The organism is Clostridium lundense DSM 17049 (assembly GCF_000619945.1).
Classification (GTDB): Bacteria; Bacillota; Clostridia; order Clostridiales; family Clostridiaceae; genus Clostridium_AO; species Clostridium_AO lundense.
The window spans coordinates 230,687-288,357 of record NZ_JHVC01000002.1; the positions used below are offsets into that span (position 1 = coordinate 230,687).

General features: G+C 27.7%; 49 protein-coding genes (2 of these 49 running past the window's edge). 43 read left to right on the forward strand and 6 right to left on the reverse strand.

Annotated features, from left to right (window positions below):
- From T514_RS0104925 to T514_RS0104975, 11 genes are all read left to right on the forward strand, one after another.
- A protein-coding gene (locus T514_RS0104925) for a sensor histidine kinase (protein ID WP_027623772.1) crosses the window boundary here: on the forward strand, positions 1-89 show its final stretch. It extends 961 nt beyond the left edge of the window; 89 of the gene's 1,050 nt are visible here — the last part of the coding sequence; its start codon lies off the left edge, out of view; the stop codon is at positions 87-89.
- Positions 90-209: 120 nt separating this feature from the next.
- Positions 210-980 (forward strand): ABC transporter ATP-binding protein, encoded by a 771-nt coding sequence (locus T514_RS0104930; protein WP_027623773.1) that lies wholly within the window; start codon positions 210-212, stop codon positions 978-980.
- 13 nt (positions 981-993) lie between these two features.
- Positions 994-2,964 (forward strand): FtsX-like permease family protein, encoded by a 1,971-nt coding sequence (locus tag T514_RS0104935; RefSeq protein WP_027623774.1) that lies wholly within the window; start codon positions 994-996, stop codon positions 2,962-2,964.
- A gap of 199 nt (positions 2,965-3,163) precedes the next feature.
- A complete protein-coding gene (locus tag T514_RS0104940; RefSeq protein WP_027623775.1) occupies positions 3,164-3,886 on the forward strand; it encodes a LytR/AlgR family response regulator transcription factor in 723 nt (240 codons plus the stop codon).
- A 3-nt stretch (positions 3,887-3,889) separates the two neighbouring features.
- On the forward strand, positions 3,890-5,194 hold the full coding sequence (locus T514_RS0104945; RefSeq protein WP_027623776.1) for a sensor histidine kinase: 1,305 nt from the start codon (positions 3,890-3,892) through the stop codon (positions 5,192-5,194).
- A 120-nt stretch (positions 5,195-5,314) separates the two neighbouring features.
- Positions 5,315-6,034: a hypothetical protein gene (locus T514_RS23805; protein ID WP_051541780.1), complete on the forward strand. Its 720-nt coding sequence runs from the start codon at positions 5,315-5,317 to the stop codon at positions 6,032-6,034.
- A gap of 155 nt (positions 6,035-6,189) precedes the next feature.
- Complete coding sequence (locus tag T514_RS0104955; RefSeq protein WP_027623777.1) at positions 6,190-7,695, forward strand: methyl-accepting chemotaxis protein; 1,506 nt, start codon at positions 6,190-6,192, stop codon at positions 7,693-7,695.
- Between the two features lie 422 nt (positions 7,696-8,117).
- Positions 8,118-8,810 carry a response regulator transcription factor gene (locus T514_RS0104960; protein WP_027623778.1) on the forward strand — a complete coding sequence of 231 codons (693 nt, stop codon included), beginning with the start codon at positions 8,118-8,120 and terminating at the stop codon, positions 8,808-8,810.
- A gap of 11 nt (positions 8,811-8,821) precedes the next feature.
- Entirely contained in the window at positions 8,822-9,808 is a 987-nt protein-coding gene (locus T514_RS0104965) for a sensor histidine kinase (protein WP_027623779.1), read from the forward strand.
- Positions 9,809-10,039: 231 nt separating this feature from the next.
- Positions 10,040-10,786 (forward strand): ABC transporter ATP-binding protein, encoded by a 747-nt coding sequence (locus T514_RS0104970; RefSeq protein ID WP_027623780.1) that lies wholly within the window; start codon positions 10,040-10,042, stop codon positions 10,784-10,786.
- On the forward strand, positions 10,786-12,651 hold the full coding sequence (locus T514_RS0104975) for an FtsX-like permease family protein (protein WP_027623781.1): 1,866 nt from the start codon (positions 10,786-10,788) through the stop codon (positions 12,649-12,651). Before T514_RS0104970 ends, T514_RS0104975 begins: the two co-directional genes overlap by 1 nt.
- A 16-nt stretch (positions 12,652-12,667) precedes the next feature.
- Here T514_RS0104975 and T514_RS0104980 read toward each other — a convergent pair whose 3' ends face one another.
- Both T514_RS0104980 and T514_RS0104985 read right to left on the reverse strand, forming a co-directional pair.
- A complete protein-coding gene (locus T514_RS0104980) occupies positions 12,668-13,954 on the reverse strand; it encodes a sensor histidine kinase (protein WP_027623782.1) in 1,287 nt (428 codons plus the stop codon).
- 8 nt (positions 13,955-13,962) lie between these two features.
- Complete coding sequence (locus tag T514_RS0104985) at positions 13,963-14,676, reverse strand: LytR/AlgR family response regulator transcription factor (protein ID WP_027623783.1); 714 nt, start codon at positions 14,674-14,676, stop codon at positions 13,963-13,965.
- A gap of 201 nt (positions 14,677-14,877) precedes the next feature.
- On the opposite strand from T514_RS0104985, the gene T514_RS0104990 reads away from it, so the two are divergent.
- The 17 genes from T514_RS0104990 (at position 14,878) to T514_RS0105070 (ending at position 35,843) form a co-directional block, all read left to right on the forward strand.
- Complete coding sequence (locus T514_RS0104990; RefSeq protein WP_027623784.1) at positions 14,878-15,630, forward strand: ABC transporter ATP-binding protein; 753 nt, start codon at positions 14,878-14,880, stop codon at positions 15,628-15,630.
- On the forward strand, positions 15,608-17,668 hold the full coding sequence (locus tag T514_RS0104995) for an ABC transporter permease (RefSeq protein ID WP_027623785.1): 2,061 nt from the start codon (positions 15,608-15,610) through the stop codon (positions 17,666-17,668). Before T514_RS0104990 ends, T514_RS0104995 begins: the two co-directional genes overlap by 23 nt.
- A 191-nt stretch (positions 17,669-17,859) precedes the next feature.
- Positions 17,860-18,804: a hypothetical protein gene (locus tag T514_RS26485; protein WP_027623786.1), complete on the forward strand. Its 945-nt coding sequence runs from the start codon at positions 17,860-17,862 to the stop codon at positions 18,802-18,804.
- A gap of 220 nt (positions 18,805-19,024) precedes the next feature.
- Positions 19,025-19,774, forward strand: coding sequence for a tRNA pseudouridine(38-40) synthase TruA (gene truA, locus T514_RS0105005; protein ID WP_027623787.1), 750 nt, complete (start codon positions 19,025-19,027; stop codon positions 19,772-19,774).
- 145 nt (positions 19,775-19,919) lie between these two features.
- Positions 19,920-20,996, forward strand: a complete 1,077-nt coding sequence (locus T514_RS0105010; protein ID WP_027623788.1) for a dihydrodipicolinate reductase — start codon at positions 19,920-19,922, stop codon at positions 20,994-20,996.
- A 198-nt stretch (positions 20,997-21,194) separates the two neighbouring features.
- Entirely contained in the window at positions 21,195-23,150 is a 1,956-nt protein-coding gene (locus T514_RS0105015; protein WP_027623789.1) for a GTP-binding protein, read from the forward strand.
- A gap of 327 nt (positions 23,151-23,477) precedes the next feature.
- Positions 23,478-24,632 (forward strand): ABC transporter substrate-binding protein, encoded by a 1,155-nt coding sequence (locus tag T514_RS0105020; protein WP_027623790.1) that lies wholly within the window; start codon positions 23,478-23,480, stop codon positions 24,630-24,632.
- A 25-nt stretch (positions 24,633-24,657) separates the two neighbouring features.
- Positions 24,658-25,656 carry a FecCD family ABC transporter permease gene (locus T514_RS23810; RefSeq protein WP_034868170.1) on the forward strand — a complete coding sequence of 333 codons (999 nt, stop codon included), beginning with the start codon at positions 24,658-24,660 and terminating at the stop codon, positions 25,654-25,656.
- Positions 25,653-26,432: an ABC transporter ATP-binding protein gene (locus T514_RS0105030; protein WP_027623791.1), complete on the forward strand. Its 780-nt coding sequence runs from the start codon at positions 25,653-25,655 to the stop codon at positions 26,430-26,432. The genes T514_RS23810 and T514_RS0105030 overlap by 4 nt, the downstream gene beginning before the upstream one ends.
- Before the next feature lie 212 nt (positions 26,433-26,644).
- Positions 26,645-27,190, forward strand: coding sequence for a sigma-70 family RNA polymerase sigma factor (locus T514_RS0105035; RefSeq protein WP_242850552.1), 546 nt, complete (start codon positions 26,645-26,647; stop codon positions 27,188-27,190).
- 2 nt (positions 27,191-27,192) lie between these two features.
- Positions 27,193-28,155 (forward strand): DUF4367 domain-containing protein, encoded by a 963-nt coding sequence (locus T514_RS0105040; protein ID WP_027623793.1) that lies wholly within the window; start codon positions 27,193-27,195, stop codon positions 28,153-28,155.
- Positions 28,156-28,333: 178 nt separating this feature from the next.
- Entirely contained in the window at positions 28,334-31,468 is a 3,135-nt protein-coding gene (locus T514_RS0105045) for an SNF2 helicase associated domain-containing protein (protein ID WP_027623794.1), read from the forward strand.
- 210 nt (positions 31,469-31,678) lie between these two features.
- Complete coding sequence (locus T514_RS0105050; protein WP_027623795.1) at positions 31,679-32,233, forward strand: sigma-70 family RNA polymerase sigma factor; 555 nt, start codon at positions 31,679-31,681, stop codon at positions 32,231-32,233.
- A gap of 2 nt (positions 32,234-32,235) precedes the next feature.
- Entirely contained in the window at positions 32,236-33,606 is a 1,371-nt protein-coding gene (locus T514_RS0105055; RefSeq protein ID WP_027623796.1) for a DUF4179 domain-containing protein, read from the forward strand.
- Positions 33,607-33,696: 90 nt separating this feature from the next.
- Positions 33,697-34,608 carry a helix-turn-helix transcriptional regulator gene (locus T514_RS0105060; protein ID WP_027623797.1) on the forward strand — a complete coding sequence of 304 codons (912 nt, stop codon included), beginning with the start codon at positions 33,697-33,699 and terminating at the stop codon, positions 34,606-34,608.
- 63 nt (positions 34,609-34,671) lie between these two features.
- A complete protein-coding gene (locus tag T514_RS0105065) occupies positions 34,672-34,935 on the forward strand; it encodes a zinc ribbon domain-containing protein (RefSeq protein ID WP_027623798.1) in 264 nt (87 codons plus the stop codon).
- Between the two features lie 14 nt (positions 34,936-34,949).
- Positions 34,950-35,843 (forward strand): SPL family radical SAM protein, encoded by an 894-nt coding sequence (locus T514_RS0105070; protein WP_027623799.1) that lies wholly within the window; start codon positions 34,950-34,952, stop codon positions 35,841-35,843.
- Positions 35,844-35,967: 124 nt separating this feature from the next.
- Here the strand turns inward: T514_RS0105070 and T514_RS0105075 are convergent, their stop codons facing one another.
- Positions 35,968-36,777 (reverse strand): MerR family transcriptional regulator, encoded by an 810-nt coding sequence (locus T514_RS0105075; RefSeq protein ID WP_027623800.1) that lies wholly within the window; start codon positions 36,775-36,777, stop codon positions 35,968-35,970.
- Between the two features lie 123 nt (positions 36,778-36,900).
- On the opposite strand from T514_RS0105075, the gene T514_RS0105080 reads away from it, so the two are divergent.
- The 6 genes from T514_RS0105080 to T514_RS0105105 all read left to right on the forward strand — a co-directional run bounded on the left by T514_RS0105080 (position 36,901) and on the right by T514_RS0105105 (position 44,829).
- Entirely contained in the window at positions 36,901-38,247 is a 1,347-nt protein-coding gene (locus T514_RS0105080) for an MATE family efflux transporter (RefSeq protein WP_027623801.1), read from the forward strand.
- 190 nt (positions 38,248-38,437) lie between these two features.
- The gene (locus T514_RS0105085; protein WP_027623802.1) at positions 38,438-39,946 is read left to right on the forward strand and encodes a DUF1846 domain-containing protein; all 1,509 of its coding nucleotides are present in this window, start codon (positions 38,438-38,440) and stop codon (positions 39,944-39,946) included.
- Positions 39,947-40,215: 269 nt separating this feature from the next.
- Positions 40,216-40,881, forward strand: a complete 666-nt coding sequence (locus T514_RS0105090; protein ID WP_027623803.1) for a response regulator transcription factor — start codon at positions 40,216-40,218, stop codon at positions 40,879-40,881.
- A complete protein-coding gene (locus T514_RS0105095) occupies positions 40,868-41,872 on the forward strand; it encodes a sensor histidine kinase (RefSeq protein WP_027623804.1) in 1,005 nt (334 codons plus the stop codon). Before T514_RS0105090 ends, T514_RS0105095 begins: the two co-directional genes overlap by 14 nt.
- 156 nt (positions 41,873-42,028) lie before the next feature.
- Positions 42,029-42,784, forward strand: a complete 756-nt coding sequence (locus tag T514_RS0105100) for an ABC transporter ATP-binding protein (RefSeq protein WP_027623805.1) — start codon at positions 42,029-42,031, stop codon at positions 42,782-42,784.
- Positions 42,784-44,829 carry an FtsX-like permease family protein gene (locus tag T514_RS0105105; protein WP_027623806.1) on the forward strand — a complete coding sequence of 682 codons (2,046 nt, stop codon included), beginning with the start codon at positions 42,784-42,786 and terminating at the stop codon, positions 44,827-44,829. The genes T514_RS0105100 and T514_RS0105105 overlap by 1 nt, the downstream gene beginning before the upstream one ends.
- Positions 44,830-45,009: 180 nt before the next feature.
- Here T514_RS0105105 and T514_RS0105110 read toward each other — a convergent pair whose 3' ends face one another.
- Together T514_RS0105110 and T514_RS0105115 are read right to left on the reverse strand one after the other, a co-directional pair.
- On the reverse strand, positions 45,010-46,290 hold the full coding sequence (locus tag T514_RS0105110; protein ID WP_027623807.1) for a sensor histidine kinase: 1,281 nt from the start codon (positions 46,288-46,290) through the stop codon (positions 45,010-45,012).
- A gap of 15 nt (positions 46,291-46,305) precedes the next feature.
- A complete protein-coding gene (locus T514_RS0105115; RefSeq protein WP_027623808.1) occupies positions 46,306-47,013 on the reverse strand; it encodes a LytR/AlgR family response regulator transcription factor in 708 nt (235 codons plus the stop codon).
- A 280-nt stretch (positions 47,014-47,293) separates the two neighbouring features.
- On the opposite strand from T514_RS0105115, the gene T514_RS0105120 reads away from it, so the two are divergent.
- The 9 genes from T514_RS0105120 to T514_RS0105160 all read left to right on the forward strand — a co-directional run bounded on the left by T514_RS0105120 (position 47,294) and on the right by T514_RS0105160 (position 57,251).
- Positions 47,294-48,046, forward strand: coding sequence for an ABC transporter ATP-binding protein (locus tag T514_RS0105120; RefSeq protein WP_027623809.1), 753 nt, complete (start codon positions 47,294-47,296; stop codon positions 48,044-48,046).
- On the forward strand, positions 48,036-50,087 hold the full coding sequence (locus T514_RS0105125) for an FtsX-like permease family protein (RefSeq protein ID WP_027623810.1): 2,052 nt from the start codon (positions 48,036-48,038) through the stop codon (positions 50,085-50,087). Before T514_RS0105120 ends, T514_RS0105125 begins: the two co-directional genes overlap by 11 nt.
- Positions 50,088-50,509: 422 nt before the next feature.
- The gene (locus T514_RS0105130; protein WP_027623811.1) at positions 50,510-51,019 is read left to right on the forward strand and encodes a GNAT family N-acetyltransferase; all 510 of its coding nucleotides are present in this window, start codon (positions 50,510-50,512) and stop codon (positions 51,017-51,019) included.
- 297 nt (positions 51,020-51,316) lie between these two features.
- Positions 51,317-52,843, forward strand: a complete 1,527-nt coding sequence (locus tag T514_RS0105135; RefSeq protein ID WP_027623812.1) for a YceG family protein — start codon at positions 51,317-51,319, stop codon at positions 52,841-52,843.
- 15 nt (positions 52,844-52,858) lie between these two features.
- Positions 52,859-53,995, forward strand: a complete 1,137-nt coding sequence (locus tag T514_RS0105140; RefSeq protein ID WP_027623813.1) for a toxic anion resistance protein — start codon at positions 52,859-52,861, stop codon at positions 53,993-53,995.
- 152 nt (positions 53,996-54,147) lie between these two features.
- Positions 54,148-54,858, forward strand: a complete 711-nt coding sequence (locus T514_RS0105145; RefSeq protein WP_027623814.1) for a YetF domain-containing protein — start codon at positions 54,148-54,150, stop codon at positions 54,856-54,858.
- A gap of 180 nt (positions 54,859-55,038) precedes the next feature.
- Complete coding sequence (locus T514_RS0105150; protein ID WP_027623815.1) at positions 55,039-56,007, forward strand: TIM barrel protein; 969 nt, start codon at positions 55,039-55,041, stop codon at positions 56,005-56,007.
- 124 nt (positions 56,008-56,131) lie between these two features.
- Positions 56,132-56,860 carry a DUF421 domain-containing protein gene (locus tag T514_RS0105155; RefSeq protein WP_027623816.1) on the forward strand — a complete coding sequence of 243 codons (729 nt, stop codon included), beginning with the start codon at positions 56,132-56,134 and terminating at the stop codon, positions 56,858-56,860.
- 25 nt (positions 56,861-56,885) lie between these two features.
- Positions 56,886-57,251: a DUF4363 family protein gene (locus tag T514_RS0105160; protein WP_027623817.1), complete on the forward strand. Its 366-nt coding sequence runs from the start codon at positions 56,886-56,888 to the stop codon at positions 57,249-57,251.
- Positions 57,252-57,380: 129 nt separating this feature from the next.
- Here T514_RS0105160 and greA read toward each other — a convergent pair whose 3' ends face one another.
- A protein-coding gene (gene greA, locus T514_RS0105165) for a transcription elongation factor GreA (RefSeq protein ID WP_242850553.1) crosses the window boundary here: on the reverse strand, positions 57,381-57,671 show its 3' portion. Its footprint extends 186 nt past the window's final position; the window shows 291 of its 477 coding nt (coding positions 187-477); the start codon falls outside the window, past its right edge; its stop codon occupies positions 57,381-57,383.

Genomic DNA, 57,671 nt, shown 5'->3' on the forward strand with positions numbered 1-57,671 from the left:
GAAATAAGTTGTATGTTGAATCAGAAGAAGGAAAAGGAACAAAATTTTATATCGACTTCTATAAAGGCAAAAATATATTTAAATTGTAATCTTTCAAAGTTGTAATGTTCATATTTAAAATGAAAGAGAAATCGATACTAAGATTTCTCTATTTTTTTTATAATAAAGTCATAGTCTTCGAAGAATATATAAAGTAGGAGGTTTTTATTATGTCAATTCTAAAAGTTGAAAATATAACAAAAATATATGGTGGAAAAAAAGGCGGGATGACGTTCAAAGCTCTGGATAAATTTAGTTTAGGAATTGAAAAAGGTGAATTCGTTGGAGTAATGGGGCCATCTGGCAGTGGTAAAACAACGTTATTAAATATAATGGCAACTATAGACAGTCCTTCATCAGGAGAACTTTTTATAAATGGTACAAATCCTACAAAACTAAATGAGAAAAATATTGCACTTTTTAGAAGAAAGGAACTAGGTTTTATATTTCAAGATTTTAATCTTTTAGATTCTTTATCTATTAAGGAAAATATAATATTGCCACTTGTATTAGAGAAAGTTAATGTAAGAGAAATAGAAAAGAAAGTTGAAGATATTGCAAGTCTTTTAAATATTAAAGATATTTTAAATAAAAAACCATATGAAATTTCAGGAGGGCAGCAGCAAAGAGCAGCTTGTGCAAGAGCACTTATCCATAATCCTTCTATAATTTTGGCAGATGAACCTACAGGAAATCTTGATTCTAAAGCTTCCCAGGATGTTATGGAAACTTTAACAAATCTAAATAGTAAAAAAGAAGCTACTATAATGATGGTTACTCATGATCCTTTTTCTGCAAGTTTTTGTAAAAGAATAATTATGATTAAGGATGGAAAATACTTTTTAGAAATTGTGAATGGAGGAAACAGGCAAGCGTTTTTCAAAGAAATCATGGATTCTCTTTCACTTTTAGGAAGCAGGTCAAATAATTATACACTGTAGGGGGAGGATTGAAATGACAATTAATAATATAGCTATCAAAAATATTAAAGGAAATTTAAATAAATATGCTATGTATTATTTAAGCAATGTAATAGTTGTAACTATATTTTTTATATTTGCTAATTTTATATATAATCCGAGTTTAAGTAATGGAAATTTTAATGATAAGACTATGAGTGAAGTTGCTAGTAGATTAATGTATTTGTGCGAATTTGTAATAGTAATTTTCACTTTTATATTTTCAAATTACTCAATAACTAGTTTTTTAAAGTCTAGAGAAAAAGAATTTGGACTTTTATCAATGTTTGGTTTAACCAAAGGTCAAATAAGACGATATGTCATGTTTGAAAATATAACAATTTCAATTTTTTCTATTATGACAGGACTCTTCTTTGGAATTTTGTTTTCAAAATTATTTTTTATGGCTGTGTCTACAATTTTAGATCTGAATTCAGAAATTCCATTTTCAATATCAAGTAAAGCCATAAAAATAACAATATTAAGCTTTTTAATACTTCTTAATCTTATAAGCTTTATTACAAGCTTTAAAATAAAAAATAATAACATTGCAGAATTATTAAAGGGTGAGAGGATACCTAAAGAAACACCGAAGTTTTCAAAAATAAAATCAGCATTAGCAATAATACTTATCATATCAGGATACATTGTAGGCTTATTTTCTGGAACAGCTATTATAGCTACAATGTTTCCAATACTTATAGTTGTAATAATAGGAACTCACTTTTTATTTTCTCAATTTAGTGTGTTTTTTACAAATAAACTTCAGAACAATAAAGGAGTTTATTATAAAGGAATAAATCTGATAACGCTTTCTCAAATCATATATAAATTAAAAGATAATGCAAAGGTATTATTTATTACTTCAATACTAAGTGGAATTACCCTTGCATCGGCTATATCAGTTTATTCTCTACAAAGAGTAAGTTTATATTCAATGGAAGAAAATTGTCCACAAGACATAGGGGTCATAGAGCAGGATATAAATTCTCATAAAGTTATAGCTGATGGAAAAGTTGAAGATATACTAAATAAGTATAAGTTTGATATACAATATAAAAATAAAATAGAGCTAATAAAGGCAAAAAACAATGATAAGGTAAAAGATAATAAGAAAAGTACTTATGGCATAAAAGTAAATAAAACTGATTTTAATATAATGTCTGAAGATAGCTTTAATGAACTTGCAAAGCAGTATAACAAGAAATCTTTAACTTTAAAAAATGGAGAAGTAGTAATATATACCTATGATTTAACTGGTAATATAGCTAATGCAAGAACAGAACTTCCTTTTAAGCATCAGAAGACTTTAAACTTAAACATTGGAGGCAAAATAAGTAGCTGGAATATATTGAGTAACTTAAAAGGTGGAATTATAAACGCAGATGAAAAAGATACTAATACTATAATTGTTAATAATAGTGATTTCGAAAAAATGCGGAATGAAATTTCAAATAATGATAAGTGTATTTATTATGGATATAACATCAAACATAATTTAAAAGCTACTGATGCTGTAATTGAAATAAAAAATGCAGTTACAAAAGGTCAAGAACCTTTCTTTACTGAAAGAGTAATAAGCGCAGCAGGCGTAATGAAATTGCTATCTGTACTTTTGTTTATAGGAACGTTTATTGCAATGATATTTTTTATTGCAACAGGAAGTATATTATATTTCAAAATGTTTAATGAAGTTCAGAAAGATAAGCAAGATTTTATAGGATTAAAAAAGATAGGCGTTACACAAGAAGAAATAAAAAAGGTTATCAGTATTCAAAGTTTTACAATGTTTTTTTTACCACTTACAGTAGCAACAGTTCATGCTGCTTTTGCAGTGAAATCTGTAGGACTTTTAAATATAAAATATTTTATATTTATTGCAGGAATATATTTAGTTTTACAAATAGTATATTATCTATTTGCTAAATGGATGTATGTTAAACAAATTAATAGTTGGAGCATTTAGGTATTTATTTAATTCTAGTATTAATTCACAGAATTTAAAGAGCAGGGGAGACAAGTTTCCTCTGCATTTTTTATTTATTATTAAATAGGTGTGTATATTTAAAAGTTTAATTTTTTAGTTTATATGCATATGAGTTTTGTAGGGGATGTGCTTCTGATATATAATGTAATAATAAACCATAATAGAAAGGAAGATTGGTATGCTTAAAATTGCGGTTTGTGATGATGAAGTACTTCAAAGACTAGATATTGTAAATAAGATTAAAAGTATTTTAGAAAACAATTATTGTGATTATAACTATGATATTGAAGAATTTAGTAGTGGTGAGCAAATGATTTCTTCTGGTAGCTATTTTGACATTGTGTTTTTAGATATAAAAATGGGCAAGATCTCTGGTATAGATACAGCTAAAAGTATAAGAGAAAATAATAATGCTACAAAGATTGTTTTTATAACAGCTTTTGAAGAGTATGTTTTTGAAGCTTTTGATGTATCTGCATTTCATTATCTTATAAAACCAGTATCTGAAGAAAAGATATCAGAAATTATAGATAGAATTTTTAAGGTGATTAGCCATAAAGAAAATAGCGAACAATGTATTGTAATTAATAAAGGGAAAAGCGCAATAAAAGTGCTATTAGATAGTATACACTTTTTTGAGGTGCAAAATAGAATTATAAATATACATACTGAAAAAGAAGTAATACAGTATTATGACAAGCTTGCAAATATAGAAGAAAAAGTTCCTAGAGATAGCTTTTTTAAATGTCATAGGAGTTATATAGTAAATCTAAAATACGTAATGAAATTTAATAAAACAGATATAATGCTTGATAATGGGACAAGAATAATGCTATCAAAAAGTAAATATGATGAATTTTCTAGAGCATTTTTAAAATATATAAAACGAGGTGAAGCGTAGAAAGTGATTACTTTTAATATAATTGGGAAAATACTATCTTTTGTTTCAGATATATTAGGATTTTTTATATTATATATAACACTAAAAGGTTTTCTAGGATTTAAAACAAAGTTACGATATATATTTATAGCAATACTTATAACAGGTAATATTCCTTTCTTAATTGTAGAGAAGTTTAATATAGAAAGTGTTTATCAGTGGATACCTACCGTTATATATGTTTTTGTTATATGCTTAATATTCTGTAAAGGGACATACCTTAAAAAGATTATAGTTTCTATAATTTATAATTGTTTTAATGAACTGGTACAGTATATAACAGTACCTGTTATTTATATGTCAAATGATATAAATAACATAGCAAATCAGTTGATCTTAATTATTGCCCAATTAATTTATATTTTAATATTTAATTTTATATTGAAAAATTATTGCATTGATAATAATTTTAAAGATCTAAAATATATGCTATTTTTTGTAATCCCTAATGTGTTTATAGTAGTTTTATTATGTGAATATTTTAAGCTTTATTACAAAAATAATAATGTGGATAGTTCCTTACTTAATAACATAAAAATGATGGGATTTGCATCTATAGCCTTAATTTGCGGGGTGTTTACTGTAATAATTTTGGACAGGCTTATGAAGGAAAATGCCCTGCGTCAGAAGGAAGCATTATTAGCAAATCAATTTAACATACAAGCGAGACATTATAAAGATTTACAGGTGCAATTTAAAAATACTAGGACATTTAAGCATGATATAAATAATCATTTGATTTGTATTAAGAATTTAATTGCTAATGGTGATATAAAAAGTACAGAACAGTACATAAAAAAGGTAACTGAGTCGTTAGAAAGCCTTAATTTAAGAGTAAATACTGGGAATCCATTTGCAGATGCTGTTATAAATGAAAAATATAATATCAGTATAGATAAAAATATAGATTTTAAGTGTAATATAAAAATACCCAATGGAATAAAAATGAACCCTTTTGATTTATGTGTAGTACTTGGTAATGCCTTAGATAATGCAATAGAGGCTTGTGAAAAAATTACAGACGAAAGTATAAAAAAATACATACATATAACAAGTACATTCAATAAGTCATTTATAGTATTTGAAATAAAGAATAGCATGAAGGGATATATACATAAAGATTATATAAGTACAGATAAGGGTGATGATATAAATCACGGATTAGGGCTTTTAAATATTCAAAGTATTGCTGATAAGTATTTTGGAACTACTTATATTGAAAATAGTGAAAATATGTTTGTACTAAATGTTATGCTTCAAGTGTTATAGATACTGATTCACTACAAATAAAGACTTATTCACAACAATAACATTATCTTCATTTTAGGGCTTCCGAAGATATTAATAAATACAAATATGTATTCATTAACAAAAAAGGAGGGCACATATATGAGAATAGGTGCAACATCAAATACAATTTTTAATACTATGGGAATGGGACTAAGGGCAAATAATCATTCAAAAAAATCTATGAGTCCCTTAGAAAAACAAAAGCTTCAATTACAAGAACAAATAAAAAAGGTTCAAGAAAGTAAGTATTCTGAAGAAAGCAAGAAAAGTTCAATCAAAGGACTGGAAAAAAAGCTTGAAGAAGTTGATGACCAATTAGCTAAAGGAAAGTTTGTGAAAAAAACTAAAGAATTAGAAATGTTAAAGCCAAAAGATGAAAAAGTTGAGCATCAAAAAGTAGCAGGAGAAAGTGAGGAAAGTTCTCAGGTAATAAATAAAGATGTTATGATTGGAATTACTTCAGCTACAGCTCATACAAAGATTGGAAAAATTGCATATTCAGTATATAGACAGGCTGAAGCAAAAGGGGATACGGCTACAGCGGAAAGGGCATTAAGCTATACTGGGGCTGAGCTTAAAAAATCAGCAGAAGGTAGAAGGTTAATTGAAAGAGGTATGAAGGAATATAAGAAGCAAATGGAAATCGCTAAAAGATCTAATACTGAAAAGGTTACAAATGATAAAGATATTAGAGAAAATGATGTTGTTAGTAAAGAAGAGAAAACAATTACTAATGAGGTGTACGGCTCAAATACCCAAAAGGTTGTAACTAGTGAAAATAGTGAGGCTAAATCTAGTGTAAAAGAAAGACTTCAATAGGTTATTTTATATAGCAACCATATGTAGGTAACTAAAAATAATTACTTACATGTGGTTGTTTTTATAGTTTTAAGTTAAGATTATAGTAACTAATATCGATATTTATAATAAATATTTAAGCTAGACTTAATTTTAACTTAAAAGAGGTGCGAAAAATGAAAAATAATTGGACATTTAGTTTTCAAAAGATACATAGAGTTAATTATGTAACCATAATTGTAATATGTTTACTTATGATTTTAACTGACATGCAAATGAATAGTTTAAAAGTAAATATGGATGAGTTGTTACCATTGATAATAGTAATTATAGTTTCAACAATGATATATTTTTCGCCAGTAAAAGATATGATGAAGGCAATAGCCTTTAGCTCAGTTATAATACTTTCAAATTTCGGATACTTTTCATCGGGAACTTTCAATCAAGAAACCATTGCTTCTGATATATTGGTGTTTATTGCAGGAATTATATGTGCAACATTATATTTTCAAAAAAAAATATTAATTATAAATGCAGTACTTTTAAACACATGTGTTTTGATTTTGTTTTTTGTTAATCCTAGTAGTATGTTAAGTGAAAAGTTTTCGTATTCAAATATGTTAAATCTTTTTGTAATATTAAATGGTATTATAATTTTAATTTATTGTCTCACTAGTTGGGGGAGCGGATTAATAGAATCAGCAAATAATAAGTCCTTAGAAAGTAAGGCTTTAGTCCAGAAATTAGATTCACTTTTATTAAATATTAAAGATAGCACTAACAATTTAGATAACAATATAGAGGCTTTTTCTGAAGATCTTACACTTGTTAATGCCACTAGTGATGATATAAATAATGCTATGTATCAAATAAATATTGGGGTTCAGGAAATAGTAGAGAGTGTCTTAGGTATAAATTTAAAAATAAATGAATCCAATTCCTCGCTGGAGGAAGTTGGCGATATATCCAATAAAATATCTATAATATCAAGTGAAATGGAAGAAAATGTTATTGATGGATCTGAAAAAATCAATTCTATGAATAATACTATGAAAACAATAAGAGAAGCTGCGGAAATATCTTTAGGCACAGTAAATACATTAAAAAATAGCATTAATAAAATAAATGGTGAGGTTAACAGTATTTACGAAATTTCATCTCAAACTAATCTATTATCATTAAATGCAAGTATTGAAGCCGCTAGAGCAGGTGAGCATGGCAAAGGATTTTCAGTAGTTGCAGAAGAAGTTAAAAAATTAGCTGAACAAACTACGGAAATAGTAAAAAACATTTATGAGATTATTACTGAAATTAATACTATTACTAATGATGCAGTTGTTAAGGTATCTGATGGCAATATGGCAGCGGAAGAGGGAACTAAAGTTGTTAATAATGTGTACACTTCATTTAACAAAATTGAAGGATACTTTGAAAGAATGAATGAGTATATATGTGAAGAGCATATGGTTATCCAAAAGGTAGTAGACAACTTCGAACCTGTAAAAATAGAGCTTGAGGGAATAGGAAGTATCACTGAAGAACATTCAGCATCTACAGAAGAAATTGAGGCGAAAATTAAGGAGCAAGGTGGAAAAATTAATTCAATGCATTTATCTATAGAGGAAATTAAAAAGCTAAGTAAAAACCTAAAGGATCTTTCTTCTAATAGGGGGAATAAGTAAGTTTCATAGTCATCTAAAAATCTACAAACAAATAAAAAGCGAATTGGAGAAGTCCAATACGCTTTTTTAATATTTAATCTATTTATTTTATTGTATTAATCATTAAGTGAATCTTTAAGTACATAAAATGTAAAATATGATTATAATGAACTACTTTGTGATTCTGTTAAGATATTTGTTCCTCCTTTGTATGTTCTGTCTAATTAGAAAATTAGGCATTGTTGTTATCTGGATAATCTATAAGTAAATTCAGCGTAAGAGTAAAAGTTTAGAGTAACGTTTAAAACGATTTTATTATATAGGGCAATTGTGGCAATCATGTGACAATTGTGTAAAAAAATAAAATAATAGTATAATTAAATTAGAGAAGTAATGTGGCAACTTAGATTTTTTACAAAATATTAAATTGGGGAGAAATTAATATGAAATACAAAATATATATTGTAGAAGATGATTTATCAATAAGTAATATATTGAAAGAGTATATTATTAAGTATGGTTTTGATGTAAGGATAGAAGAAAACTTTGAAAATATAATGACAGGATTTGATGAGTATAGCCCAGACTTAGTATTATTAGATGTTAATTTACCTAAATTTGATGGATTTTATTGGTGCAGAAGAATAAGACAACAATCAAGAATTCCTATAATATTTATATCAGCAAGAGATAGTGGAATGGATCAGGTTATGGCTTTAGAAAGTGGGGCAGACGATTATATAACAAAGCCTTTTTATTATGAAGTTGTCATTGCAAAGATAAAAAGTCAAATAAGAAGAGCTTTTGGAGATTATGCACCTAAGGTAGAGGAACGCATAGTTAAAGTAGATAGTCTTAAATTTTATCCTGAAAGATTAGAAGCTGAATTTAAAGATAAAAAATTAATTATTACTAAAAGGGAGGGTATACTCTTAGAGTGTCTTATGAGTAAATATCCTAAAGTTGTTAGTAGGGACTTCCTTTTAGAAAAAATATGGGATGATTTAGAGTTTGTTGAGGAAAATACTTTAAGTGTGAATATTAGTAGGATAAGAAAAAGGTTACAGACACTGGGAATAGATAAGGGAATAGAAACTATAAGAGGGGCAGGTTATAGATTAAATAAAACCTGGTAGGATGAAGTGATATGAGATTATTTTTAAAGGATAATAAGGGTTACATTTTTACATATTTACTAAGCTTAGCTCTTACAATTATATATTCTAATATTATGGGCTTTATAGGGTATAGTGAAATTATCTATATAGTGATTTTTAATACATTTATTCTAGTATGCTATTTAGCATTTAGATATTATCAAGATAGACAATTATATAGATTATTAAGAAGCGAATTAACATCTTTAAATGATACTTTATTAGAACTTGGTAGTTCTGAACTAAGCCAAAATATTTCTGAGGTATTAAAAAAGCAATATAATTTATATAAAGCTGAAATACAAAAATGTAATAAGATTCATAGTGATCATCTAACTTTTATAAATCAGTGGGTTCATCAAATGAAGACACCTCTATCCGTATTGCAACTGCAACTTCAAGAGTATGAAGGAGAAGAAAAGTATGAAAATATGCAAGAAGAGGTGAATAGGTTAAAGGAAGGTCTAAATATGGCAATGCATTTTGCAAGGCTAGATTCCTTTCAAAAAGACTTTATAGTAGAAAAGATTTTTTTAAAGAATCTAGTTCGGGATGTAGTAAGTGAAGAAAAAAAGATTTTTATAAAAAACAGAATAGTTCCAAGAGTTGACATAAATGAAAGTATTGAAATTTATAGTGATGTCAAGTGGCTAAAATTTGCATTAGGTCAACTTATTATTAATGGTATAAAGTATTCAAGAAATAAGGGAAAGAAATTAATTATAAAAGCCTTGGAAAGTGAAAAAGAAATTAAATTAAGTGTTATTGATGAGGGAATAGGGATACCTGTGAAAGATATTAAAAGAGTATTTGACCCATTTTTTACTGGAGAAAATGGACGTAGGTATGGAGAATCTACAGGAATGGGATTGTATATAACTAAACAGGTGTGTAACAATTTAGGACATGAAATAGAAGTAGAATCCACTGTTGATGTAGGAGCAAAGATTACAATAAAATTTAAAGTACAAATATGATTAATAGCAAATAGATAGTGTAACTGTTTATTTGCTATTTTCAATTTAATTATAAAGTCTTACATACACGTCACATTCCTGTAAGCTTTGCAGATAGCATGTTAAACATTATTATTATAAACTATACACATTAAAAGTTAGTTTTTTAAGGAATGATAAGGGCAGGTGCTTTTCTTGGAGTACTAGTATTAACTAAGGTTATTACATTAACAGCATAAAGGAGAGAGAAAAATGAAAATTTTACAGGTTATAAACTTAAGTAAGATATATGGTAAGAAAATAATGTTTAGTGCATTAGATAATATAAGTTTTACTATAGAAGAGGGAGAATTTGTTGGAATAATGGGGCCATCTGGAAGTGGTAAAACAACCTTGCTAAACATGATTTCAACAGTAGATAAGCCAACATCAGGAGAAATAAAAATAAAAGATAAAAATCCTTTGAGTCTTCGAGGAGATGATTTGGCTTTATTTAGGAGAAGGGAATTGGGATTTGTATTTCAGGATTTTAACTTATTGGATACTTTAACAGTTGGTGAAAATATAGTACTTCCACTTACACTAGATGGGGTATCAGTAAAGCATCAAGATAATGAGCTTAGTAGAATATCAAAGATACTTGGAATAGAGAAAATAATTAACAAAAGAACCTTTGAAATATCAGGAGGACAATGTCAAAGAGTAGCTATTGCAAGGGCATTAATACATAATCCTACTTTATTATTGGCTGATGAGCCTACAGGTAACCTAGATTCAAAATCGGCTAAAACCGTAATGGAATTGTTTGAAAAAATAAACAAAGAAGAAAAAGTAACTACAATGATGGTAACTCATGATCCATTATCAGCAAGCTATTGTAATAGGATTCTATTTATAAAGGATGGAAGTATATATAATGAAATTTACAAGGGGGATAGCAGGCAGCAGTTCTATCAGGAAATTATTGATGTGCTTGCACTACTGGGAGGAGGAAACTAATGAATTTTAAAGAATTTGCCATTAAAAATGTGCATAGAAATATGAGAGCATATTTTGCTTATTTTTTAAGTAGCAGCATATCAGCAGCATTATTATTTTCTTTTACTATGATTATATTTCATCCCAATTTTATCACAGTAAACTTGCCTCAGTATTTAACAAAAGCACTTAATATAACAACAGTAATTGCATATTTATTTTTATTTTTCTTTGTGTTCTATTCAGTAAGTGTATTTTTAAAAAGTAGATATAAGGAATTTGGAATACTTTATATTATAGGTTCATCAAAAAGACAGATACAAAGAATGATAAGCATTGAAAACATAATAATTAGCTCGTTATCTGCAGTGATAGGGATAATACTAGGAATAGTTTTTTCAAAAATACTTTTAGCTGCTAGCGGAAAGTTATTAGGACTTAATGCACTAGGATTTTATATTCCAGTTAAAGCTATGATTATTACATTTAATGCATTTTTAATACTAGGAATAGTAAATTCAATATTTTGTTCATTTATTATAAAAGAAGATATGGTTTTAAGATTACTTAAAGGAACCAAAAAACCTAAAACTGAACCTAAAGCATCTACTATTCTTGCTATAACATGTATAGTATTGTTGACAATAGGATATTATCTATCAATTACATCAAGTATAAAAACAATAGCCTACAGAATAATACCTGTAACTATAATGGTAATTATAGCAACGTATTTATTATTTTCACAATTAAGTGTATTTGTAATTAAGTTACTTAAAAAAAACAGAAATTTATATATGAAAAAAACCTCAGTATTATGGATATCAAACTTACTATATAGAATAAAAGATAATACAAGAATGTTTTTTTTAATTACTATAACCTCAACGGTAGCTCTTTCAGCAATAGGATCAGTATACGCCTATTGGAGAGATAAGGAAGATCAGATAAATAGAAATTTTCCTCAGGCATTTTTCTTTTCAGATATGTATGATAATAAAAGCAAGGTTAGCTTTAAGGCTGATTTTATAGAAAAATTATTAAAGAATGAAGAAATAAAGTATTCTAAGGCCAATAACGAAATGAAATTTGTTATTCCTAATGGTGAAAAGGATAAAGTAGTTATAATTGGAGAAATCACTTATAAAAAATTAGCATTAATGTTATCTTTAGACATAAGCTCTTTTAATGAAAATGAGACCATAATAACCTCATCTTTAATTCAACATGAAAGAAAAAGTATTGTTTTAGATAATATGAAATTAAAGGTTGTTAGAAAGATTGATAAGGGGGCACTCCCAACATTTTATGAAGAAGTATATGTAGTCAAAGAAGATGTATATGAAAGAATAAGGGGTATTAGATGTTACTTTGCAACATTTAATGTAAAGAATTATAAAGACACACTAAGTATATGTAATAATTATTACAATATATTTCAAGATAATAAAGAAGATGGTTATAGCAATAATTTTTTAAAAGCTAATATATTAGAATCTACAAAAATAGCCTATGGCGTAATTTTATTTAGTGCCATATTTATAGGACTTATTTTCTTTGTAACAACGGGAAGTTTTTTATATAATAAGTGTTATATGGATGTTATAGAGGATAAAAAGAAATATAAGCAGTTAAATAAAATAGGATTAACCTATAAGGAAATAAAGAAGATATTAAATCTTGAAATAGGAGTATTATTTTTATTTCCTTATATAATCGCTGTAATACACTTTGCCTTTGCCATTAGTGCATTAAAATATGCCTTTGGTCTTGAAATAACTGTGCCAGCATTTCAAGTCATAGGAAGTATGTTGATTGTTCAAGTTATATATTTTCTTATTATAAGAAAAAACTATTTAATGGAAGTTAAAAAGGGTTTATTGTAAATTATTTACAATAATTTTATGGGGCTTTAGGTGGGGATGGATTTTTAATAATAATTATTATTGAAAATTTATTCTCGTTATATTGAATATCAATGTTACCATTATACTTATTTACTATACTTTTAATTATGTTTATTCCATAACCATGCATAAATAAGTTCTTTTTATCAGTTAAAAAATTATCATTGTTTACTGTTAATTGGTTTACTTTGGAGTTCTCAATAGTATATACAAAGTAGCCTTTATCTACTGTTGACTTAATATTTATATATCGATGATTGTTATCTTGTATTTTCTTACATGCTTCTATTGCATTGTCAATTGTGTTAGAAAATATGCTACATAGATCTGTTTCAGATATACTTGTATAATTAGGAAGACAAATATTTATAGTAGCTTTTATATTTAAATTTGTAAAGCATTTATATTTATTATTTAAAATAGAGTTCACTATTTTATTTTGGCAAAATGTTTTAAGTTTTATGGATTCTATGGTTTCTGATACATTGTTCAAGTATGATTGTGCACCAATTATATCTTTATCATACAAAAATGAACTTATAACTCCTAAATGGTTTTTCATATCATGTAATACTTTTCTAGTCATATTCTGATTTTCTTCCATATCATTATAATGTTGCATTTCCATTAAGAGTTGGGTATTTAGAAATTGTGATCTTTCCCCTTGAGCAATTTCTTTAATTACATAAAATGTAGCAATAGTACCTAGTATATATAATGTCATTATTATTATAATTATAATGTTATAATGTGTTTCTGTTTTAAAAATAAAAGGAACAATACTTATAACAATGGCAGTAAATGTAGATAAAGACATGATGGATATAAACATCCATATCTTATTGGATAAAATTTCCTTAGACCATATAGCAACTTTATTAAGTACTAAATATACCAATAGTATAATAAGACTTCTTATTAGCGCTTGACTAATAAATTGAAAATCAAAATTCTTTATTAAAAGAAGATAGCATATTCTAGCAGATAACATTTTTGTACTTACTAAAATTGTACATAGCATAAATACCGCACAAATTCTTTTTATCATCATATCTTTAAAAAATGTAACACCAACAATTAAGCAAATAACAAAAGAATAAATAATATTATCTATATCACCTGATAGAATTGGCAGCATACATGCAGAAAATAAAGCAATGAAGCTAAGTATGGAAAATGGTTTTGTTTTTTTTATAGTCAAAAATGCATTGAATAGCCTATACATTATTGCTGTTTCTATAATGGTAATAATAGTGGTAATAATAATCCCAAATACATTCATAAAATCACCTATTTTAGTATTTGTTTAGCAAAAGCTAGTAGAGTTTCCTTATATCTATTTCTGCTTATTGGTAACTTATCCCCTAATGTAGTAATTGCGTAACCTTGCTCAATACTTTTTATATTGGATAAATTAATTAAGTAACTTTGATGACACCTTACAAAGCCCTTATCACAAAGTTCCTTTTCTACATCATTTAATTTAGCATAAAATTCATGTTCGGCTTTCTTACCTACCAATTTTACAATTCTTCTATTACTAACAAAATATATTACATCGTCAAAATTAATTTTGTGAGTTTCATTTTTATAATTTAATATATAAACTTGATTTTTTAACATGTCTAAACTATCTAAAGCTTCTCTAAATACCTTGATTATTTTATCTTTTTTTAGAGGCTTTAATATATAATTAAATGCTCTTACATTATATCCTTCAAAAACATAGTCCATAAATCCTGTAACAAAAATGATTATGGTACTTTTATTGTTTTCTCTAATTTTTTTAGCAGCATCTATTCCAGATATCTTATTCATTTGAATATCTAAAAAAATTATATCAAATTTAAGAGCATCATCTTTTAAGCTATTTAAGAGTTTTTCTCCGTTTTCAAATTCATTTATTTTAGAATCTATGCCTATGGATTTTATTTCATTTGCTAAAATAATTTTTAGCATATTTCTTTGTTTAAATTCATCTTCGCATATAGCAATTCTAATCAAATAAACCAACTCCCCGCTTAAACAGTATTATAGCATAAGTTTAAGGTGATTTAAGTAATTATTTATTGTGCAACATGCACAATATAAACCAAGAATTACAATATATCAGCCAAGAATTACATACCCTTATTTTATTAGATTGAGTGACTTATATTGGCATGTTAGTATGTACTCGTAATAACAAATTAGGGGAGGATAATAATGTTAGAGATAAAGGAATTAAAGAAAACTTATGTATCAAAACAGAATAAATATATTGCACTTCAAGATTTAAATTTAAATGTGAGTAAGGGGGAATTCGTATCTGTAATGGGGCCTTCTGGTAGTGGGAAAACCACACTATTAAATTGCATATCTGGATTTATAGCAGCGGATTCTGGAAAGATCCTTTTAGATGGAGAAAATATTTTAAATATTGATGAAGATAAGTTAGCAGAGGTGAGGCAAAATAAGATAGGATTTGTATTTCAGGACTTTATATTGATTAATGGATTAACTGTATTAGAAAATATTTTTTTACCTCAAATTATTGCTAATAAGAATATGAAAGAGATAAAGAAGAGAACAAAAGCATTATTAGATGCTTTTGCAATAGAAATGATAAAAGATAAATACCCTAATGAGATATCTGGTGGACAGAAACAAAGAGTAGCAATAGCGAGGGCACTTTCAAATAATCCATCCATTATTTTAGCAGATGAGCCAACGGGAAATTTGGATTCTAAGTCAAGTTCAACAGTAATACAAGCATTTACAGATGCAAATAAAAATTTAGGGGCTACAATATTTATGGTTACTCATGATGCTTTTGCAGCATCTCATTCAGATAGGGTGGTAGCGTTAAAAGATGGGCATATTATTAAAGAACTTGTAAGAAATGCGTCTCCTAGAGAATTTTTAAATGATATTTTAAACTTTATGAAGGGAATAAATGGTGATATTTATGACGATTAATACTATTGTTAAAAAGTTATTTAAAAATAACATAAAGCGATATGCTTTATTTATTTTATCAACTATATTTGCCATTACAATGATTGGAGGATATGGTATTCTTCAATTTAGTCCAACAGTTACCAGTGTTCTTATGGATGGTGGTGCAACACAAAAGATTACACTAGGTATGTTTAGCTTTACGCTAATAGGAACTTTTGCATTTGTAATATACGCTTATTCGTTATTTTTGAAATACAAATCAAAAGAAATAGGTATATTTATCTCACTTGGAATTAAGCGTGAAAATGTAAGAAGAATTATCATAAAAGAATTGGATATAATTTTTTTCATATCTACAGTGTTAGGACTAGTTTTCTCAATATTTGTTGCATGGATAAGTTGGAGTGTTTTAACTATTTTTATAAAAACGCAGGAAACATTTTTCTCTATTGGATGGATAGGACTTATTATTGCACTTTTATTTTCAATTTTGTGCATGATTATTACTAGAGTATTAACCTCAAGATATATTAGAAAAGTAGATATAATAAAGATAATTAAAACTGAAGAAGAGGTTGAGAATGTTAAAGGCGATTCTTTTGTTCTGGGCTTGATTGGTACATTAATGATTCCAGGTGGAATTATAGTATATACTTCATTGGATATGCCGTATTTTTTAGTAGTATCTTTAGTGGGACTATATTTATTAATAGTACAGATTACGTCTATAGGTACATTGGTTAAGAAGATCAATCCTAGGAAGTACTACGAAAATATTGTGTTTTTCAATTTGATGAAATTAAAGGGAAAACAATATACTTTATCACTATTTGTTTCAACTATTTTAATTGGAGTTGCTATTTTTGGAATTGCTTTTAATGCTGCTCCAATGATGTCTGGTATGTTATCTACAATTTATGATGATCCATATGATTATATGGTTAAAGTAGGGTTCCAACAAGGAAATTTTAATGAAAGTGATATAAGAAAGTTAGCAGAAGATAATAACATCAAGCTTATGGATTTTAAGGAGTTTGATACAATTCTTTTGGCTCAGTTATCAAAAAAATATAATGATTGGGCACCTATGAATGTTGTAAGTGAGGAAACAGTTTACAAGCTTACTGGCAAAGTTTTAGATATTGAACCGGATTGTTTTATTCATGTTATATCTGCTAATGAAAATAGTGATCCAAGTAAATATATATCACAACCCAAAGGAGATATAACATTATTAAATCCTACTACAAAACAAGAATTTACACTTAATTATAAAGGTATAAGATTTATTAAGAATATTATGAATGGTGATACACAATTTGAACAAAAGGATTTTTTTGTTATAGATAAGGAATTGTTTAATAAGTTGCATAATGAGCTGCGAAAACAATATGTTTTTACAACTTATGTATTTAATACACCCAATTGGCGAGAAACAGGTGACTTTAGTAATGCACTGTTTAATTCAATAGCAAAAGCAAGTAAAGAGAAATGGTGTCCAAATTATAACATAGGTGTTATATTTGATAGAGTAAGGGATCAAAGCTCAGGTGCACCAGTAAACTATGTATATAAAGATTTAGAGGACAGTAGTTTCGAAGCAAATAGATGGTGGGGATTTGCTCCTTATTCAAGATACCACAAGGTTAATAACAGCACCTCTGATTTTGCTATTTATATGTTGCTTATGCTATATATTTCTGTGATTGCTATTGTTTCAGCAGTTATGACAATTGGTATTAAAATATTGAGTACAATGTGGCAGGATAAGGTGGTATACAAAAACATTACATTTTTAGGGGTGAAAAAAAAGGAGATAAGGTCAAGTATATCAAAGCAAGTTGCCCTAATATACTTTGTCCCAGTGGTACTTGGAACTATTATTACTTTATTTTTATTTAAATCAATGATGGATATTACTGTGTGGGAGTATCCAAATGTATCATTTTTATTTACTTGTGGATTATCCTTACTTGTAGTTTTAATTCAAGTAGCATTATTTTTTGTGATTAGAAAGCAAGCTACTAAAGAATGTATGAACTTTATAGATGTATAAATAAAAAATGTAATAACTATTTTATTATTAGTAGTACATCTTAAATATCATGCTTTGCTTATACCAAATTATCTACGAGCTTTTGTGTAAAACTAGGAGTACTCTAGAGAGGGTTTTAAAGTAAAAGCCATGAACATAATAGAAAAATATGCATATAATAAATCGATGTAATATTTAATGAGAGGATAGTTATGAATAGAAACTATGAAATCACAGATTTTGTACCTTTTCAATATCCTATGATGTGCCCAATGATGATGTATAGAATGGGCTATATGATGGAGGAACCAGATTGGGCAAGAAAGACGAAACCTCCAGTACAGCCTATGCCACAACCACAGTATGTACCACAACCAAAAAAACCACAACCTATGCCACAGCCAAAACCACAGCCAAAGCCACAACCTATACCGCAGCCGAAGCCAATGCCACAGCCCAAGCCACAACCCATGCCAATGCCAAAGCCTCAACCACCAATTATACAAGAAGTAAAAGTACAACCACAAGCAGGACCACCAATTATACAAGAAGTAAAAGTACAACCACAAGCAGGACCACCAATTATACAAGAAGTAAAAGTACAACCGGAAGTAGGACCACCAATTATACAAGAAGTAAAAATACAACCAAAAATAGAACCACAAAGTATGGAATTAAATATACAACCTAAAATGGAACCGCAAAATATGAAGTTAAATATACAACCAAAGATGGAATCAAAAAAAATGGAGTTAGACATAGAACCTAAGATTCAACCAAAGATGGAACCAAGCAATATGGAGCTGAATATACAACCTAAAATGGGAGCAGTGGCAGTTGAACCAATAAAACTGAAATTAATAATAGAACCCAAAATGCAACCAGCAAAAATGCAATTAAATATACAACCAGTGATGCCGCCGGTACAGCAACCAATAATGATGCAGCAACAGCCAATGATGCAGCAGCCAATTGTAAGACCTATGATGCCTTGTCCAATGATGATGCCATGCCAAATGATGATGCATCATCCAATGGCTAAAGCTCCATGTCATATGATGATGAACCCAATGGAAATGCAGAAGCCATCTATGTATTCAGATAAGTTTTGCCCAATGATGATGGATCCGATGGAAGAAATGTTAGATTGTGATTAATCTTATTCAATAAAAATTTTTACATTTGTAAACATATAAATTATTGTTATTCAATAGAAATATTATAACTGTAATTCTCAAAAAAACTCTATGCACCATGGTGTGTATAGAGTTTTTTTCTAAGTTTTAAAAGTTTAATAACATTTTTATTTATTATTTTGTATCAAGATAGAATAATAAGATATAATAGTGTTACCAAAAAAACAAAAAGGGGATTAATATGAGAAATATAAAAATGATAATTCAGTATGATGGGACAAGGTATAATGGTTGGCAAAAGCAGAATCAAAAAGGAAGTACTGCTGTAACTATACAAGGAAAGATAGAAAATGTTTTAAGCAGAATGACAGGAGAAAAGATAGAGGTTATAGGATGTGGAAGAACTGATTCAGGAGTCCATGCGGAAAACTATGTAGCTAATTTCTTTACTAATTGCAAGCTTACTATAGATGAAATGGAGAAGTATTTAGAAGAATATTTGCCAAAAGACATAGTAATAAAGGAATTAAGGTTTGCAAAGGATAGGTTCCATGCAAGATATAATGTTAAATCGAAAACATATGTATATAAAATTGATAATAATAAATACAATAATGTATTTAATAGGGATTTTACAAATCATATACCTACTGAGCTAAATATAGAACAAATGAAAAAGGCAGCAGGATATTTAATAGGAACTTATGATTTTAAAAGTTTTACTAGTTTAAAAGCGAAGAATAATAAATCAACACTTAGAACAATAAATTACATAAATATAACCAAGAATGATGGATTAATAGAAATCGAAGTAAATGGAAATGGATTCTTATTAAATATGGTAAGAATAATAGCAGGAACACTTATAGAAGTTGGTGGAGGAAAAATAATAGCTGAGAATGTAGAAAAAATATTAATGGAAAAAAACAGAGAAATGGCAGGTCATAAAGCTCCAGCCAAGGGATTAACATTAAAAGAACTTGAATATTAATTAAATTTATATATATAAACCCGTATTGGATAGTATTCAACACGGGTTTATATTATGTTGAATCAATGGAATATTGTATATAAAGAGTTAATATTATAATAATACTTCACTATATATTTAATGTTCATGGGGAGGTAACAATATTATGAATACAAAGGTAAGAGTAGCTCAATATGGATGTGGCAAGATGTCTGTATATACTATGAGGTATATATATGAAAACGGCGCAGAAATTGTTGCAGCATTTGATGTTAATCCAAAGGTAATTGGTAAGGATATTGGAGAAATACTAGGATGTGAACCAAAGGGAGTTATAATTGAAAGTGCTGACAAGGTAGATGAAGTATTTGCAAAAACTAAGCCAGATGCATGTATAATTACAACTATGAGTCTTATGTCTGATCTTAAGGAACCAATGATGGCTTGTGCAAGGAATGGTGTGAATGCTATTAGTACTTGTGAAGAAGCATTTTATCCTTGGAATTCATCTTATAACATTACAAAAGAAATTGATGAAATAGCTAAGAAGAATGGATGTACTATTTGTGGTGCGGGATATCAGGACGTATTTTGGGGAAACCTTATTACCACTTTGGCTGGAGCAACTCATAAAATAACAAAAATCGTTGGTAAATCTAGCTATAATGTAGAGGACTATGGCATTGCCCTTGCTAAGGTGCATGGAGCGGGACTTAATTTAGCAACATTTGAAAAAGAGATAGCATTAGCTGATAACATTTCTACAGAAGAAAGGCAAAAGCTTATTGACAAAGGAGAATTTTTGCCATCATATATGTGGAGTGTAAATGGATGGCTTTGCTCACAGCTTGGACTTACTGTTAAGAGTCAGGTTCAAAAATGTATACCACATACTTATGATGAGGATCTACACTCAGAAACATTAAAAATGACAATTCCAGCTGGACATGTAACTGGTATGTCAGCCATAGTAACAACAGAGACAGAGGAAGGAATTACAATTGAATCTGAATGTATTGGAAAGGTATATTCACCAGAAGAATGTGATAGAAATGATTGGACAATATATGGGGAGCCAGATACACAAGTAGTAATTACAAGGCCTTCTACAGTAGAATTAACTTGTGCTACTATTGTAAATAGAATTCCAGATATAATTAACGCTCCAGCAGGATATATAACAACTGACAAAATGCCTCGTTCATTATACAGGGTTAAACCTCTTAATGAATATGTTAGATAAGGATTATAAATATATGTAGTCCATCTTTATGATTAATACAAAAGGCTTTGCTGAAGAAATGCAGCAAAGCCTTTTTTTCAGAACCTATGCTCTATACTATGTTATCTAAAAAAGTTGCTCTTTAATCTTTTTAATATGGAGTTAAAGAACTAGTTAAATTATAATAGTGTATATAACTATTTTTTAGAGGTGCAAAAAATGAATAAGACGATTGGCATATTGGCACATGTAGATGCTGGTAAAACTACATTTGCTGAGCAAATATTGTATCATACAAAGAGTATTAAAAATAGAGGAAGAGTTGACCATAAAAACTCTTTTTTAGATAGCCATAATATAGAAAAAGAAAGAGGAATTACAGTATTTTCGGATCAAGCTATTTTTGAGTATAATTCCTCCGCTTATTATTTAATAGATACTCCTGGACATGCAGACTTTTCTTCAGAAATGGAGAGAGCTATTGGAGTTATGGATTATGCTATTGTAATAATAAGTGGAGTTGAAGGAGTTCAAGGACAAACAGAAACAGCATGGAGACTTTTAAGAAAACATAATGTACCTACATTTTTTTTCATTAATAAAATTGATAGAGATGGTGCAAGCGTTGAAAATGTGATTAAGGAAATTAGATCAAATTTAACTAAAGATATTTGTTTTATTACAGAATCTTTTAATGCAGAAGATATGGATGAAGAAATTATAGAATTTATTGCAGAACATGATGAACTACTTTTGGAAAGATACTTAGAAGAGGGTTATGAAAAAGATTTATGGACAAGCTTTATGAAAAATATGATTAAAGAAAATAAAATATTTCCATGTTTAAGCGGTTCAGCATTACAGGATGTTGGTATAGATGTTTTTTTAGAAAAATTGGATATGCTAACTTTTACAGAGTACTGTGATGAAGAGGAATTTAGCGGATTGGTATATAAAATACATCATGATGAGCAGGGAAATAAAGTAACTTACATAAAAGCATTAAGTGGTATTTTGAAAGTTAAGGAAGAAATATGCTTAGGGATTGATAAAGATAATATTTGCGAAAAAGTTAATGAAATAAGAGTTTATAATGGAAATAGATTTAAAACTGTGGATAAGGCTTCCGCAGGAGAAATTTTTGCAGTAACAGGACTATCAAGTCTATCCATAGGAGATGGAGTTGGAGCTTTAAGAGAAAAGATCCATTATGAAATAGTGCCAACATTAAAATCAAAAGTTATATTTGATAATACATTGAATACAAAAGATGTTTTAAGTTATTTTAAGATTTTAGAAGCGGAAGATCCTGCGTTAAATGTAGTTTGGGATAACAGTTTAAATGAAATACAAGTTCATATTATGGGAGTAATTCAACTAGAGGTTTTAAAACAACTGGTAGAAGAAAGGTTTAATATATCAGTAGATTTTGGCCCTTGCGAGATTCTTTATAAAGAGACTATTTTAACAGAAGAAATTGGTTATGGGCATTTTGAGCCTTTAGGACATTATGCAGAGGTACATCTTAAATTAGAACCAGGAGAAAGAAATAGTGGAATTACATTTTACAATGTTTGTCATACTGATGATTTAACAATTGGTAACCAAAACTTAGTGCGTACACACATTTATGAAAGAGAGCATCGAGGAGTATTAACAGGGACTCCTATAACCGACTTAAAGGTTACTTTATTAACTGGAAGGGCACATAACAAGCATACAAGTGGTGGAGATTTTAGAGAAGCTACTTTCAGATCACTAAGACAAGGATTAGAAAGTACAAAAAATGTACTACTGGAACCATATTATCGCTATAAGATGGAAGTCGAGTTGGATTATATGGGGAAAATTATATCGGATATACAAAGATTAAATGGCTCTTTTGATTCACCACAAATATATTATGAAAAAGCTATTATAACAGGAAGGGGACCTGTTGCTACCTTTATGAATTATAGCATGGAATTTATTTCACTAACAAAAGGTAAGGGGAAAATTAATTTTATCTTTGATGGATATGATATATGTCATAATGAGGAACAGGTAATTGAAAAAATAGGTTATGATAAAAATGCTGATATGGATTATACATCTACTTCAATATTTTGTTCAAAAGGACAAGGCTTCTTAGTGAGTGGCAGTGAGGCTAAGGCTCATATGCATTGCTTAAAATAGTTTTTCTTACATAAGGATTGAAGGAAATAAAATTTTGTGATACTATACTATATAGTTAGAATTTGTTTCATAATACAAAAAAAGGAATGTTGGCCACGAAGGTTACTTCCTTGTAAACAGTATTATTAAGTTGTTTTAGAACTAGGCGGAAAATCAAAAAACGGGTAAAATAGTAAAGATTTTAAAATATGGGTTTTTGACCACGAAGGTTATTTCTTGTAAAAACAAGATTAATTATTCGTGGTTTTCTATTTTAGCTGTTAAAAGTTAGCTTAACAATTGATTCAAAATTATTATTATCTATTGTTGCAAAGGAGTTGGGAAATAATGAGGAAAGGTAAAAAAATAATTTTGGCAGGCGCTCTAATAATTGTTGTAATGTTTAGTGTATTATCTGGATGTACAACTACACAGGGAGGAAAAAAAGAAGAAACAAAAAAGATCGTTGATATGAGAGGTAAAAACATTGAGATACCAAAAGATCCAAAGAGAGTAGTTATTGTTGATAAGGGATTTATTGTACAAACTATGGTTGCTATGGGAATACAAGATAAAATAGTGGCTTCAGGAGGAATTATACAAGGGAAGGAACCAAAACCAGAAGATAGGGACACTTTATGGTTATTTCCGAAAATAATACAACTCCCTAACATAGGGTATAGTATTGGAGGCTTCAATTATGAGGCACTTGCTAATGCAAACCCTGATCTTGTCTTATGGAGAAATTCAGAATATATCAAAGATAAAGATGTTACTACAGAAGCTATGAATAAGATAGAAAATGAATTTAAAATACCGCTGGTTGTTATAAATGGGCCAGGCTGCTATGATGATGTGAAGTTGGAGACTCAATATGAAGGAATTAAACTTCTTGGCAAGGTTTTTGGTAAGGAAAAGAGAGCAAAAGAAATGATAGCTTATATGGAAGAACAGATTGATATGATAAAAACTAGGACTGCAAATATTCCTAATGATAAGAAACCTTCCGCAATGTACATTGGCTTAAAGGGTGATAGCAGCGTAGGTTCAGTTTGGGGAAAAAATTTTGGTGATGCTAAATTTTCAGAGGAGATATGTAATATTAAAAATGTGTATGATAAGCATGAAAGTAAAAAGATGTCATCAGAACAAATAATAACTTTAAATCCAGATGCAATTATACTATGTACAAATTCAGTTAAACCTAATCCTAAAATACTTAGTAATGATCCAGCATATAAGAGCCTTCGTGATGTAAATGCTGTTAGAAATGGAAGGGTTACTTCCCTTGGTCTTCTTACTTGGTGGGGAGATTTTAGATTAGAATTTCCTACTATTCTTTTAATATCAGCAAAGAGTGCATATCCAGATAAATTTACTGATATTAAAGTTAGTCAGTGGCTAGATGAATATCATAAAAGGCTTTACAACATATCAGATTCTCAAGCAAAAGAGCTTAAAGGTGTACAGTACTTAAAATGGATGGATGAGTGTAACTTTTAAATATAATTAAGAGGGAGTATAAATAATGAAGAAATTTCTTCTTGTCATATTCTTTATAATATTATTATTGACTATGACTATAGCTATACATTTTGGAACTTACAAAGTTCCAATAATGGATGTGTTTAACGTTATTGCTTATCATTTGGGAATAGGATTAAAACCTATAGTAAAAATTAATATAATTGTATGGGAAGTTCGAATTCCACGTGTTATATTAGCTTCTATTGTTGGAATGGCATTAAGTACAGCAGGAACTGTTTTTCAAGGATTGTTCCAAAATCCTCTTGTGGAGCCGTATATATTAGGAGTATCCTCAGGAGCAGCTTGTGGTGCAGCGGTTTCTATAGTTTTGTCTTGTAGCATATTATCTGTACAATTTACAGCATTTATTTTTGCAATGTTAGCAATGGCAATGGCTTATACTCTTGCCACTAGAAAGAAAGAGACTCCATTAGTGAATTTAATTCTCTCTGGAATAATAGTTTCATCACTTTTTACTGCAATATTAAACTATATAAAAATTACTGCTGGTGATAAGCAATTAAGAGAGATTACATTTTGGCTGATGGGTGGATTTTATACAGCAGCTTGGAAAAATGTTAAGGCATTGTTTCTATTTATATTAGTATCAATTATTATTATTTGGGCTTTTGGCTGGAAGTTGAATGTACTTACTATGGGAGAGCAAGAGGCACGGTCAATGGGTGTATCAGTAGGCCCTTTAAAATTGATCTTAATATCCCTCGCAACATTTATAACGGCTATTTCTGTAGCCACTGTGGGCATTATTTCTTGGGTGGGTCTTATGGTACCTCATATGGCAAGGATGACTATAGGACCTGATCATAGATATTTAATACCTCTATCTGCTTTATTTGGAGGGATATTCATGGTAATATGTGATACTTTAGCAAGAATATTGATAATGGGAGAGATACCAATTAGTATAATTACTTCCATTGTAGGGACACCTTATTTAATTTATTTACTTAGAACTAATAGGCAGGTGTATTTTAATTGAAAAGCGTAATTAGCATTAAAAATCTATACTTTAATTATGGTTCTAGGCAAGTTATTAAGGGAATTACTGCGGATATTAATCAAGGGGAATTGTATGCATTGTTTGGCCCAAATGGTTCAGGAAAAACTACTTTACTTAAATGTATTACTGGATTGTTAAAATATAAAAAAGGTAACATTAAGGTGATGGATAAGGAGATTAAAGAACTTAGTCCAAAGCAACTTAGTAAATACATATCATATGTTCCACAGGATCATAAGCTATCTTTTCCATTTACTGTAGAAGAGGTAGTGCTTATGGGAAGAACTCCGCATTTAGGTGGATTCTTAGGGCCAGCTAAAGAAGACATTGAGTATGCCAATAAAGCGATAAAGAGAATTGGTATAGAGGACATATGTCATCGCTGTTACACGGAACTAAGCGGAGGGCAAAGACAATTGGTATTATTGGCTAGAGCAATAGCTCAAGATACCCCTATCATGGTTCTTGACGAACCAACATCTGCTCTTGATTTTAAGAACCAAATTAATGTTTGGAGAATTTTAAAATCACTTAAGGAGTACAATAAAACTATAATAACTTGTACACATGATCCTAATCATGTTTCTTGGTTTTGCGACTCTGTAGTTGTAATTGATGATGGGTATATTATAAAACAAGGTATTACAAGTGAAGTTATGATTAATGAAGTGCTTAATTCATTATATAAAGATACTTGCGCTATATCTTTATATAATGGTATGAATATGGTAGTACCAAAAAATAATGTACTATAAGATAATTTTAATTTAATATTATAAATATGTATTAATTAAAATAATCGAATATATTTAAAAGATACTATAGAATTCACCAAAAATGAATTTTATAGTATTTTTTTAAATTATGTGTAATGGAATAGAAAGTCTTGCGTATTAACATATGAAATTACTTAGCTAAGTAAAAAAGTTAATGAAAGGAAGAAGTTAAAAATATGCGGCAGCTTGTAGTGAATGAGGTTATAGATGAAAAAGAAATTAGAAAAACCTTGGGGAAAGACGAAGAGCTAACTTATATCTTTCAGATGTATTATAAACGCGTTTATAACTATATATATTATCGAATTAATTGTGATTATACAGCAGAAGATTTAACAAGTCAGGTTTTTGAAAAGATAATGCTTAAAATAAAAACATATTCTAAAGTTAAAGCACCCTTTGAAGTGTGGGTATTTGCTATAGCTAGAAATGTAGTAAATGATTATTTTAGAAGTTTAAAAAAGCATAAATTATTTTCTCTTGATACAATTAAGGAATTGGTATCAAGGGAAAAAACGCCAGAAGGTATAGTAGTAACAGCAGAAACTAATGCAAAACTTTCAAGGGCATTAGATACTTTGGATAAAAGGGAAAGAAATATTATAGCACTTAAATTTGGAGCTAATATAAAAAATAAAGATATCGCACAAATATTAGATATTACTGAAAGTAATGTTGGAGTAATACTTTATCGTACAATGAAAAAATTAAAAGTAGAAATGGAAAGAGAGGAGTAGGCATGGATAAAAAAAGTATTGAAGATAAATTTTCAATAGATATAGATGCTTATTTTAATGGAATAGAAGATTCTGATGAATCAAGTAGCCAAGAATACAACCAAATTCTAAAACTGGGAAAGACTTTGGCAGATAAGGATTTTAGTAAAAACAGCAATAAAGAAGCTGTGTTTAACAAAGTTTTAAAAAATATAAATGAGAATAAAGGAGATAATAATATGAAAAAATTAAATAAAAAATCTTATATTGCAAAGGTAGCATCAGTTGCAGCAGTAGGTATAATTAGTGTTTCTTTAATAAAACCAGCATTTGCACGTGAAATAGCAGATAAAGTGATTAGAACAATATCATTAGGACATGTAAGTGTTATACAAATGGAATCACCTAAAATAGAAAAGATCCCAGTTCCAGATGAATATAAAGGCAAAATTTTTGATAAGCATGGAAATAAAATAGAAATAGTTACAAAAGAAAATGCAGGTGAAATGTATACAGCTAAGGGTGAAAAAATTGCTGACTTTATAGATGGAAAAATAATAACTGTAGAGCAAGAAAAGAAATTACGAAAAAAGGGAGTTTTAGAAGTAAGAGATACTAATGAAATAAATAAACATGCTTGTTTTAAAGTTATTTTACCTTCCTACTTACCAGAAGGTTATAAATTTGATAGAGCAGAATTTAGTAAAGGTAATGAAGGGGAAATACTTGATAAATTTGTTAACTTATATTTTGTTAATGAAAAAACAGGTAAAACTATGTATATGCAGCAACGTCTTGCTTGTGAAGGCATGAATTCTGTAAGTGATGCAGAGAAAGTTGAAAAAATAAAAATTAATGGTGTAGATGCTGTAATAAGTAATGATAGATATATTGATTGGGAATACAAAAAGGTGATTTATAGTTTATCAGGTAAGGAAAGTATTACAAAGGATGAACTAATAAAGATTGCACAGTCTATTAAATAATTCATTTTTAATATAAATTGATAGTTATAAATAAGGTATAGCGATTTTAGCTATACCTTTTGTTTATTATTTCATAATCTATATATTTAATAAAAATAAGTAAAATAATTTTTAGTGTGTTATGATATAATAAATATTCTGTAAAGTAGATAATTACTTATAGAAAAGTGGTGAAGAAATGAATTTAAGGGAATTAGAAGAAATAATTTTCAAAACATCTTCTAATTTTATGAGAAAAAAAGGAGAAAGTATATTTAAAGAAGGGTTAGTTTCCAATATTAAAGGAAAAAAGATAGATAATATATATCATATTTACGGAGATGTATTGAAATATAATAATGGTGATAACATTAAGACACATATAAAAGTGAATCTGTTACATAAAAAGTTAGATGGAGTAAGCTGCACTTGTGATGATTTTAAAGAGATTTCTATGAATAAAAAATTATTTATGTGTGAGCATTTAAATGCCACTGCATATAAATTTTTAAGTTTATTGTTTAACAAGAAAGTGGCAGGAAATGAAAAAATTAAAAAGTCATATAAACGAGATGAAGAGAAAATCCCAGTAAATATTGATGTGAAAATTACTTGCAGGTCATGGAAAAGTAAAACTAACTATGAATTAGAATTTTGGTTAGGAGTTGAACAAACGCATTTAATTAATAATTTAAGAAGTTTTATTAGAGATTTAGATAATAAAAAAGATATTTTTTTAAATGATAGATTTATATATAATCACAAAGAAAACATTATTTCTTTTAGCAATATAAAGATTATAAATTTTATTAGACAGTATATTGAAAAAGAAAAAATGACAATGTCTATAGGAAAAAGTTTAATAGTTACTCCTGAACAGTTAAGAGAATTTTTGCAGTGTATTGATAAAAATAAAATTACATTTAAATATAATGGAATAGAATATAAAACAAATGTTTTAAAATCAGACTTACCTCTTAGTTTTACGTTAAAAGAGAAAGATGGATGCTTTGTATTAACCACTCATAAAAAACTTCCCATTCCATTAAATAGAAATAAGGATGTATACTTTTTTAATGATGAGCTGTATTTGCCAACGAAAGAGCAGATTGAGAAATATAGTCCTTTATATGATAGATTTAAAAGTTATAATGAAATTTTATATGCTAAAAATATAGAAAATTATAATAAAATTATTTCTTTATTAAGTAGTATTTCAAATAATATAACAATTACAGAGAGTGTAAAAAGGTTTGCATCTAATTCATTGAAGTTAGAGTTTATTATTTATAAAGAGCAGCCTAATATATACTGTGATGTAAAAGGCATTTATTATAATAAAAAGATTAATATATTAGAAAATGATGAAAATAAGCAACAATTTAGAAGAGATTTTAATGAAGAAGAAAAAATTCTCATGAAGCTTGAAAAATATAAATTTATAAAAAGAAATCATAGACTTATGTTTATTGGTGAAGATGAAGATTTTTTCAATATTTTAAGTAACAAAGAAGATAGTATAAATTCTTTAGGTACTGTTATTTTGGGAGAAGGATTAGATAATATAAAAATATATAATTCAAATTCTATTCAGATAGATTTGAATGAGAAAAATGGATATTTGAAATTTGATTATAATATTGGAGACATTGAAAGAAATGAATTAGGTAATATATTTGCAAGCTATAGATCTAATAATAGATTTTATAAGACTAAAGATAATGGATTTATTGATTTTGAAGACGAAGGAATAAAAGATTTTTTAAATTTATTTCACATATTAGATATTGATAAAAATATAGAAAGTGGTTCAGTACAAGTAGAAAAAAATAAATCACTCTATATATTAGAAAATCTAAAAAATAAGAACTTTAGAATACACAAAGGTATTGATATATTAAAAAATATAGAAGATAGACTAACTTGTATAAATAGTAAAGAAGTAACTTTACCAGAAGAGCTAAAAGCTACACTTAGGAAATATCAAATTGATGGATTTAAATGGTTTAAGCATTTAAGTAAATTAGACTTTGGTGGTATTTTAGCAGATGAAATGGGGCTGGGAAAAACAATCCAAACTATAGCCTTTGTTGTATCAGAAAAGAACAAAAAATCCTTGATAATTGTACCAACATCATTAATTTATAATTGGAAGAATGAAATAGAAAGATTTGCACCTATTTTAAAAGTTGGAATCATACATGGTGAAAAAACAGAGCAGAGACGGGTAATAAATAGCTTGGAGCAATATGATATAGTTTTAACTACATATGGGACCCTAAAAAATAATATTGAAAATTATAGTAATATTGAATTTGATTATTGTATTATAGATGAAGCGCAAAATATAAAGAACCCTATAACTCAAAGTACAAAGGCAGTGAAGGAAATTAAAGCAAAGGTAAAGTTTGCATTGACGGGCACTCCTATGGAAAATAATTTAATAGAGCTCTGGTCAATATTTGATTTTATAATGCCAGGATATTTATATTCTCAGGAAGTTTTTTATGAAAAATTTCTTTGTGGAAATGAAAAAGACCTAGAGAATCTTAAGTTATTAATTAAGCCATTTATTTTAAGAAGGACTAAAAAAGAAGTTATAAAGGATCTACCAGATAAAATAGAAAAGAAGATATTGGTGCAAATGACTCAAAAGCAAAAATTTATATATAATACTTATATAAAAGATATAAGAGAAAAATTAAAGAATAATTCTCAAGGTAAAATAGAAGTGTTTTCTTATTTAACTAAACTGAGGCAAATTTGCTTGGATCCATCATTAGTATTTACTGAATATGAAGGTGGAAGTGGAAAACTTAAAGTTGCTATGACATTAGTAGAAGAAGGAATAGATTCAGACAGTAAAATTTTGATATTTTCACAGTTTACTTCTGCTTTAAATAAAATAGGTGAATCTTTAAAAGAAAAAGGAGTTGAATATTTTTATTTAGATGGTTCTACTCCTTCTAAAGAGAGAATTAAGTTAGTAAATGAGTTTAATAATAGTGATAATATAAAAGTATTTTTAATTTCATTGAAGGCAGGGGGAACCGGACTTAACTTGACTTCAGCAAATTTAGTTATTCATTTCGATCCATGGTGGAATCCAGCAGTAGAAGATCAAGCTACAGATAGAGCACATAGAATTGGACAAAAAAATGTGGTACAAGTGATCAAATTAATTGCTAGAGGAACTATAGAGGAAAGAATTGTAGAATTACAAGAGAGTAAGAAAGAGTTAATAAATAATATTATTACAGGGGAATTTCAAAATAGCAATACTTTAAATAAATTATCTAAGGAAGAGTTACTTAAGCTTTTTGAGAGAGATTAGAAGCCACAGTAAATGATATGCTCCCTTTATGGTAGACAGTTAAAATAACAAAACTGTTTCTATAAAGGGGGCATTTTATTTTGGCTTAAAAGGGTGAAAGTATGAATAAATATCAATAATTAAACGGAAATATGAGAATATATTCTTGGTTTATACGTTATATAGAGTGTAAAGGCTTTTACAATAATATCTTAGCAAGGAGATAGTTTTATGAAATCGAACGGGGAAAATTATATACAGAGGCTGAAGGAGGGGAAGGAAGATGCTTTAGATTATATTGTAGATAATTATCTACCACTAGTAAAGGGAACTGTAAGTAAGGTTCTTTCTCCACTTAGAGATGATGGTCTTATAGAAGAATGTGTAAATGATGTATTTCTTTCTATTTGGAATAATGCTATGAAATTTAGAGGAGATGTAACAGATTTTAAAAAATGGGTTTATGTTGTATCTAAATTTAAAGCTATTGATTGTTATAGGGTTAATATAAAAAACATAGAAACTGTTTTAGATGACATTGAAATTACAAATGAAAATTCTGCAGAAGATAATTTTATCACTATGGAAAATAAAAGTGAAATATTAAAGTTAATTGATAGTTTAAAGGATATTGATAGAAATATTTTCGTTCTAAAATTCTTTCTTGGATATAAGTCAGAGGATATAGCTAAAAAACTTAATATTACAAAGGCTTCAGTGGATAACAGAATCTATAGAGGGAAAAGAAAACTTAGGGAAAAAGCATCAAACTTGGAGGTGATTTAATTATGAAGGATATTTATGAAGTATTAAATGATATTGATATAGATGAAAATGAGTTTGAGGAAATTTTTGTTGATGATATAGAAAAAGAGAGAGTTAAAAAGAATTTAAGAAAATCTATAGGTAAAAAAAGATTAATGAATAAAAAGAAGATTTGTGCAGCAGCTATTACTTTTGTGGTTATGTCATCTGCTATAATAGCAAAACCAGCTTTGGCAATTAATATTCCTATAATCGGAGAATTATTTAAAAAGAATTTAGTTAGTGTCAATAAGGATTATGTTAATTATATTGAAACAATTGGTAAGACTAAGTCCTATAAAGGGATTGATGTTACTTTTCAAAGTGCAGTAGCAGATAAAAATACACTTTTTTTGAGTTTTATTGTGAAAAATAACAACAAGGAAATTAAGAATGATTATAGGGATTATACAAATGCAATATCACCAATGAAATCAATGAAGATAAACGGGAAGTATGTAAGTATGAGTGGTGGAGCTTCATGGGATTTTATAGATAAAAATACCATTAGAGTATTACAAGATATTGATTTGGAATCAGATAATATAGAAGATAAGATGAATGTAGATATTGATATATCAAAATTATTTGGTATATCAGGAGATTGGGGAGTTCAATTTTTTATGGACAAAAGTAAACAAACAGAAAAAACTTATGAAAAAGAATTAAATGTTGACATAAATATAAATGGGGTAAAGGGAAAAATTTCAAATATAACAGTTACTCCACTTACTGTAAAAATAGAAGGACAGGGACATTTTAATGATATGTCTGATAACAATGTTCCAGAACTTTATTTTATAGTTCTAGATGATAAGGGAAAAATATTGCGTTCCAATGGATCATCAAGTTGTGATGGTGACATTTCTAAAGGGAAAGATAAATTGAAATGGAGTCATAGATTTATTTCTAACGCCAATATGAGTAATATAACTATTATACCTGAGTATACCATGCCGAATAGTAATATTAGTAAAAGATTATCGCCAGTTAAATTAGATGTAAATAATGTAAAGCCAATAGAACTAATTAATGATAAAGATAGAAGTATAAATATTAAGGATTATTTTATTGATGGTGATTATCTAGTTGTAAGATATAACGAAAAATGTTTTGGAAAAGACAATTTAATAGATGTATTTCCTATACCTATATATGTAATGAGCAAATATAATAAAATAGAGGAGATATCTGATTATCAAAAAATAGATACGATTTATAGCAAATATAAAAAGCCTAATGAGCATATGAGTGTATTTAAAGTTGGTAAAGAGAGAGACTTAATGGTTGGAACTTATGATGGGGCAGATATGAAAATTCTAAAAGATAAAGCAATTACTATTAAGCTTAAATAATATAAATTTTTAGAGTATATTCATGTAGCGTTATACCTTTTCTGATATAATATAGTAAAATTTCAGTTTAGTATATGAAGGGTGATATGTATGAAAATTAATAGACTAATAGAAATAATAATTATTCTTCTTAATAAAGAAACTGTAACAGCAAAGGAGCTTTCAGAAAGGTTTAATGTATCTCAGCGTACAATATACAGAGATATAGAGGAATTATCTTCTTCAGGTATACCAGTGTATATGAGTAAAGGAAGATATGGAGGAATTTCTCTTCTAGATAATTATACTCTAGATAAAACAATTCTCTCAGAGGATGAAAAGGGAAATATAATTTTTGCACTTAAAACCTTAGAAGCTACGAAACAGTTAAAAATAGATAATACTTTAGATAAAATAGGAAGTATTTTTGGAAAAATTAATTCCGTAGATTGGGTTCAAGTTGATTTTACCCCTTGGGGAAGTGATGGGGATGTTGACAGGAGATTTGATGAAATTAAATCATCCATATTAAAGCAAAAAATTTTAAAATTTAAATATGTAAACTCTCAAAATATTAAAAGTCAACGTACTGTAAAGCCATATAAAATCATATTTAAAGGGCAAGCTTGGTATTTACTTGCATATTGCTGTGATAAGGAAGCTGGTAGAATATTTAAGATAACTCGTATGAGAGATGTAGGGTCTATTGATAGTCATTTTGAAAGAAAGGAAATTAGTAAATTTTTCAATAAGGACAAAGATGACTATAAAGTTACTATGATTAAATTGAAACTTAAGTTCAACTCTAATATGCTATATCGCATTATTGATTATTATGATGAAGAGCAAATATCTAAAAATTTAGATGGCACATATTTAGTCATAGTAGAATTTCCATATGATGAATGGGTGTATTCTCATATATTATCTTACGGTGATGATGTAGAGGTTATTGAACCAGCATTTATTAGAGAAGAAGTAAAAAGTAGAATTAAAAGTATGATGGGAAAATATATAATATGACATACAGGTGGCATATATACTTTGATATCATGTAAGCAAATAAGAAAAAGGAGTGTATTTATTATGGAAAGAATGTATTGTCAAAGTTGTGGTATGCCACTTACTGATGAAAAGGAACTTGGAACAAATAAAGATGGAAGTAAAAATAATGAATACTGTATTTATTGTTTTGAACAAGGTGCATTTAAAGATGATATGACCATGGAACAAATGATTGATTTTTGCGTACCACATATGGTAAAGGCAAATCCAAATATGAATGAAAAAGAGGCTAAAGAAAATCTTCAAAGATTTTTCCCTACTCTAAAAAGGTGGAGAACTAAGTAATTAAGGAGAAAAAAATGGACTATATTCCTGCCAAAACAATAGTTTCAAAATATGCAAAAGATAATTGGTGGTTTGGGATAAATTATAATATGAATATTTACAAGGGTTGTTGCCATGGATGTATTTATTGTGATTCTCGAAGTGAGTGTTACAATATAGATAATTTCGATAGGGTAAGGGCAAAGAAGAGTTCAACACAAATTATTAGAAATGATTTAAAAAGTAAGAGAAGGATTGGAGTTATAGGCACAGGTGCAATGAGCGATCCCTATAATCCTTTTGAAATGGAATTAATGCTTACGAGAAATGCACTGGAGGAAATAGACAAATTTAAGTTTGGCATAGCTATAGCTACCAAAAGTGATCTTGTAACACGAGATATTGACATTTTAAATAGAATAAAACAGCATTCACCAGTTCTTATAAAGATGACTATTACTACTTTTAATGATGAATTATGTAAGAAGATTGAACCCAATGTTTGTACAACATCTAAAAGATTTGACGCAATAAAAAGTCTTTCAGATAATGGTATATTCACTGGAATATTACTTATGCCTATTTTACCATTTATTAATGATAATGAAGAAAATATTATAAGTATAGTAAGAAAAGCTCATAAGTGTGGTGCGAAGTTTGTTTTTGCATATGGAATGGGTCTAACCCTTAGACAAAATCAAAGAGATTATTATTATGAACAATTAATAAAGCTGTTCCCAGATAAAAATTTAGTACAAAGATATAAAGCGGCATTTGGAAGTAATTATGAATGTTCTTCTTTTAATTCAAAAAGTCTATACCATATATTTGAAACTGAATGTAAAAGATTAGGGTTACTTTATAAAATGGAGGATATAATCTTAGCTTATAAAGCTGGCTATGGAGATAGACAAATAAGTTGGTTTTAGGTATATTAAATAAAGAATATGCCTAAATTAAAAAGACGCGATAAGCGTCTTTTTAAGGTTTAGAGGATGATTACTTAAATTAATTAAATTTTTAGTAAAATTTCATATGAAGCCAAGAATTATGCTATATTAAAACAGGAATTTGTATTTCAGTTATGAACTCCTCTTGTAAGCTAGTCTCATGTACATCGATTTTGTATATTTCTATAGGTTCAGATATAATTTTATAGTTATTTTCATTAATAAATGAAAATAACTTATTAATATATTGCTTGTTATAAGAATAGGAACCCTTATATGAAATACATACATAATGTGCCCCATGTAATAGTAAATTATAATTACTTTCGTTACTGTCTAATAAGCAAAATACTGACTTATATTCATTATAAATGCCACTATTTAAGCTATCTAAATTATATATAGCGCCTACTTTTGTATTACCTAAAAGATAAAATTTAGCCTCATACTTTTTTTGAAGCTTTTTTATTAGATAATCTACTTCTTCATCACGTGATATATCACCATTCAATTTTAATGCTTTTCTTTCATCTATATAAATTACTTTAATAGTATTTAGAATAGTAGTATTTTCAGCAGAATTAATATTTTCAATTCGTTTTAGAACATTATTTTTTAAGAGTGCTAATTCTTGTATTTTACTATCTATTAAACATATTTCTTCACTTAGCATTTCTTTGGTGGTTTTTACAGTTCTATTATTTATATAATCATTAATTTTTTCCATAGAAAAGTCAAAGGTACGCAGTTCTTTAATTAAATTTAGTTTCCATATATCATTCATGGTATAAAGCCTATATCCATTAGAATCTCTCATGGGTCTTAGTATACCTAACTTTTCATAATACATTAAAGAATCTCTACACATGTTATATATTTTGGATATCTCTCCAATCTTATAACAATCTTTCATAAAATCCTCCCAAAATATTTTTAGTACTATATTAATTATTTTACAAAAATTGCTAAAACATAAAAATATAGTTGACCTTAGTATTATACCAGGGTTTATAATTTTAATAAAGGGGTGATAGTTATGAATTGCACAACGGTTCATAATAATAGCATGAGAAAAAAATTCATAAGATATTTATTACCATCTGTTTCAGCCATGTGGGTATATTCTTTATATACTATGGTTGATGGAATATTTGTTAGTTGGGGAGTTGGAACTACTGCTATAGCTTCAGTTAATATTGCAATGCCTTTTATCAATTTTATTTTTGCTATATCAGTATTTTTTGCCACAGGAGCTTCAACTCTTGTTTCTATAGCTTTAGGAAAAAATGATTTAAAAAGAGCTAATGAAATATTTACTATGAATTTTATTGCTATGGTTGTTGTTTCAATAATAATAGTAACATTAACATTAATGAATTTGGATAAAATAGCTATATTTTTAGGTGCAAATGATTTAACAATGGGTTACGTCAAGGAATATTTACAAATAATAACTATATTTAATGGATTTTTTATAACATCATATTGTTTGGAAGTATTTACAAAGGCTGATGGATTCCCTTATTTGGCAATAGTAGGTGTTGTTTCTTCTGCATTAGTAAATATAGGACTAGACTATCTATTTGTTATGAAGTTCCATTGGGGAATAAAAGGAGCAGCATATGCTACAGGTATTTCTCAAGTTATAGCAACATTAATTTATATAATTCATTTCAATAAGAAAAAATCAAAGTTGAAATTTATAAAGTGTAAATTTGAGTTTGGGGTTATTAAAAAAATATTATCAATAGGATTACCAGATAGCTTAACAGAATGTTCAACAGGTGTAGTTATATATATATTTAATCAGATTATATTAAGCAATGTTGGAGATAAAGGTGTTGTAACTTATAGCATTATTTCTTATATAAATTTATTAGTTTTAATGACTATGATAGGTATTACACAAGGAATGCAGCCTTTATGTAGTTTTTATCATGGTAGGGAAGATGAAGAAGCTGTTAATACTTTATTTAATATGAGTGCAAAAACTATAGGATTAATATCTATATTAATATTTGCCATAGTAAACATATTTACACCTCAGTTAGTTCAAATATTCATGGATAAAGGAGCTAATGAGGAGTTATATATGTATTCTATAAAGGCTATAAGAATGTTTTCTTTATCATTTATTATAGTAGGCTATAATATTTTAATATCAGGTTTCTTTGCAGCTATAGCAAAGCCTAAATATGCAACTATTATATCCATATCTAGAGGCTTAGTTATTATAACATTAGTCTTATTTATAATGACAGCTGCATTTGGAGAAAATGGTATATGGCTAGCTACTGTTGTTTCAGAAGGAATAAGTATTATAATATCTGTATTAATAACTAAGAAAAATAGTTATGTCCATTCAAGATTTATCAAAGTATAAAGGAGATTTAGAAAATAAATCAAAATAAGAAAAGTATTGGTGTTCTAAGATATCAATACTTTTCTTATTTACTTTAAACTAAAACTATGTAATAATAGAAAGTTGTAAAACTATATTTATTGTTGATAGTTGTAGAAATTTGACAATGATAAAATAGTTAAATAATGATTTAAGATAGTGAGGCGTGAAAATGAAGATAGGATTTGATCATGAAAAGTACCTTGAAGAACAATCAAAATACATTCTAGAAAGAGTTAATAATTATGACAAGTTATATTTAGAATTTGGTGGAAAGCTTTTATTTGATCTTCATGCAAAAAGAGTTTTGCCAGGCTTTGATGAAAATGCAAAAATTAAATTATTACACAAATTGAAAGAAAAAGTTGAAATAATTATTTGTGTATATGCAGGGGATATTGAAAGAAATAAAATCAGAGGTGATTTTGGAATTACCTATGATATGGATGTTTTAAGATTAATTGATGATTTAAGAGGTTATGATCTTGAGGTAAATAGTGTTGTAATAACTAGATACAGCGGACAACCGGCGGCTACTGTCTTTATAAATAAGCTTGAACGTAGAGGTATAAAAGTATATAAACATGAAGCAACAAAAGGATATCCTACAGATGTTGAGGCAATTGTAAGTGATGAAGGATATGGTAAGAATCCATATATTGAAACAAGCAAACCTATTGTTGTTGTAACAGCGCCAGGACCAGGAAGTGGAAAGCTTGCAACATGTCTTAGCCAGCTTTATCATGAATATAAAAGAGGTAAAGTTGCAGGATATTCAAAGTTTGAAACATTCCCAGTTTGGAATGTTCCACTAAAGCATCCTTTAAACATAGCTTATGAAGCTGCAACAGTTGATCTTAAAGATGTAAATATGATAGATTCATTCCATTTTGATGCTTATAATAAAGTTGCAGTAAACTATAATCGTGATATTGAGACGTTCCCTGTGCTTAAGAGAATTATAGAGAAAATAACAGGTAAGGAAGCTGTTTATAAATCTCCAACAGACATGGGAGTTAATAGAGTAGGATTTGGTATTATTGATGATGAGGTTGTTAAAGAAGCATCTAAACAAGAAATAATAAGAAGATACTTTAAAACAGGGTGTGAATATAAAAAGGGCTATGTAGATGAAGAAACTTTCCAAAGAGTTAAACTTATTATGGAAGAACTTAATTTAAAACAACAAGATAGAAAAGTTGTTATGCCTGCAAGAGAATATTCAGCTAAGTTAAAAGAAATGTCTAACAAGAATGATATTTGCCCAGTTGTAGCAATAGAGCTTCATGATGGCACAATACTTACTGGTAAAAGTTCTGATGTGATGAATTCAACAGCAGCTGTGATTCTAAATGCTGTTAAACATCTTGCAAATATATCTGATGAAATTCATTTAATTTCTCCAGTTATACTTGAACCAATTATAAATTTCAAATCAAAAACATTAGGAAGCAAGAATACAGCTTTAAGTTGTGAGGAAGTATTGATTGCACTTAGCATATGTGCTGCTACAAATCCAACAGCACAAGTAGCTATGGAAAAGTTAACAATGTTAAAAGGATGCCAAGCTCACTCAACTACAATTTTAAGTAGAAATGATGAACAGACTTTTGGAAAACTTGGCATAGATGTAACATGTGATCCTGAATATCCTTCAGAAAGTCTTTACTATAATAATTAGTTATATAATAGTATAAAAATGATGAATGTTAACCGACTGTTATTAAAAATAGCAGTCGGTTTTAATGTTACTAAAATTTTTGTTTCATGATTATTTTTTATAATATTACGATAGTACCTATAGAAGGATATAGATATAATGAATTTTTAGTTAAGAAATACTCTATTTGTTTATATAAAGCTATAAATAATGCGATGCAAATGTAGAAAAAGTAAAAAAATAGAGTTAAAATTATGAAAAAGAAGATTTTTAATTTCATGGAGGAGACTATGAAGAAAGTTTTAATTATAGAAGATGATATAAACTTAAGAAAGTATATAAAAGATTTTTTAATTGGCTATGATTATAACGCTCAATTTGTAACAGATTTTGATAAGGTGGAGGAAATGGCTGTTGAAGCTTCTTTAGATTTAATACTCTTAGATATAAATTTGCCTAAATTTGATGGATTTTATTTTTTAAAAACTATTAGAAAAAAAGTTTCTACACCTATAATTATAATTTCTGCAAGAAGTGCAGAACAGGAACAAATTAGAGGTATGGATTTGGGGGCTGACGATTATATTACTAAGCCATTTGGTATTGAACTACTTATTGCAAAAATAAATGCAGTACTTAGACGAACTAATTCTAATAAAAGCAAAACTATAAAAGTTAAAGACATAACACTTATATGTGAAAGTATGCAACTTCAAGTAAATGATAAAATCATAGAGCTTTCCAGAAATGAGTATAAATTACTCAAAATTTTTATGACTAATTATAATAAAGTTGTTTCAAGGGAAGAACTTTTAGAAGAATTATGGGACGATAATGTATTTGTAGATGATAATACATTAACTGTTAATATAACTAGACTCAAAAAGAGGTTAAATGAAATTGGAGTAAAGGCTTCAATTATAACTAAGAGGGGGGTTGGTTATGTCTTTCAGTAAACTTGTCCTTAATACATTAAAAAAAGAAAAAGGAGCAATTTTTCTTTATCTTTGTAATGCATTAGTAATTATGCTGTATTATTATTTATTAAGTGACAAACAAGCGATCTCATATCCACTAATGCTGACAGCTATCTTTTTAATGTGCTATCTTGTTTATAAGTTTTTTATATATAGAAGTCTTTATACTTATTTAAATGAGGGGAAAATTAGTCCTAAATATAAAATAAAAGAAGGATATGTTTTTGAAGATATATTAGATATATTGCGTGAAATACATAATGATTATATTTCCAAAATTTATAGATTAGAATCTAAATATGAAGATAGAGAAAAACTTCTAGGAGAATGGATTCATAATACAAAGACATCTGTTGCAGTTATACAACTTGCAGCACAAATGGGTAAGGAGAAAAAGGGTGAAGAAATATTTCAGGATATATTAGAAGAAAGTATTAAGCTTCAAGAAAACTTAGAGGGGGCTTTGAATGTATTTAGACTTCAGGAGTTTACTAAGGATTATGTGCCGGAAAAGGTAGATTTAAAAAGTTTGGTTAATGGTGCCATAAATATTAAAAAGAGAAATTTTATATACGGAAATGTATTTCCTAAAGTTGAAGTTGATGAAGAACAATATATTTATACTGATAAAAAGTGGAGTAGCTATGTTATTGAGCAGATAATTACAAATGCAGTAAAATATTCTTCTGGGCGGAATTTTATAACCTTTTATTCTGAAAGGAACGAAAAAACTACTACACTCTATATAGAAGATGAAGGAATTGGAATAAAAGAACATGAATTAGGAAGGGTTTTTGATGCTTTTTTCACAGGGAGTAATGGAAGAAATGAAGTAAATAGAAGCAAATCTTCAGGAATAGGGCTTTATATGTGTAAAACCATTTGTGAAATATTAAATAGTGAAATAACTATAGAATCTGAAGAAGGGAAGGGAACAACGGTTAGTATATCCTATTTAAATAGCCTTTAAATTAATTATTGCATACATATGCACCTTTCAACCATGTAAGGTTTAGTAAGGATAGTCGATTAGAGAAAAGAGTAGAAGCAATTATAATTAAAATAAACTAAAGCGTAAATATAAAATGTCTTAGTTGAGGTTTACTTATGGTTTGGAGGAATGAGTATGAAAGTTTTAGAATGCAAAAAGTTAATGAAGGTTTATGATTCCTATAAGGGTGTAGAAGCAGTAAAGGCATTAAATAATATTTCATTTCAGGTAGAAGAAGGAGAATTTGTGGGAATAATGGGGCCCAGTGGTAGTGGTAAAACTACATTACTTAATATATTATCAGGTATTGATAATGCCACTAGTGGGGAAGTTTTTATAAATACTATAAACATTATTAAAATGAAGAGGGATAAGCTTGCATTATTTAGAAGAAGAAATATTGGGTTTGTTTTTCAAGAATTTAACCTATTGGATAGTTTAAACGTAAGGGAAAATATAGGATTCCCTTTAGCAGTAGATAAGATAAAACCTAATATAATTGATGATAAGGTTAAAGAACTTCTAGATTTTCTTGATATTATGAATATAGAAAAAAGTTATCCTTACAACATTTCCGGGGGACAAAAACAGAGAGTTGCAGTTGCTAGAGCTCTTGCATCAGATCCTAAAATTATATTTGCAGATGAACCAACTGGCAATTTGGATTCCAAATCATCTATGAATATTATGAGGATATTTAAAAAGATTAATGATGAAAAAAAAGCTACAATTGTAATGGTAACCCATGATCCTTTTGCAGCATCCTTTTGCAAAAGAATTATATTTATAAAAGATGGGGCTATAAGACTTGAAATAAATTCTGATGGAGATAGAAAAAAGTTTTTTGATAAAGTTATTGAATCCCAAGGGGTTATAGGAGGAGAGCAGTAATGGATTTATATTCAATGATATTTAAAAACATTAAGTATAATATTAAAAATTATATTGCTTACCTCTTGGGAAATAGCTTTATTATTGGCATTTTATTAATGTTTTTTAGTCTTATATGTAGTAAAACATTTATGACTCAACCAGATGCTTATATTTTTAGAGAGAACTTAACATCTATTTTAAGTTTAATGGTAGCTTTTTCAATAGCCTTTATATTATATACTACGATATCATTTACTAAATATCGAGGGAAAGAGTTTGGTGTTTATTTAACTATTGGCTTAACCTCTAAAAATATAATTAAGATTCTCTTATATGAAAACTTTATAGTTGCTTTATTCTCCTTTATTTTAGGAGCAATTGGAGGAACTATATTTTCAAAGCTGTTCTATATGGCAATATTAAAAATTATTGATATTAATAATATTATTATTGAAATAAGTTTTAAACCATATATTTATACAGCTATAATAGCTACCTTAATTTTTATATTTAACATGATATATCAGATAATATTTCTTAGCAAACTTTCAATTGTAGAGATATTAAAGTCTAGTTCAAAGAAATATATTGGTAAATCAAATTTAGTTATTGATGTCATAGCATTAATTATTTTTATAGTTTCAATGATAGTTTTTCAAAAAGCAATTAATGGAGAATTTGAAAAGCCTAATGAAATGATAGCTAAATCATTTATAGCAGCTATTATTTCTTTATATTTTGTAATAGGTTTTATTATGACTTTGATATTAAAAATTTCTAAAAATTTTAAGACATTTTATAATAATAATATTTTATGCTTAAATTCTCTTTCACATAGATTTGTTACCTATAGAACAGTTTTGTATATAGTAATATTACTTGTATTTGGGGCTATGCTGGCTATTTCGATACCATATTCAACGTATAAATCAGTGGAAAAGAATATAGATACAAAGTATCCCTATGACTTAAGCTTTGTTGCAAAAAAAGACTTATATAAAGAAAATTTTAAAGACATAATTAAGAATGCCGGGGTTGAAATTAAAAGTTATAATGAACTTGAGGGCATAAATGTTTTCAATTTACAAAAATCTAAAGATAAAGTAATTTTTTATGGCTCCCCAATTATGGTGGTTAGTGAAAGTAACTATAATAAATTAAATAAAAGTTCTGTAAAGATCAATAAAGGTCACGCAATCCAGTCTTATATAAATACAGAGAATCTTACAAATGATGGATTTATTATAGATTTTTCTAGGACAGATTTTTCTAAGAATGATGATTACGCAAAAAGCACGATTTATCGTTTGCTTAATGGTGGAGACGCATTTTCCTTTAATGATTATGTAAAAACTAAAGGAAATCAAGGGTTTTTATATATTCCTAAGGAAAATATAGTAGATAAAGCAGAAACCATCACTAATACTTTAAATAGACATGATGACTCTATAGGATATATAAGAGGTTATTCTATAATACTTAATGATGAAGATTATAACAAGGTTAAAGGGAATGTACCACAAAATTCAATTCACTATGATATATTAGTTAATTTAAATAACAACAATAATTATAAAGAGATTAATAAAAATTTAGAGTATAAACTTAATAAAATTGGAGGGGAAAAATTTAAAAATACCCTGGTTTTAAAAAAAGAAAAATTAAGTGAGGAAATTAATAGTGATAGATTTATATTATTTGTTGCTTCATTTCTTGGAATAATGCTATTAATAGGAAGTGCTGCAGTTTTGTACTTTAAGATATTTACATCTCTTGATGATGATAAAATAAGAGCAAAACAATTACTTAAAATAGGCCTTACCTATAAGGAAATACGTAATGTTATTATTAAGGAAATTGGGGAAGTATTTTTAGTTCCACCGATTATGGCAATATTGATCCTTGGATATTATCTTTCAAGAATATATAAAATACTTTCATATGGAGATTATATGTGGATTAATAGCCTAGTTGTTTTTGTAATATATGGCGTAATTCAAATAGTATTTTTTCTCATAACTATTAATAAATATTTAAGAGAAATTAGAAATAATATATATTAACTAGTGCATTTTAACTTGTGTATAAGCTTAATTAATAAGGGGCTGTCGCACTAAGAATAAATCCTACAATATATTGTGTTAATTTCAAACTTGCAAAACAGTATATTGTATGTAAATTCTTTAATGCGACAGCCCCTTATTTTTAAATACCATAGATTGCACGTGTTGAAAAATTAAACATCATAAAAGGGGAATAATGATCAAAACAGAAAATTCATTATCAGTATGACTGATTTCAATATCACCATTGTACTTATTCACTATATCTGTAACATTTTGAAGTCCCCAACCATGTAACTCTTTATTATTTTTATCCGTAAAATATCTTTTGTTATCAGTTAAAACAGCATTATTTTTGGTATTATTTATATTGTAAATAAAATATCCTTTATTATATCGGGCCTTTACGGCAATATATCTCTGTGAAGGTTCTTTAATTTTCAGGCAAGCTTCAATTGCATTGTCAAAAGTATTGGCAAAAATAGAACATAGATCCATGTTATTTATTTTAGAAATTTCATCTATGGATATAGATATTTCATTTTTAATGTTATTTTCTTTAATAAGAATGTACTTATTATTAATAACTGCATTTATAATATCATTAGTGCAAAAAAACTTTGTAGTATTATCATTTACAACACAAGAGAGGCTTTCTAAGTATTTTTTTCCTTCTTCTAGGTTGCCGTTGTTTAAATATGTTCCTATTATTTGAAGATGGTTGTTCATATCATGTCTTATTTTTCTAATATTTTTTTGTTCCTTTTCTAGAGTTTCATAGTATTTAGATTGTAATTTAAAAATATTATTATCTGCTTGTATTTTAACGCTTTGTATAACAAGCTTAATTGTAAACAAAATTGTTAAATTAGATATTAAACATGCTGGCATTACAATAAAAGCTTGGTATCGCCTAGCGTGGCTAGTAAATATGACCATTGACATAGCTAGAGTAAAGGATGATAAGGAGATTATATCAATCAAAATCCATATTTTATCCGTAATGTATTCTTTAGCATATATAATTTTATCTTTTACTAGGTTATATATAAATCTCCATATTGAAGCAGTTAATATATATTTTATTATAAGTAAGATTTGCTTATATTTTAAGTCTGGTAGTGGGCCTCTTATTGATAATTCACTGAAAAATAGATTAATGGAAATAATAATAGGATAGAGGATAAAGATAACAGATATTTTCTTTATAAAATTTTCTTTATAACATATTAGCATTAAAGCAATATACGCTATTAATGTCCATGAAATATTTATAATATCTGAAATAAATATAACTACTGAAGCAATACAAGACATTCCTAAAATAGTTATAACTTTGTAAAATGCCCCTTCACGTAATGTCACAAAGCATTCCATTAATTTTGCTGTATAATATCCAATCAAGGTAAGCAGAGGTAACATTAATATAGTAAATAATATATCTACTAATATACGTATCATAATAAAATAACCTCACTATTTAAGTAATTGTTTTGCAAAAGCCATCATAACATCTTTATGTCTTTGTCTACTTATAGGTAAATTTTCATCATTAACAATAACAAAATTATCCTTTACTGCTGTAATGTAATCTAGATTTACAAGATATCTTTGATGAGTTCTAATAAATTGTTTTCCAAATTGTTCTTCTATATCACTAATTTTTCCATAAAATTCATAGCTTTTATATCTTGTTACAAGAGAAATTTTCCTCCTATCACTTCTAAAGTATAATATATCATTGATTAGTACTTTAAATAGCGAACCTTCAGCTTTAACAACAAAGTATTTTTCTTCTAAACCATAAATTTGTTTTATTGCATCTTTAAGTACTGTTGCAATTTTTTCTGACTTATAAGGTTTAACAATATAGTTTAAGGCTTTAACTTCATATCCATCAAAAACATAATCAGAAAAACCTGTTATGAATATAATAACAACATTTTCATTTAGTTTTCGTATCTTTCTTGCTGTTTCAATACCATTTAATTCATTCATTTCCACATCTAAAAATATTATATCTAAGCTATTTTTATCAGTATATAGCTTGTCAAGCAATTTTTCACCAGAAGGGAATTGAAATATATTATATTTTTTATCTTCAGCTTTAAGTTCAACTTCTATTGTAGATTTAAGCAGAAATCGTTGTTTGATTTCATCATCACAGATTGCAATGTTAAGCATATTATTCACCTCTATAGGTATATTAACATATTTTACAATCAGATTACAAAGATGATAATTTGTTAATTTTTTATGAAAAACAACCAAACTTTACATAGGAATGACCAAGTTTTACAGCTAAAAAATTATGCTGTTGAATGGGAGTTTTTAGGATGATATTCTGAAAATGAGCTTGCAATAAGGGGTGATTTTCAGGAATTTATATTAAGCTGATTTTGTTACTGCAAGTTCTTATAAGAGATTTATTATTGATTAAAATTTGTAAGGGAGATGAAAGATTATGCTTAAGGTAAATAATCTTTGTAAAAGTTATAAAAATGGAGAGATAGAGTATGAAGTATTAAAGGGAGTATCTTTAAACGTAAAAAAAGGAGAATTGGTTGCCATTATGGGTCCTTCAGGAAGTGGTAAGACTACGCTGTTAAACTGCATATCCTGTTTTATTCCAGTAGATAGGGGAGAGGTATTATTAGAGGATATAGATATTACAAAGGTTTCAGAAGGGGAACTATCAAAAATAAGAAACAAAAAGCTTGGATTTGTATTTCAAGATTTTATGCTTCTTGATGGATTAAGCGTATTTGAAAATATTTGTTTACCTCAAATTATTTCTGATTCTGAAGTAGAATCTATGGAAAAGAGGGCTAATCTTTTAATTGATGTCTTTGGGATAACTCATATCAAAGATAAATATCCTGCTGAGATTTCTGGAGGAGAAAAGCAGCGTACAGCAGTAGCTCGTGCATTAATAAATGATCCATTGCTAATTTTAGCAGACGAGCCTACGGGGAATCTTGATTCAAAATCTAGCAAATCTGTTATATCAGCCTTTCAGGATGCAAAGAAAAATCTTGGGGCTACCATATTGATGGTAACTCATGATAGTTTTGCTGCTAGTTTTTGTGACAGGGTAATTATATTAAAAGATGGCGTAGTATATAAGGAATTATGTAGACAAGGTGATAGAATCAAATTTATGGATCAATTGCTAATAACAATAAAAGAGATGAGTGGTGAGAGCAATGAAAATTAATAAGGTTTATAGTAAATTAAGAAAAAAAAATATGAAGAATTATTTCCTTTTACTATTTTCCATTATATTTTCTATGGCTGTTATTACAGCTTATAGTGTAATTTACTATAGTCCAACCATTAGCAATGTTCTTATTGCTGGTGGAGATTCAATGCAATTAACTACCATGATTTTCATACTTGCAATACTTGGATGTGTTGTTTTTATATCCTATGCGTCAACACTATTTCTAAAATATAAATCCAAAGAAATTGGTGTTTTGTTAGCATTAGGAAGTGATAAGAAGAATATAAAAAAGGTCCTTTTTATTGAACTTGTGCTTATTATATTAGGCGGCTCTTTAATTGGTGCACTACTTGGATTACCTATAGCTTATATATCATGGAATGCGTTATGTTCATTAATAGTAAAAACACAGGAAACTAATTTTGTATTTGGTTGGAGCGGATATATATTTTCCTTTATGTTTTTTATACTTATTGTTCTCTGTATATTTATTAGAGCTACATCTTTTATAAAAAGAAGTAACATAATGGATATAGTTAATACTCATAGAGTCTCAGAGAAAATAAAAGATGTAGGGAAATTGTATGGAGTAATAGGAATAATTTTAATACCACTAGGAATGATTCTAGGATATATTCTATCATCAGTTAGAACATCAACTAGTTTTATAGTATCTAATATACATTTGCGCCGAGCTTCAAATTTAATATATATATTTTCATTTATAGGTATATATATGGTTATGGTATATATTACTGTTAGAGGGAGAAAAGGAAAAAATCTTAGAAAATATTATAAAGGAATAATATCAAAGTCTATGATAAGATTTCATGGACGTCAAAATGTAAAAACTATGTGTATTGCAGCTATCTTGGCAGCAGCAGCTATGTTCTCAATATTAGGTAATGTAACTGCTTATTTTCAGGGAGTAAACTATATTAAAAATTTTCCTAATGATTATTTATTTAATAGCAAGATGAGTGAAGTACAAGTTACAAATGATGAAATATATAAACTTGCATGTAAATATGATGTGAATATTACTAGATTTAATGAATTTTTCGCTATGGAACTTATGAGAGATGGTAATTTTGAAGAGTATCTTGATGATGGGGGTATTAAAAAAACATACCATAAAGAGCTGAAAACATCATTATTTATGAAAGAAAGTGATTATAATAAGATTACAAAGCAAAATATTCATATAAAAAGTGGAAAGTATTGTGATATTAAAACTAGTTACCTTGGCGCTCCAGAAGATGATGCTGAAAAATTGATAATTACAAATCCTATAACCAAAGAAGCTTCTGCTCTTTGTCACCAGCAAACCTTACATTATGATGGATTGTATTTTGATATGTATAGAGAAAGTTTATTTGTAATAAGTGATGAAGATTTTGATAAAGAATATAAAATACTAAAAGATGAAAATAAATTAAGATATGTAGTATTTGATGTGGAGGATTGTAGCAAAAGTTATTACTTTGGAAAGGAATTAAGAAGGCGAATAATTAATAATAGTTCATCAAGAGTCGCTGTGAATAAGAGTCATAGAAGGGAGAAGATAACCCTAAATGCTGAATCAGGGAAAGTGTATAGATGGTGGGCATATAATCCTAAATTTAGACCTTTAGAACACAATTCAGCTGCAAAGGCCTATGCAGTATATCTATTATTATTTATTTTTATAGCATTTATTTGCTTTGCTGCTATGGGAACTATTCTTTATGTAAGAAGTATGACAATGGCATTACATGATAAAATAGTATACAATGATTTAGAAAAGTTAGGTGCTGATAAAAAGTATATAAAGAGGTGCATTACCAAACAACTTAGGGGTATATATATGATACCAATGATAATTGGAAGCTTAGGGCCATCTGCATTTTATATGTTAATAGCAGTTTTAGGAGAATCTTTTAGAACTGATATAATGATTAAATCTAGTATATCAGTAACAATGTTGATTTGTTTGTATCAATATATATTGTTTATATTAACAAGAAATAAAGTAGTTAGGCTTATTGAAGAATAAAGCTTTAATAAAGAATATGTGAAAAGGCCACAATTATTAAAAGATAACTGTGGCTTTTTTCTGAATTTATGTTAATATTATTATATAAAGTATAAAAAAATTGGGTGAGGAATACATAATAGAATGTATATTGGTATTTATATAAATTAATATTATGTTAAAAATTAATTTATAATTTTAGGTGATAAAAAGCAGAAGCATAGACTGAATATGGAGTAAAACCAAGGAATAGGCACTTTTTTATTAGTATTCTTATGTAACCATTAGTAAGTAGGGACAAACCTTTCTAATGCTCAAATACATCATTTGTATAAAATAAAATATATTGGTATAATTTACAATAGAATGATTAAAACCTATTTATAGACAAATAAAAATGCCTATAATAGGCTTTTTTATTATATTAGGGAGGATTAGTACTAATGGAGCAAAATGGTGTAGCATTGCGTCGAGAAGTTTTTAAAGCAGATGCCTGGAAAATTGTTGACTGGATGGAAGATAATGAAGTAACAAGATATCTAAATGAAAGACAAAATGTTAGCGAAAGCATTAAAGAGACAATATATAGAATTAATATGCCTATTCTTACTCATTTATTTAATCAAAATGGAACCTTTTTTATGGTAACAACAAGTGAAAAAGAATCAGTGGGTTTCTTAAGACTTGTTCCTAAAACAAGTTCAGCAGAAATGGTAGTAGTAATTGGTGATAAAGAAAAATGGGGTAAGGGGTTAGGTACTAATGCAATTTTTGAAGGATTAAAACATGCTTTTTTTGAATGGAGAGTAGACGAAGTAGTTGCAAAGATTAATTTTCAAAATGAACGATCTAGAAGAGCATTTAGAAAATTAGGATTTACAAAAGATAAGGAATTACCAAAGGAAGTACAATATTCTATTTCCATGAAAGAATTTTTAAAATTAGCAGCATAATAAGTTAAGTTTATTTCTGATTTAAATATAAAATAGATACCTCTTCAATTAAAAAACTCTATGCACAATATGTGAATAGAGTTTTTTAGTTATGTTGATATTTTTCGAGCTTTTAATTATAACTCAATGGAATCTCCAACTTTTTTTATTACTTGCAGCAGATATAGTATAGATATATTAATTTTCGAAAAATATAATTTTATGGTATAATTGGTATATAAAATTTTACTTCATTTGCAAATAATATATTATTTTGAATATTAATGATAAAAATTTCTATGCAAGGAGGTAATGGTTTTGAGTATAATTAAGGCTAATAACATATACGAAGATATATTTAAGACTTTAAGTTTAAGAGAAGGTAATTATTTTTGCAGAGTCATAGGAGTGAGGAATGAACAAGATTATAACAATACTATTGCCTTTTTAGATAGTAAGCTTAAAGAATTAGATAATGAAAGTATAATATTTACTTCTACAATACCAAATCCATATAATGAAGATTTAGTAAGATCAATAATGGATAAATTAGATAAAATAAATGTTAATAATATAGGAAATGAATATATAGATATTGTATCATGTAATGAAACAAATGAAAAAATGGCAAAGGCTTTAAGCATATTAATACCCATTGCAATACAAAATGAAGCATTTCAAAACAAAACTATAAGAAATAATTTTATCACTAAACTTATGATTTGGACAAATGAGTATGTTGAAGATATTCAATGGCAGGAAGATGTATCTCCTAAATGTTTATATTATGGCAAAATAAAAAAATATGAAGGGTATTTTTTAATGTTGCTTGCACTTATGGGATTTGACGTTTTGTATTTAAACCCTCAAAAAGACTCAATATTTCAAGCTATAGATAAAAAAGAATTTTCACAACTAATAGAAGAAGAGGAAAGTGGTGAAATTATTGATTATTATACAAGAGTATCTAGTGGTGCTGTAATAGAAAAGGTAACTACATATGCAAAACAAGCTTCACAAGAGTTAGATAAAACTTTGTATAATGGGACAGGCATATATAAGCCATGGCAATATATAAATGGATTTACTAAACCTGTAATTATGAATTCTATTATAGAAGATATGCTTACATATTGGGATGAACCTTCAAGACTTCGTCCTGGATTTAGAACAGAAAAGGATTTAGTATATACTCCTATATTTTTCAACAAAGTTTCAGGAGTTTATAGTAATTTGTCAGAATATATTGATGTGGTTAATAGTTTAAGAAAAGTAAGATTTAGCATATTTGTTGAAAGTACAAATTTATCAAATAAGGATTACAATAATCAAGAATTATATTCCTTAGCATTTTGTTTAAATAGAGATAAAAGTATAAACAAAGAAGCTTTAAAGAGTCATGAAATGTTTGGTAGGTTAAAAATATTAAGAAGTGAGCTACAAGATTTTATAATTGATAAGATTGATGAAACATTATGTCAAAAAAGATTGTTTAATTTTGATATAGATGATAAAAAGATCTTAAAATTAATAATTTCTGTGCTTTTATTAGATGATAATGTATTAACTTTAATAGATTGCTATGACTACACTGCTTCTATTCCTAAAATTATAATTTATCTAAAGAACAGAGAAACATTTGAAGATGAAGATGCTTTATTATTGGGATTATTGCATAGAATTGGATTAGATATAGTTATATTGACACCAAATGGAACAGATAATATTGAGTTAAAAGTATCTACTGATTACTTAAACGTTATAAGGCTTGAAGATATAGCTTTTGATTTAGATTTGGATAAAAAAAATAAAAGAAAATCTTTTTTTGAAAAACTCTTTGGATAATAGGGGGATAATAAAATGAATGGAGAATTGAGTTTTATTAGTTGTGATCAAAATATAGGAGCGGAGAATAATAATATAGAACCATTGAAGAATGAAGATGTTGTACAGTTCACTCAAAATTATAAGGCTAAATTGAGAGCTATGCCGGAAGTGGAGGCCTTAACCAGTAGGATACATGTTGAAGATCCAAATACGATATTAATGTTTGGAAAGGAAGCAGCAGAAGGAATATCAAAGGTTTCAGATAGCTTGCTCTCCACAATGAAAACTGTTAATGCTGAGGAAGCTGGAGAGATGATTATACAATTAACAAAAATAATGGATAAATTTGATATAAAGGAATTGAAAGATATTAAAGAACCATCTGTGTTCCAAAAACTTTTTAAAAAAGCTAAAAATTCAGTTGAAGTAATGTTTCAAAAGTACCAGACAATGGGATCAGAAGTAGATAAAGTATATATTACTTTGAAAAAATATGAACAGGATATAGAGCAATCAAATAAAAATTTAAAATTAATGTATAATACTAATATAAACTATTATAAAGAATTAGAAAAGTTTATAGTAGCTGGAGAATTAGCACTGGAAGAATTAAATAATGAGTTAATTCCGGAATACCAAAGAATAGCAAATGAAAGTGGAGATCAATTAGATATTAGTAATGTACAAACCTTAAGAAAAGTTTTAGAAATGATGGAGCAAAGAGTTTATGATTTAAAGATAGCTGAAAATGTTGCTCTACAAACAATTCCTATGATACAAGGTATACAATTTAGTAACTTTAATTTAACAAGAAAAATAAATTCAGCTTTTATAATTACATTGCCAATATTTAAGCAATGTTTAACGCAAGCTATAATGCTTAAGAGACAAGAATTACAAGCTAAAAGCTTACAAGCACTTGACGATAAAACTAATGAGCTGCTTTTAAGAAATGCTGAAAATTTAGCAAATCAAACAGTTAATATTACAAGAATGACAGGATCTAGTTCAATTAATATGGATACTCTTGAAAAGACATGGTCTACAATAATGAAAGGAATTGAAGAGACTAAAGCTATACAAGAACAAAATAAATCTGAAAGAGTGAATAATTCCCAAAGGCTAGAGCAAATAAAATATGAAATGATGAATACTAGAAAAAATTATTAATATATTATGGAAAAAGAGAAAAATTTGATTATGAAGAATACATATTAAGAACTCTATGCACAATATGTGCATAGAGTTCTTAACTTATGTTGATAAATATTACATACATAGCAAATAATAAATTTAAAATATTCTAGCGGTGGTGATGACTTTTGAATGAGGGACTGGTTGTTTGTGTTAGAGGTATAATAAGTTTTTTTACACTTCTTATTTTTACAAGAATTCTTGGAAAACAGCAATTAGGAGAAATTACACTATTTGATTATGTACTAGGAATAACTATTGGATCTTTTGCAGCATCTATTACTGTTGATTTAAGTAGCAGTGCATGGGATCATTGGGTTGGATTGCTAACATGGACTATTCTAGGTCTTTTAATGCAATTAATTTCTTTAAAATCAAGAAAAACATTTCAGTACATAAATGATAATCCTATAATTATTATATATGATGGTATGGTAAATGGAGATAATTTAAAAAAAATAAAGTTTACTTTCAATGAATTATTACAACAACTTAGACTTAAAGATATTTTTGATATAGATGAAGTTAAGTTTGCAATAGTTGAGAATAATGGCAAGCTTTCTGTAATTAAAAAGAAAGAATTTGAACATCTGATGAGCAATATTAATAGTTCATTAAAAAATAGTGAATCTAATGGGGAATTGATATTTAATGGGTTAATAATTGATGATAATATGTCTAAACTTAACATTGATCAGCAATGGCTTTTAACAGAGTTGAATAGTAGAGGATTTCATAGTCCTATAGAAGTTTTCTATGCCTTTATAGATTCATCAGGCAAATTAGAAATTTATTCCTATAAGGATAAAATTGTATGTTCAAAAGATATATTTGAATGATATTTCTTATGAAGAATTTTATGAGATTAATTAAAAAATATTAGTTTTAAATTATTTAAATATGTGGTATAAAGTTATTATATACGACGATTGGAATTAATTCATTAATATTATATTTTTGTATATTTATAAATAAGTATAGCTATATTTCGGACTATATCAAAGAATGGGGATGGAGAAGTGCTTAAACTTATTAATTTTTCTACTTTTGATTATGATATTAAAAGATTTAATTATAATTCTAATAAATTAATTAGTTTTTTGAATAAATACAATATTGATGGAGTAGAACTTTTAAATCCAATAGGATGGCAGGAAAAATTTATTCCTAAGAAAATAGTTAAAGGGGTACATTTAAAATATTATCCTATATGGCTAGACTTTTGGAAGAGTGATACAAAAGAGCTTTTAAAACAGTTTAAAAGCAATGATAACATAGAAAAGCTTTATGGTGGAACTAATAGAGAAGTTATAGTAGATCAATATAAAAAAGAAATAATAGCTGCAGATAAAACAGGAGCAGAATATGTAGTTTTTCATGTGGCTCATGTACAATTAGAACACGCATTTACATATAGTTTTACATATTCTGATAGTGAAGTTATAGAAGCCACTGTGGAATTGATAAATGAAATTTTTAAGGATTTAAATACACATATAAAACTTTTATTTGAAAATTTATGGTGGCCTGGTCTTACCATGCTCGAGCCTGATATTATGTATAAACTATTAGAAAAAATTAATTATAAAAATAAAGGCTTTATGTTAGATACTGCTCATTTAATAAATACAAATTTTCATCTTGAGGACGAAAAGAAAGCTATAAATTATTTATTAGATAAAATTAATAATTTAGGAGAATTAAAAAATTTTATAAATGGAATACATCTCAATTATTCTTTATCAGGAAAATATGTATTAGATCAAATAAATAAATATAGAAAAGGTGGATTAGATTTAACTGAAATAAACAATGAAGTGTATATGCATATTTGTAATATAGATAAACATCAACCTTTTAGGGACAAAGAAGTTAGGAAGATTGTTAGCTCTATTAATCCACAATATCTTATATATGAATTTTCAACTAGTTCTTTTAAGCAACTGGAAGATTATATTAAAGTTCAGGATGAGGCTTGTGGTTACTAGAAGAAATAATTAGTGAGTAAAATCTCTACAATGAATTGTTGTAGGGATTTTTTCTTTTTTAGTATAAATGTGGCATAGTTAATACAAAATAGACTTAGAATAATAATTATTTGGAGGCATAGGGATGAGCGAAGGATTAGTAGTAGCAATAAGGTCAATTATAGCCTTTTTTTCTCTATTTATATTTGCAAGAATTTTAGGTAAACAGCAAATAAGTCAGCTTACGTTCTTTGATTATGTATTAGGCATTACAATTGGTTCTATTGCTGCAACATTAACAACGGATTTGTCTAGTAGAGCATGGCCTCATTGGATAGGCCTATTCACATGGGCAATACTTGGTTACTTGATGGAATGGATAGCTATGAAATGGAGGTATGTTGGAAAATATATAGATGGTGAACCTACAATAATAATTTTCAAGGGTAAGATATTGGAAAATGAATTAAAAAAAGTTAGATATAGAATATCAGATATATTGGAACTTTTAAGAAATAAGGATGTTTTTGATTTGAATGAAGTAGAATATGCAATAATAGAGCCCAATGGACAGATATCGGTGTTAAAAAAAGCAGAATATCAACCACTTACTCCTAAGGATATGAATATAGCTCCATCAGGCGTAGGTATTGGCACTGAACTAATTTATGATGGTATGATTTTTGATTTGAATCTAAAACAACTTAATAAAGATAGGAAATGGCTTATGAAGGAGTTAAAGAAACAAGGAATAAAACATCCTTCGGAAGTATTTTTAGCTACTTTAGATGGTTCGGGTAATTTTTATGTAGATAAATATAATGACTGCATTAATAATTTGTTAGATATTGGTGACTATAATGGACCATTTTAAGTAGTTTATTTATGGAGGTAATAGTATGAGAAAATTTTTGGTTGTATCTATTCCAATTGTAACTTTAGTTTTTTTTATATTGGTTATGCTTAGTGGAAATTATTTAAAGCGTCCCATAGGTAATGATGATAATGTGCCAAAATCAATTGAAGTAGTTATTCAGGATGTAAGTAATGAAAATTGGCAAGAAGCTTACAAAAATACAGAAAAGTTAAGTAGTGCTTGGAAAAAGGTAATTAAAAGAGTACAATTTAGTTCAGAAAGAGATGAAATAAATGCATTAAGTACAAGTATAGCACGTATTAAAGGGGCTATTTCAGCACAGGATAAGTCTGCAGCATTAATAGAGTTAAATGCAGCTTATGAACATTATAATGGACTAGGAAGGTAATGTTTATTACCATAAGATTATGAATTGTCAATGATATATTTTCATAAAATAAGCTCTATGTTAACTATGCACATAGAGCTGCTTTGTTTAAGATTTATTATGAATATATGAATAAAGATTATGAAGCAATTATTTTATAAAAATGTCTTCAATTCTAATGGGATAGCTTCCTTCTGGAGATTGGACTATAACCTGATCTCCAATTCTATGTTTATAAATAGCTCGCCCCAAAGGAGATTCTATACTTATGGCGTTATTAATGGGGTCTGCTTCTACGGTAGTAACTATTTCAAATTTATCAATCTCATCTTCATCTAGAAATTTTATAGAAACTATTTTTCCAATGCCAACTTCATCTTGAGATGTGGTATCTTCTATAATTTTAGCAGTTTTAATCATTCTTTCGAGATAGCGAATTCT

What these genes read in the sequence shown, in the direction of transcription:
- T514_RS0105110 (WP_027623807.1), bottom strand. Translation starts at nt 46,290, where the DNA reads ATGATACGTATATTAGTAGATATATTATTTACTATATTAATGTTACCT.
- T514_RS0105115 (WP_027623808.1), bottom strand. Translation starts at nt 47,013, where the DNA reads ATGCTTAACATTGCAATCTGTGATGATGAAATCAAACAACGATTTCTG.
- T514_RS0105160 (WP_027623817.1), top strand. Translation starts at nt 56,886, where the DNA reads ATGAGAAAATTTTTGGTTGTATCTATTCCAATTGTAACTTTAGTTTTT.
- T514_RS23805 (WP_051541780.1), top strand. Translation starts at nt 5,315, where the DNA reads ATGAGAATAGGTGCAACATCAAATACAATTTTTAATACTATGGGAATG.
- T514_RS0104935 (WP_027623774.1), top strand. Translation starts at nt 994, where the DNA reads ATGACAATTAATAATATAGCTATCAAAAATATTAAAGGAAATTTAAAT.
- T514_RS0104995 (WP_027623785.1), top strand. Translation starts at nt 15,608, where the DNA reads ATGGTGATATTTATGACGATTAATACTATTGTTAAAAAGTTATTTAAA.
- T514_RS0105060 (WP_027623797.1), top strand. Translation starts at nt 33,697, where the DNA reads ATGAAAATTAATAGACTAATAGAAATAATAATTATTCTTCTTAATAAA.
- T514_RS0104955 (WP_027623777.1), top strand. Translation starts at nt 6,190, where the DNA reads ATGAAAAATAATTGGACATTTAGTTTTCAAAAGATACATAGAGTTAAT.
- T514_RS0105155 (WP_027623816.1), top strand. Translation starts at nt 56,132, where the DNA reads ATGAGCGAAGGATTAGTAGTAGCAATAAGGTCAATTATAGCCTTTTTT.
- T514_RS0105065 (WP_027623798.1), top strand. Translation starts at nt 34,672, where the DNA reads ATGGAAAGAATGTATTGTCAAAGTTGTGGTATGCCACTTACTGATGAA.
- T514_RS0105095 (WP_027623804.1), top strand. Translation starts at nt 40,868, where the DNA reads ATGTCTTTCAGTAAACTTGTCCTTAATACATTAAAAAAAGAAAAAGGA.
- T514_RS0105140 (WP_027623813.1), top strand. Translation starts at nt 52,859, where the DNA reads ATGAATGGAGAATTGAGTTTTATTAGTTGTGATCAAAATATAGGAGCG.
- T514_RS0105090 (WP_027623803.1), top strand. Translation starts at nt 40,216, where the DNA reads ATGAAGAAAGTTTTAATTATAGAAGATGATATAAACTTAAGAAAGTAT.
- T514_RS0104930 (WP_027623773.1), top strand. Translation starts at nt 210, where the DNA reads ATGTCAATTCTAAAAGTTGAAAATATAACAAAAATATATGGTGGAAAA.
- T514_RS0105075 (WP_027623800.1), bottom strand. Translation starts at nt 36,777, where the DNA reads ATGAAAGATTGTTATAAGATTGGAGAGATATCCAAAATATATAACATG.
- T514_RS0105055 (WP_027623796.1), top strand. Translation starts at nt 32,236, where the DNA reads ATGAAGGATATTTATGAAGTATTAAATGATATTGATATAGATGAAAAT.
- T514_RS0105040 (WP_027623793.1), top strand. Translation starts at nt 27,193, where the DNA reads ATGGATAAAAAAAGTATTGAAGATAAATTTTCAATAGATATAGATGCT.
- T514_RS0104980 (WP_027623782.1), bottom strand. Translation starts at nt 13,954, where the DNA reads ATGAATGTATTTGGGATTATTATTACCACTATTATTACCATTATAGAA.
- T514_RS0105015 (WP_027623789.1), top strand. Translation starts at nt 21,195, where the DNA reads ATGAATAAGACGATTGGCATATTGGCACATGTAGATGCTGGTAAAACT.
- T514_RS0105120 (WP_027623809.1), top strand. Translation starts at nt 47,294, where the DNA reads ATGCTTAAGGTAAATAATCTTTGTAAAAGTTATAAAAATGGAGAGATA.
- T514_RS0104940 (WP_027623775.1), top strand. Translation starts at nt 3,164, where the DNA reads ATGCTTAAAATTGCGGTTTGTGATGATGAAGTACTTCAAAGACTAGAT.
- T514_RS0104965 (WP_027623779.1), top strand. Translation starts at nt 8,822, where the DNA reads ATGAGATTATTTTTAAAGGATAATAAGGGTTACATTTTTACATATTTA.
- T514_RS0104960 (WP_027623778.1), top strand. Translation starts at nt 8,118, where the DNA reads ATGAAATACAAAATATATATTGTAGAAGATGATTTATCAATAAGTAAT.
- T514_RS0105105 (WP_027623806.1), top strand. Translation starts at nt 42,784, where the DNA reads ATGGATTTATATTCAATGATATTTAAAAACATTAAGTATAATATTAAA.
- T514_RS0105085 (WP_027623802.1), top strand. Translation starts at nt 38,438, where the DNA reads ATGAAGATAGGATTTGATCATGAAAAGTACCTTGAAGAACAATCAAAA.
- T514_RS0105010 (WP_027623788.1), top strand. Translation starts at nt 19,920, where the DNA reads ATGAATACAAAGGTAAGAGTAGCTCAATATGGATGTGGCAAGATGTCT.
- T514_RS0105050 (WP_027623795.1), top strand. Translation starts at nt 31,679, where the DNA reads ATGAAATCGAACGGGGAAAATTATATACAGAGGCTGAAGGAGGGGAAG.
- T514_RS0105070 (WP_027623799.1), top strand. Translation starts at nt 34,950, where the DNA reads ATGGACTATATTCCTGCCAAAACAATAGTTTCAAAATATGCAAAAGAT.
- T514_RS0104975 (WP_027623781.1), top strand. Translation starts at nt 10,786, where the DNA reads ATGAATTTTAAAGAATTTGCCATTAAAAATGTGCATAGAAATATGAGA.
- T514_RS0105045 (WP_027623794.1), top strand. Translation starts at nt 28,334, where the DNA reads ATGAATTTAAGGGAATTAGAAGAAATAATTTTCAAAACATCTTCTAAT.
- T514_RS0105020 (WP_027623790.1), top strand. Translation starts at nt 23,478, where the DNA reads ATGAGGAAAGGTAAAAAAATAATTTTGGCAGGCGCTCTAATAATTGTT.
- T514_RS23810 (WP_034868170.1), top strand. Translation starts at nt 24,658, where the DNA reads ATGAAGAAATTTCTTCTTGTCATATTCTTTATAATATTATTATTGACT.
- T514_RS0105125 (WP_027623810.1), top strand. Translation starts at nt 48,036, where the DNA reads ATGAAAATTAATAAGGTTTATAGTAAATTAAGAAAAAAAAATATGAAG.
- T514_RS26485 (WP_027623786.1), top strand. Translation starts at nt 17,860, where the DNA reads ATGAATAGAAACTATGAAATCACAGATTTTGTACCTTTTCAATATCCT.
- T514_RS0104970 (WP_027623780.1), top strand. Translation starts at nt 10,040, where the DNA reads ATGAAAATTTTACAGGTTATAAACTTAAGTAAGATATATGGTAAGAAA.
- T514_RS0105080 (WP_027623801.1), top strand. Translation starts at nt 36,901, where the DNA reads ATGAATTGCACAACGGTTCATAATAATAGCATGAGAAAAAAATTCATA.
- T514_RS0105100 (WP_027623805.1), top strand. Translation starts at nt 42,029, where the DNA reads ATGAAAGTTTTAGAATGCAAAAAGTTAATGAAGGTTTATGATTCCTAT.
- T514_RS0105130 (WP_027623811.1), top strand. Translation starts at nt 50,510, where the DNA reads ATGGAGCAAAATGGTGTAGCATTGCGTCGAGAAGTTTTTAAAGCAGAT.
- truA (WP_027623787.1), top strand. Translation starts at nt 19,025, where the DNA reads ATGAGAAATATAAAAATGATAATTCAGTATGATGGGACAAGGTATAAT.
- T514_RS0104990 (WP_027623784.1), top strand. Translation starts at nt 14,878, where the DNA reads ATGTTAGAGATAAAGGAATTAAAGAAAACTTATGTATCAAAACAGAAT.